37 protein-coding genes, 3 tRNA genes and 2 rRNA genes (1 of these 42 cut by a window edge) are annotated in these 51,033 nt (G+C 71.9%); 5 read left to right on the forward strand and 37 right to left on the reverse strand.

The annotated features are described in order from the left end of the window. From MHY49_RS01560 to MHY49_RS01595, 8 genes are all read right to left on the reverse strand, one after another. Window positions 1–123, reverse strand: partial view of a thymidine phosphorylase gene (locus tag MHY49_RS01560; protein ID WP_239202069.1) — the start only. It extends 1,164 nt beyond the left edge of the window; 123 of the gene's 1,287 nt are visible here — the first part of the coding sequence; the start codon lies at window positions 121–123; its stop codon lies beyond the left edge, outside the window. A gap of 79 nt (window positions 124–202) precedes the next feature. Then, window positions 203–682 (reverse strand): cytidine deaminase, encoded by a 480-nt coding sequence (locus MHY49_RS01565; protein WP_239202071.1) that lies wholly within the window; start codon window positions 680–682, stop codon window positions 203–205. Window positions 683–686: 4 nt separating this feature from the next. Beyond that, window positions 687–2,042 (reverse strand): ABC transporter permease, encoded by a 1,356-nt coding sequence (locus tag MHY49_RS01570; RefSeq protein ID WP_239202072.1) that lies wholly within the window; start codon window positions 2,040–2,042, stop codon window positions 687–689. Further along, window positions 2,039–3,634: an ABC transporter permease gene (locus tag MHY49_RS01575; RefSeq protein WP_239202074.1), complete on the reverse strand. Its 1,596-nt coding sequence runs from the start codon at window positions 3,632–3,634 to the stop codon at window positions 2,039–2,041. Before MHY49_RS01575 ends, MHY49_RS01570 begins: the two co-directional genes overlap by 4 nt. After that, a complete protein-coding gene (locus MHY49_RS01580; RefSeq protein ID WP_228357873.1) occupies window positions 3,631–5,202 on the reverse strand; it encodes an ABC transporter ATP-binding protein in 1,572 nt (523 codons plus the stop codon). Before MHY49_RS01580 ends, MHY49_RS01575 begins: the two co-directional genes overlap by 4 nt. 202 nt (window positions 5,203–5,404) lie before the next feature. Then, a complete protein-coding gene (locus MHY49_RS01585) occupies window positions 5,405–6,520 on the reverse strand; it encodes a BMP family protein (RefSeq protein ID WP_239202076.1) in 1,116 nt (371 codons plus the stop codon). Window positions 6,521–6,896: 376 nt separating this feature from the next. After that, entirely contained in the window at window positions 6,897–8,123 is a 1,227-nt protein-coding gene (locus tag MHY49_RS01590) for an amidohydrolase (RefSeq protein WP_228357871.1), read from the reverse strand. Window positions 8,124–8,179: 56 nt separating this feature from the next. Then, the gene (locus tag MHY49_RS01595; protein WP_239202078.1) at window positions 8,180–9,514 is read right to left on the reverse strand and encodes a mannose-1-phosphate guanylyltransferase; all 1,335 of its coding nucleotides are present in this window, start codon (window positions 9,512–9,514) and stop codon (window positions 8,180–8,182) included. A gap of 192 nt (window positions 9,515–9,706) precedes the next feature. On the opposite strand from MHY49_RS01595, the gene sdhC reads away from it, so the two are divergent. The 4 genes from sdhC to MHY49_RS01615 are packed head-to-tail and all read left to right on the forward strand — an operon-like array spanning window position 9,707 to window position 13,099. Further along, a complete protein-coding gene (sdhC, locus tag MHY49_RS01600; RefSeq protein ID WP_152354434.1) occupies window positions 9,707–10,087 on the forward strand; it encodes a succinate dehydrogenase, cytochrome b556 subunit in 381 nt (126 codons plus the stop codon). A gap of 4 nt (window positions 10,088–10,091) precedes the next feature. Continuing rightward, entirely contained in the window at window positions 10,092–10,541 is a 450-nt protein-coding gene (locus MHY49_RS01605) for a succinate dehydrogenase hydrophobic membrane anchor subunit (RefSeq protein ID WP_239202080.1), read from the forward strand. Window positions 10,542–10,559: 18 nt separating this feature from the next. Then, window positions 10,560–12,332: a succinate dehydrogenase flavoprotein subunit gene (sdhA, locus tag MHY49_RS01610; RefSeq protein WP_200503028.1), complete on the forward strand. Its 1,773-nt coding sequence runs from the start codon at window positions 10,560–10,562 to the stop codon at window positions 12,330–12,332. Continuing rightward, the gene (locus MHY49_RS01615; RefSeq protein WP_152354437.1) at window positions 12,332–13,099 is read left to right on the forward strand and encodes a succinate dehydrogenase iron-sulfur subunit; all 768 of its coding nucleotides are present in this window, start codon (window positions 12,332–12,334) and stop codon (window positions 13,097–13,099) included. Before sdhA ends, MHY49_RS01615 begins: the two co-directional genes overlap by 1 nt. Window positions 13,100–13,265: 166 nt before the next feature. Here the strand turns inward: MHY49_RS01615 and MHY49_RS01620 are convergent, their stop codons facing one another. From MHY49_RS01620 to MHY49_RS01675, 12 genes are all read right to left on the reverse strand, one after another. Then, entirely contained in the window at window positions 13,266–14,132 is an 867-nt protein-coding gene (locus tag MHY49_RS01620; RefSeq protein WP_239202082.1) for an exodeoxyribonuclease III, read from the reverse strand. Window positions 14,133–14,257: 125 nt separating this feature from the next. Beyond that, on the reverse strand, window positions 14,258–15,799 hold the full coding sequence (locus MHY49_RS01625; RefSeq protein WP_239202084.1) for a WXG100 family type VII secretion target: 1,542 nt from the start codon (window positions 15,797–15,799) through the stop codon (window positions 14,258–14,260). Further along, window positions 15,796–16,608, reverse strand: coding sequence for a hypothetical protein (locus MHY49_RS01630; protein WP_239202086.1), 813 nt, complete (start codon window positions 16,606–16,608; stop codon window positions 15,796–15,798). Before MHY49_RS01630 ends, MHY49_RS01625 begins: the two co-directional genes overlap by 4 nt. A gap of 137 nt (window positions 16,609–16,745) precedes the next feature. After that, window positions 16,746–17,645 carry a bifunctional methylenetetrahydrofolate dehydrogenase/methenyltetrahydrofolate cyclohydrolase gene (locus MHY49_RS01635; RefSeq protein WP_200503024.1) on the reverse strand — a complete coding sequence of 300 codons (900 nt, stop codon included), beginning with the start codon at window positions 17,643–17,645 and terminating at the stop codon, window positions 16,746–16,748. Window positions 17,646–17,773: 128 nt separating this feature from the next. Then, window positions 17,774–19,042: a serine hydroxymethyltransferase gene (gene glyA, locus MHY49_RS01640; RefSeq protein ID WP_239202087.1), complete on the reverse strand. Its 1,269-nt coding sequence runs from the start codon at window positions 19,040–19,042 to the stop codon at window positions 17,774–17,776. Window positions 19,043–19,210: 168 nt separating this feature from the next. Beyond that, window positions 19,211–20,338 (reverse strand): UDP-N-acetylmuramate dehydrogenase, encoded by a 1,128-nt coding sequence (locus MHY49_RS01645; protein ID WP_239202088.1) that lies wholly within the window; start codon window positions 20,336–20,338, stop codon window positions 19,211–19,213. Further along, window positions 20,335–20,877 carry a MaoC/PaaZ C-terminal domain-containing protein gene (locus MHY49_RS01650; protein ID WP_239202089.1) on the reverse strand — a complete coding sequence of 181 codons (543 nt, stop codon included), beginning with the start codon at window positions 20,875–20,877 and terminating at the stop codon, window positions 20,335–20,337. Before MHY49_RS01650 ends, MHY49_RS01645 begins: the two co-directional genes overlap by 4 nt. Before the next feature lie 17 nt (window positions 20,878–20,894). Continuing rightward, complete coding sequence (locus MHY49_RS01655) at window positions 20,895–21,344, reverse strand: MaoC family dehydratase N-terminal domain-containing protein (protein WP_228357861.1); 450 nt, start codon at window positions 21,342–21,344, stop codon at window positions 20,895–20,897. Between the two features lie 146 nt (window positions 21,345–21,490). Continuing rightward, the gene (gene rpmG, locus MHY49_RS01660) at window positions 21,491–21,661 is read right to left on the reverse strand and encodes a 50S ribosomal protein L33 (RefSeq protein WP_017823818.1); all 171 of its coding nucleotides are present in this window, start codon (window positions 21,659–21,661) and stop codon (window positions 21,491–21,493) included. A gap of 87 nt (window positions 21,662–21,748) precedes the next feature. Next, a tRNA-Met gene (locus MHY49_RS01665) sits at window positions 21,749–21,825 on the reverse strand. A gap of 53 nt (window positions 21,826–21,878) precedes the next feature. Then, window positions 21,879–21,951: transfer RNA gene (locus MHY49_RS01670), tRNA-Thr, on the reverse strand. A gap of 90 nt (window positions 21,952–22,041) precedes the next feature. Further along, window positions 22,042–22,123, reverse strand: a tRNA-Tyr gene (locus MHY49_RS01675). Between the two features lie 171 nt (window positions 22,124–22,294). Here MHY49_RS01675 and MHY49_RS01680 point away from each other — a divergent pair. Then, a complete protein-coding gene (locus MHY49_RS01680; protein ID WP_228357860.1) occupies window positions 22,295–22,783 on the forward strand; it encodes a YajQ family cyclic di-GMP-binding protein in 489 nt (162 codons plus the stop codon). A 156-nt stretch (window positions 22,784–22,939) separates the two neighbouring features. Here MHY49_RS01680 and MHY49_RS01685 read toward each other — a convergent pair whose 3' ends face one another. The 17 genes from MHY49_RS01685 to MHY49_RS01765 all read right to left on the reverse strand — a co-directional run. Continuing rightward, window positions 22,940–23,212, reverse strand: a complete 273-nt coding sequence (locus tag MHY49_RS01685) for a WXG100 family type VII secretion target (protein WP_200503018.1) — start codon at window positions 23,210–23,212, stop codon at window positions 22,940–22,942. 105 nt (window positions 23,213–23,317) lie between these two features. Next, on the reverse strand, window positions 23,318–23,584 hold the full coding sequence (locus MHY49_RS01690) for a WXG100 family type VII secretion target (RefSeq protein WP_200503017.1): 267 nt from the start codon (window positions 23,582–23,584) through the stop codon (window positions 23,318–23,320). A gap of 360 nt (window positions 23,585–23,944) precedes the next feature. Beyond that, on the reverse strand, window positions 23,945–24,424 hold the full coding sequence (locus MHY49_RS01695; RefSeq protein WP_239202090.1) for a hypothetical protein: 480 nt from the start codon (window positions 24,422–24,424) through the stop codon (window positions 23,945–23,947). A gap of 246 nt (window positions 24,425–24,670) precedes the next feature. Further along, window positions 24,671–24,937, reverse strand: a complete 267-nt coding sequence (locus tag MHY49_RS01700) for a WXG100 family type VII secretion target (protein ID WP_239202091.1) — start codon at window positions 24,935–24,937, stop codon at window positions 24,671–24,673. Between the two features lie 187 nt (window positions 24,938–25,124). Then, complete coding sequence (locus tag MHY49_RS01705) at window positions 25,125–29,591, reverse strand: FtsK/SpoIIIE domain-containing protein (RefSeq protein WP_239202092.1); 4,467 nt, start codon at window positions 29,589–29,591, stop codon at window positions 25,125–25,127. 15 nt (window positions 29,592–29,606) lie between these two features. After that, window positions 29,607–30,326: a hypothetical protein gene (locus MHY49_RS01710; RefSeq protein ID WP_228357856.1), complete on the reverse strand. Its 720-nt coding sequence runs from the start codon at window positions 30,324–30,326 to the stop codon at window positions 29,607–29,609. Window positions 30,327–30,383: 57 nt separating this feature from the next. After that, window positions 30,384–32,081: a serine/threonine-protein kinase gene (locus MHY49_RS01715; RefSeq protein ID WP_239202093.1), complete on the reverse strand. Its 1,698-nt coding sequence runs from the start codon at window positions 32,079–32,081 to the stop codon at window positions 30,384–30,386. Then, the gene (locus MHY49_RS19265) at window positions 32,078–34,528 is read right to left on the reverse strand and encodes an FHA domain-containing protein (RefSeq protein ID WP_239202094.1); all 2,451 of its coding nucleotides are present in this window, start codon (window positions 34,526–34,528) and stop codon (window positions 32,078–32,080) included. The genes MHY49_RS01715 and MHY49_RS19265 overlap by 4 nt, the downstream gene beginning before the upstream one ends. Next, complete coding sequence (locus MHY49_RS01725; protein WP_239202096.1) at window positions 34,525–35,469, reverse strand: protein phosphatase 2C domain-containing protein; 945 nt, start codon at window positions 35,467–35,469, stop codon at window positions 34,525–34,527. Before MHY49_RS01725 ends, MHY49_RS19265 begins: the two co-directional genes overlap by 4 nt. Next, window positions 35,466–37,619 carry an RDD family protein gene (locus MHY49_RS01730; protein WP_239202098.1) on the reverse strand — a complete coding sequence of 718 codons (2,154 nt, stop codon included), beginning with the start codon at window positions 37,617–37,619 and terminating at the stop codon, window positions 35,466–35,468. Before MHY49_RS01730 ends, MHY49_RS01725 begins: the two co-directional genes overlap by 4 nt. Continuing rightward, entirely contained in the window at window positions 37,565–40,333 is a 2,769-nt protein-coding gene (locus MHY49_RS01735; protein WP_239202099.1) for a transglutaminaseTgpA domain-containing protein, read from the reverse strand. Before MHY49_RS01735 ends, MHY49_RS01730 begins: the two co-directional genes overlap by 55 nt. Then, the gene (locus tag MHY49_RS01740) at window positions 40,330–41,697 is read right to left on the reverse strand and encodes a DUF58 domain-containing protein (RefSeq protein WP_239202100.1); all 1,368 of its coding nucleotides are present in this window, start codon (window positions 41,695–41,697) and stop codon (window positions 40,330–40,332) included. The genes MHY49_RS01735 and MHY49_RS01740 overlap by 4 nt, the downstream gene beginning before the upstream one ends. A gap of 13 nt (window positions 41,698–41,710) precedes the next feature. Continuing rightward, entirely contained in the window at window positions 41,711–42,685 is a 975-nt protein-coding gene (locus MHY49_RS01745) for a MoxR family ATPase (RefSeq protein ID WP_239202101.1), read from the reverse strand. Between the two features lie 55 nt (window positions 42,686–42,740). Beyond that, complete coding sequence (locus tag MHY49_RS01750; protein WP_239202102.1) at window positions 42,741–48,989, reverse strand: Ig-like domain-containing protein; 6,249 nt, start codon at window positions 48,987–48,989, stop codon at window positions 42,741–42,743. Window positions 48,990–49,279: 290 nt separating this feature from the next. After that, window positions 49,280–50,287 (reverse strand): polyprenyl synthetase family protein, encoded by a 1,008-nt coding sequence (locus MHY49_RS01755; protein ID WP_239202103.1) that lies wholly within the window; start codon window positions 50,285–50,287, stop codon window positions 49,280–49,282. A gap of 397 nt (window positions 50,288–50,684) precedes the next feature. Beyond that, window positions 50,685–50,801, reverse strand: a 5S ribosomal RNA gene (rrf, locus tag MHY49_RS01760). Between the two features lie 117 nt (window positions 50,802–50,918). Continuing rightward, window positions 50,919–51,033: ribosomal RNA gene (locus MHY49_RS01765) — 23S ribosomal RNA — on the reverse strand; the annotation flags it as partial.

Here is a 51,033-nt window from a genome sequence, read left to right on the forward strand (position 1 = left end):
CTGCTCCTCGGCGACGACGCCGCGGGTGTAGGCGTCGATCACCCAGTCGATCTTCTCGTCGCTCAGGCGGGCGCCGTCGCGCTTGTCGCGGATGACGTCGATCGCGTCGAATGCTTCGGTCATGGGGCCGTCTCCTCGGGTCTCGAACGGTGCAGCGGCGGGGTCGTGGGGGCTGACGGGGCGTGCCCGACGGGTCCCTCGATCATCCCGCGAGGTCGGCGGGGCCGAAGGCCTGCGGGAGCAGCCCCTCGAGGTCGAGCACGCCGTGCGGGGAGAGCATGCGGAACTGCGGGCCCGCGTGCTCGGAGAGCAGCTGGCGGCAGCGTCCGCAGGGCATGACGACCTCGCGGTCGCCGGCTGCGACGTGCTCGTCCCCGCCCACGCACACGAAGCGCCGCAGCGTCCCGCCTCCGCCGGCGACGAGGTCGCTGACCATGCCGCACTCGGCGCACAGGGTGACGCCGTAGCCGGCGTTCTCGACGTTGCAGCCCGTGACCACGCGGCCGTCGTCCGTCGTGGCCGCGGCCCCGACCCGGTAGCGGGAGTACGGGGCGTAGGCGCGCTGGGCGACGGTGCGCGCGGCCTCGACCAGCTCGTCGAAGTCCCCGGTCCCGTCGCCGGTGCGCTCGGCGTCCGTGCGCGCGCTCGTCGTCCGCTCGCTCGCCTGCTGCTCGCTCGTCATGCGCTCACTGTTTCACGTAGGGGACGCCGTCGGCGGCGGGGACGCGCACGCGCCCCACCACTCCCGCGACCGCGAACAGGGTGACGATGTACGGGAGCATCAGCAGGAACTGGCTCGGGATCCCGGCGCCCGTTCCCGAGGGCAGGGAGGACAGGTTCAGCTGCAGGGCGTCCGCGAAGGCGAAGAGCAGCGCCGCGAGAAGCGCGCCCACCGGGTGGTAGCGGCCCAGGATCATGGCGGCGAGCGCGATGTACCCCTTGCCGGCGCTCATCTCCTCGCCGAAGGCGACGCCGGTGCCGATCGTGAGGGTCGCGCCGCCCAGCCCGGCGACGGCCGATCCCAGCAGCACGTTGGACCAGCGGGTGCGGCTCACGTCGATGCCCACGGTGTCAGCGGCGCGCGGGTGCTCGCCGACGGCGCGCACGCGCAGGCCCCAGCGGGTGCGGAACAGGGCGACGGTGAGCACGGCGACGATGATCCACATGAGGTAGACCAGCACGGTCTGCTCGAACAGCACGCGGCCGATGATCGGGATGTCCGCGAGCAGAGGGATGCGGATCGTGGGCAGGCGCAGCGGCTGGTTGAACATGCCGGGGTTCTGCTTCATCACGGTGCCGAAGAAGAAGCTGGTCAGCCCGATCGCGAAGACGTTGAGGACCACGCCCACGATGATCTGCTGGACCTGGTAGCCGATCGCGAACAGGGCGAGCAGGGCGCCGATCACGAGCGCCATGATCGGCGCCGCCACGAGCCCCGCCCAGGCGCTGCCGGTCACGGAGCCGACGAGCACCGCCCCGAAGGCGCCGAACAGCAGCTGGCCCTCGATGGCGATGTTGATGACGCCCGCCCGCTCGGAGAGCACGCCCGAGAGCGCGCCGAAGGCGAGCGGCACGGCGAGCAGCATCATGGTCTGCAGCAGGGCGCCCAGATCCACCGTGGCGCCCTTGAACGCCCAGGTGAGGAACGACAGCACCCACAGCACGCCGAAGCCGACGATCACGGCGACGCGGGCCCGCCCGCGGGGCATGGCGCCCCGGGCGGCGCGCACCCACAGGTAGACGGCGACGGCGAGCGCGAGCACGGCCAGCACGATCGCGGCGACCTTCGTGGGCACGGGCACGTCGCCGGGGATGATCCCGCCGGGGTTGAGGTCGCCGGGAGCGGCGATCCGGTAGGCGGTCTGGACGCCCGAGGGGGCGAGCAGGCCGAAGACGAGCACGGCGATCAGGGCGAGCACGGTGAGCACGGTGGGCAGCAGCCACCAGCGGCGGGCGCGCTCGCCGGCACCGCCGGATGCGCCCGCACGAGAGGGCTCTGGCGTGGGCGCGGCTGCGGCGCTGGTCTGGTCGAGGGCGGTCATCGCTCCTGGCCTCCCGTCGTGTTCTCTGCGTCTGATGCGTCCGAGTCCGGTCGGGACGATGCCGGGGGTCCGGCCGATGCCGGGGGTCCGCCCGGGTCGAGGGCCGGGTCCGGATCCGGGTCCGGGTGGTCCCCGGAGGAGGAAGGGGCCTGGGAGGCGGTGCCGTCGGGCGCGCGGTCGGGCGCGCCGTCGCCCGGCGTCTCCTCCCCTGTGCCCGGGCGCGCCTCGCCGGCGGGCTTCGCGCGACGCACCCGACGGGCCCTGCCGGGCTGGTCGATGCGGCGCAGTCCCAGCAGGAAGCGCACGAGCGGCGGCGCGGCGATGAACAGCACCACGAGCGCCTGTATCACCTGGACGAGGTCGATCGGCACGCCCTGCGAGGTCTCCATGAAGCGCCCGCCGGTGGAGAGTGCGGCGAACAGGATGCCGGCGAGCAGGATGCCGATCGGTCCGGAGCGGCCCAGCAGCGCCACGGTGATCGCGTCGAAGCCGATGGATCCGGCGATCGACCCGGTGAGGCGGTGCTCGGTGCCCAGCACGTGCACGGCGCCGGCGAGGCCCACGAGCGCTCCCGCGACGAACATGACGCCGATCGCGCTGCGGCCCACGTCGATGCCGGCGACCTCGGCCGCGCGCGGGTTCGAGCCGACGGCGCGGAAGCGGAAGCCGATGGTCGAGCGGCTCATCAGCCACCACAGGAACACGATCGAGGCGAGCGCGATGAGCAGCCCGAGGTGCAGGCGGTACCCCTCGCCCGCGAGCAGCGGGAGGCGGGCGCTCGAGAGCACGGAGGGCGAGGTGGGCTGTGCCTTGTTCGATCCCGTGAAGGCAGAGGTGGTCAGGGCGAACGCGAGCCCGTAGGTCGCGATCCAGTTGAGCATGATCGTGGAGATGACCTCGCTCGACCCGAAGCGGGCCTTGAGGTATCCGGCGATGCCGCCGTAGACGCCGCCCGCGACGATGCCGACCACGAGGCAGACGATCAGGTGGATGACCGGCGGCATCGGCACGGCGAAGCCGACGTACCCGGCGGCCGACGCGCCCACGATCAGCTGGCCGGTGCCGCCGATGTTGAACAGGCCCGAGCGGAAGGAGACGGCCATGCCGACCGAGGCGATGATCAGCGGGGTCGCGACCGTGAGGGTCTCCAGCAGCGGCTTGAATCCGCGCGCGAGGGCGGGCAGGAGGACGTAGGTGCCCGAGCCGCCGCGCGCGCGGAGGTCGTCGGCGACCTTGCCGAAGGCCCGGTAGTCGAAGATCGATCCGCGGAACATCGCCGCGTACGCCTCCGAGATCGCGCTCCAGCCGGCGCTGAAGGTGTCGGCGGGGCGCGCGAAGAAGTAGCCGAGCGCGGTGCGGACCTGCGCGTCGGAGACGAGGATCAGCACCGAGCCGATGATGAAGGCGAAGACGAAGGCGCCCACGACCACGAGCACGTTGCCGCGCGCCAGGCGCTGGGCGAGGCCCGCGACGGACGTCGGGCGCGAGGAGTCCCCCGGCCCTCCGGTCTCGCTCGTGGTGCCGGGGTCGCCGGGCTGGACCGCGGTGCCGGGGGCGACCGGGCGGACCTCGCCGTCGATGCTCGCGCTCATGCGATCTCTCCTTCGTCCACGAGCTGGGAGTCGGTGGTGCGGGCGCCCGCGGCGACGGCCTCGCGCGCCGCCTCGACGGTGTAGCCGGCCATCATCAGGCCGAGGACGTCGCGGTCCTCGTCGGCCGGGACGACGCCCAGGATCCCGCCGCGGTACATCACGGCGATGCGGTCGGCGAGCTGGATGACCTCGTCGAGCTCGGTGGAGACGATGATGACGGGGGTGCCCTTGTCGCGCTCGGCGATGATCCGCCGGTGCAGGAACTCGATGGAGCCGACGTCGACGCCGCGGGTGGGCTGGGAGGCGATGAACAGCGAGAGGTCGCGCCCGAGCGCACGGGCCATCACGACCTTCTGCTGGTTGCCGCCCGAGAGCGTGGAGACCGGGTCGTCGATCGAGCCGGTGCGCACGTCGTACTCGGCGACGTCGCGCACCGCCCTCTCGCGGACCGCCCGCGGATGCAGCACGGGTCCCGTGCCGTAGGGGGCGCGATGATGCTGGTCGAGCACGAGGTTCTCGGCGACGGAGAAGTCGGCGACGAGGGCGTCATGGGTGCGGTCCTCGGGGACGAAGCCCACGCCCGCGTCGAGGATCTCGCGGGTCGAGCGCCCCACGAGCTCCTTCCCGTCCAGGCGCACGGAGCCGCGCAGCTCCTTCTGCAGGCCCAGCAGCGCCTCGGTGAGCTCCGTCTGGCCGTTGCCCTGGACGCCCGCGATGCCGAGCACCTCGCCGGCGGCGACGTCGAGATCGACGTCGTCCAGCACGGTGACGCCCGAGGGATCGGTGACGCCGAGGCCGCGGACGGACAGGGCGGTCTCGCCGGGCTCGGCCGCCTCCTTCTGGAGGCTGAGCTCGACGGCGCGGCCCACCATGAGGGAGGCGAGCTCGGTCTGGTCCGTCGCGGGGTCGGCGGTGCCCACGACCTTCCCGCGGCGGATCACGGTGATCGTGTCGGAGACGGCCTTGACCTCGCGCAGCTTGTGGGTGATGAACACGATCGAGGTGCCCTCGTCGCGCAGCTGGCGCATGATGTCCATGAGCTCGTCGGTCTCGTGCGGGGTGAGCACGGCGGTGGGCTCGTCGAGCACGAGGATCTCGGCGCGGCGCGAGAGCGCCTTGATGATCTCGACGCGCTGCTGGGCGCCGACGGGCAGGTCCTCGACGACGGCGTCGGGGTCCAGGTCGAAGCCGAAGCGGGAGGAGATCTCGCGGACCGTGCGGCGCGCGCTCGCGAGGTCGAGCAGGCCCCCGGAGGTCGGCTCGTGGCCGAGCACCACGTTCTCGGCGACGGTGAAGGGCGGCACGAGCATGAAGTGCTGGTGGACCATGCCGATGCCGGCGCGCATCGCATCGCCGGGCCCGCCGAAGCGCACCGGCTGCTCGTCCAGCAGGATCTGGCCACCGTCGGGCCGGTAGAGCCCGTACAGCACGTTCATGAGCGTGGACTTCCCGGCGCCGTTCTCCCCCAGCAGGCTGTGGATCTGGCCGGGCTCGACCACGAGGTCGATCGAATCGTTGGCCACGAAGGTGCCGAAGACCTTCGTGATCCCTCTGAGCTCGAGCTTCACGCCGGCTCTCCTCCTCAGGACGGGGCTGGGTCGGGCCGACGGGCTCCGGCGGCGCGGGGTCGACGGGCGGTCCGTCGGCGGGGATGCCGGCGGAGGGGTCCGACGGCGGGCCGACGGCCCCGGGGCTCCGGGGCGGACCGAGCGGTCGCGCCCCCGGGATCCGGGGCCGTCGGGGTCGGCGGGCAGCGGCCCGCCGGAGGGATCAGCCGAGGTTCTGGGGCGAGGCGGCGGACTCGACGGTGATCTTCCCGTCGATGATGTCCTGCTTGAGCCCGTCGACCTCCTTCTTGAGGTCTGCGGGGACCTTGGAGTCGAGGTCGTGGTACGGCGCGAGGTCCACGCCGCCGTTCTCGAGGGTGCCGACGTACGGCTCGTTCTCGAACTTCCCGCCGGCCGCGGACTTCGTGACGTCCTCGACGGAGTTCCCGATGCCCTTCTGGACCGAGGTGAGGATGAGCTTCTTGGCGTCACCGTCGGTCACGGACTCGTAGCCGTCGGAGTCGACCCAGATGACGTAGCGGTCCTTGCCCTCCTTGGCGGAGGCCAGGGTGCCGGAGCCGACGGGCCCGGCGACGGGCATGACGATGTCGGCGCCCTGGGAGTAGAAGCTGTCGGAGAGGGCCTTGCCCTTGGACTGGTCCTCGAAGTTGCCGGTGAAGGAGCCCTTCTGGGTCTTCTTGTCCCAGCCCAGCAGCTTGACGTCCTTCTTGTGGACCTCGTTGTACTTGGCGACGCCGTCGGCGAAGCCGTCCATGAAGATGGTGACGGTCGGGATCTGCATGCCGCCGTAGGTAGCGACGGTGCCGGTCTCCGAGGTGCCCGCGGCGACGTAGCCGGCGAGGTAGGCGGCCTGGGCCGTGTCGAAGGAGAGCGGCTTGACGTTGTCGACCTCGATGGCCTTGCCGTCCTCGTCCTGCGCGGTCGAGTCGATGATCGCGAACTCGACGTCGGAGTTCGCCTTCGCGGCGGTGCCGGTCGCGGGGGCGAGCAGGAAGCCGACGGTGAAGATGAGGTTGCAGTCGCCCGTGACCAGGTTGTCGATGTTCGTCGAGAACTGAGAGGGATCGGTGGACTCGGCGGTCTGCGTCTGGATCTTCAGATCGGACTCGGCCGTCTTCAGGCCGTTGTACCCGGACTCGTTGAACGACTTGTCCTCGAAGCCGCCGGAGTCGGAGACCATGCAGGCCTTGAAGTCGGAGGAGGCGGCCGTGCCGCCGCCGTCGCTGCCCGAGGATGCCTCCTCGGGAGCGCTGCCGCAGGCGGCGAGGGCGAGCGCGCTGACGCCGAGAAGGGCGAGGGAGCGGGACAGGTTCTTCAACGGGTCCTCCGGAGGTTCGGGCGGAAGGGATGTCGCCGATGCTGCGACGCGGTGGTGCACTGCTGCGGTGCGCTGCGACGAGGGGTGAGGAGCGGGGTGGCCCGAGCGCGGGCGATCGCTCGCGGGCCTCCGGGAGAGGGATGGGGGAAGCTCCCGTGCCCCGATCGTCCACGTCCGGGACGCACGGCGTTCACAGTAGCCGTCGCCTGCATCACACGATGCCCGATCCGTCGCCTGTGCCCGAACCGTTATCAGACCGTGCCCGTGCGCGCATCCCGCGTCCGCGGGGTGAGGCGCCCAGGCGTCCCCGCGGGGTGCGCAGCGGGCCCCCGGCGGGGTTCGCAGCGCGGGTCGCAGCAGGAGCGCTGCGGGGGTCTCAGGCGAGCGGCGCGTCCCGCAGCAGGCAGACATGGGCGAGCACGTCCGCACCGATCGTGATCGCCCGCTCGTCGACCGTGAAGTCGCCCATGTGCAGGTCGTAGGTGCGCCCGCCCGGGGTGCGGGTCCCCAGGCGCGCGAGGGCACCCGGCACCTTCTCGAGGTACCAGGCGAAGTCCTCCCCGCCGAGCGACTGGCGAGCGGTGTCGAGCTGGTCGCGGCCGCGCACGCGCACCACGGCCTCCTCGAGGAAGCGCACGCTGAGCGGATCGTTGGAGACGGGCGGGACGCCGCGATCGTGCTGGACGGTCACGGTCACGCCCCACATGCGGGCGATCTCGCCCAGGAGCTCCTCGAGCAGCTCCTCGGCACGGTCCCAGGCATCGTGGTCGAGGCAGCGCAGCGTCCCCTCGAGGACGCCCGATGAAGGGATCGCGTTGAACGCGGAGCCCGCGTGGATCGACCCCCACGTGAGGTTCACGCCGCTGCGCGGGTCCATCCGCCGGCTGAAGGCCGCGGGCACCTGGGTGACGATCTGCCCGAGCGCGTAGATGAGGTCCTGGGTGAGGTGGGGCCGGGAGGTGTGGCCGCCGGCGCCGCGCACCTCGATGCGCACGGGATCTGTGGCCGAGGTGATCGGGCCGGGCTTGAGGCCGACGTGCCCGACGTCGACGCCCGGGTCGCAGTGCAGCGCGAAGATCGAGTCGATGCCGTCGACGACGCCCTCGCCGATGAGCTCGAGCGCGCCGCAGGGGTGGCGCTCCTCGGAGGGCTGGTAGACCAGGCGCACGGTGCGGCGCAGCGCCCCGGCGTCGGCGACCCGGACGAGGGCCATGGCGGCGCCGAGCACGGCGCTCATGTGGACGTCGTGGCCGCAGGCGTGGGAGACGCCCTCGACCTCGGAGCGGTAGTGCACGCTCGTGAGCTCGGGGATGCCCAGGGCGTCCATGTCCGCGCGCAGCGCGATCGGGGCGAGGTCGGGATCGGAGCCCGGTATGTCGCAGATCAGCCCGGTGCGGGGCATGCGCACGGGCGCGAGTCCGAGGTCGCTGAGATGCGCGGCGATGACGTCGGTCGTCGCGTGCTCCTCGTGGCTCAGCTCGGGGTGGCGGTGCAGATGCCGCCGCACCTCCCGCAGCTCGTCACCGCGCTCGACGAGGGTCCGACGGATCAGTCCGTCCTCCCCCAGCATCGTGCGCACCTGCTCCTCGACACCGCTGTCCACGACCTCGTCCGCCCTTCCCCTCGTCCACTGCGCGCCCGCCGCGCCGTCCGTCCGCCTCAGCGCAGATCCGCGAGGCCCTCGTCCTCGAGCCCGGCGACGAGCTCGGCGAGGTCGCGGGCACCGGAGTCGGCGGCGATCAGGAGCACGTCATCGGTCTCGACGACGCTCAGACCGTCCACGCCGACCAGTGCGATCGGACGCTGCGACGAACCGTACACCGTGGCGTGCGCGTCCCGATCGACCGTCCGGGCGCCGCCGACGACGACCACGTCGCGTCCCTCCGCGCCCCCTGTCCGGCGCAGCTGCCGGGCCAGCGCCGCGAAGTCGCCGACGTCGTCCCAGTCGAGGTCCGCGGGGACGACGGCGACCCTCCCCTGCGCGGCCAGCGGCTCGGCCAGCGCGTGGTCGATCGCGATGCTCGTGAGGGTCGGCCACACCTCCTCGAGCACCCTGTCCCCAGCCCGGTCGGCGACCTGGCCGCCATCCCGGTCGTCCGAGGGGTCGTCCGAGTGGTCACCCTGCTCGTCGCGGACCCACGCCTCCGCGATCCTGCGCACCCCTGCGGCGAGGGGCGGGATCTGCGCGGCGAGGGCGTCGAGCAGCTCGCGGGCGCCCGCGACGAAGATGCCCGCGTTCCAGAGGTGACGGCCGCCGGCGAGAAAGCGGGCCGCGCGCTCGGCGTCGGGCTTCTCGACGAAGCTCGCGACCCGCTGCGCGCCCGTGCCCGCGAGGGACGGGAGGGGCTGGTCGAGCGGTCCGCCGGCGTCCGGGGTCTCGTCGGCCCTCTCGATGTAGCCGAACCCCGTGGCGGCGCGGGTGGGCTCGATGCCGATGGTCACGAGGTACCCGCGGGCGGCGGCGGCGCGGGCCGCGGCGATCGCGCAGGTGAGCGCGGCCTCGTCCCCCACCAGGTGGTCCGCAGGGAAGGAGCCGATCACGGCGTCGGGGTCCTCGGCCTCGGCGAGAGCGGCGGCGAGGGCGATCGCGGGCATCGAGTTGCGCGGCGAGGGCTCGCGCAGGATGCGCGGCCTCGCGTCGGAACCGGCCCCGACGGCCCCCTCCGCGCCGGCGGCCCGGGACCCGAGCTGCGCGGCGACGGCCTGCGCGTGCCGGGCGCCGGTGACCACGATCGCGGGTCGATCGGCCGAGGGCTCGACGCGGGCGAGCGTGGCCTGCAGCAGCGAGCGCCCCTGCCCCAGCAGGTCCAGGAGGAACTTCGGCCGGTCGGCGCGTGAGAGTGGCCACAGGCGCGTACCCGCGCCCCCGGCGGGGACCACGGGGACGAAGGGACGCACAGGGGCCGCCGTCCGCTCCGGGTCGTGTCCTGACACCTGGTCAGGAACCTCTCGGGGCGCTGTCAGCGGGTCGTCGTGGGATGCGGCGCTCGGCATGGCGCCCAGGGTATCCGGGGTGTCGGCCGTCCCCGTCGCGACCTGCGGCGGTGCTACTGTGGCAGAGCCCCACGCCGGGCACGATGAGGACGTCGTCGTGGTCACGGGCGCTGGCCCGTGGGCACCGAGGCCCCACCTGGACTGCGCAGGTCGGAGCCGCCCGGCACACACCAGTACAAGTCGGAGGAATCCGTGGCATCAGCAGAGGCCGGGACGCTCTATCGCGGCGGCGAGGGCATGTGGTCCTGGGTCGCGCACCGCATCTCGGGAATGCTCATCTTCCTGTTCCTGATCGTGCACGTCATGGACACCGCCCTGGTGCGCGTGTCCCCCGAGGCCTACAACGAGGTGATCGGGCACTACAAGACGATCGTGTTCGGGCTCGGAGAGATCGGCCTCGTGGCCGCGATCTGCTTCCACGCCCTCAACGGCATCCGGGTGATCCTCGTGGACTTCTGGTCCCAGGGCGCCCGCCGCCAGCGCGCCCTGTTCTGGGGCGTCGTCGTGGTGTGGGTGCTGCTCATGATCGGCTTCGTGCCCCGCCAGCTGGGCCACATGTTCGGATGGTGGTGACCTGATGACCGCGACCAAGATCCCCGAGCCCCGCACGCGCTACGCGCGCACCGGCCGGCGCGGCGTGAACGCCGAGATGCTCTCGTGGCTGTTCATGCGCTTCTCCGGCGCGATCCTCGTGATCCTCGTGTTCGGCCACCTGTTCGTGAACCTGTGGCTGGGCGAGGGCGTGCAGCGCATCGACTTCGCCTTCGTCTCGGGCAAGTGGGCCAACCCGTTCTGGCAGACCTGGGACCTGCTCATGCTGTGGCTGGGCATGTTCCACGGCGGCAACGGCGTGCGCACGATCATCAACGACTACGCGCGCTCCTCGACGCTGCGCCTGGTCCTGAAGGTCCTGCTGTACGCCGCCGTGGTCGTGACCGTCGTGCTCGGCACCCTGGTGATCTTCACCTTCTCGCCGTGCCCCGCGGGCGCCGACCCCTCGCTCCTGCCCTCCATCTGCTCCGAGTGATCCTGGAGACCCCCTGACATGCAGATCCACACCTACGACGTGGTCATCGTCGGCGCCGGCGGCGCGGGAATGCGCGCGGCCCTCGAGTCGGGCCCCCGCGCACGCACCGCCGTGATCACGAAGCTCTACCCCACCCGCTCCCACACCGGCGCCGCCCAGGGCGGCATGTGCGCCGCCCTCGCGAACGTCGAGGAGGACAACTGGGAGTGGCACACCTACGACACCGTCAAGGGCGGCGACTACCTGGTGGACCAGGACGCCGCCGAGGTCATGGCCAAGGAGGCCATCGACGCGGTGCTCGACCTCGAGAAGATGGGCCTGCCCTTCAACCGCACGCCCGAGGGCCGCATCGACCAGCGCCGCTTCGGCGGCCACACCCGTGAGCACGGTGAGGCGCCCGTGCGCCGCTCCTGCTACGCGGCGGACCGCACCGGCCACATGATCCTGCAGACCCTCTACCAGAACTGCGTCAAGCAGCACGTGGAGTTCTTCAACGAGTACTACGCGCTGGACGTGCTGCTCACGGGCGATCCCCGGAACGACGAGAACGTCCGCGCCGCCGGCATCGTGGCCTACGAGCTCGCGACCGGCGAGATCCACATCTTCCGCGCCAAGTCGGTCGTGTTCGCGACCGGCGGCTTCGGCAAGATGTTCAAGACCACCTCGAACGCCCACACCCTCACGGGCGACGGGCCGGCGATGGCGCTGAACCGCGGCATCCCGCTCGAGGACATGGAGTTCTTCCAGTTCCATCCCACGGGCCTCGCGGGTCTGGGCATCCTGCTCTCCGAGGCGGCCCGCGGCGAGGGCGGCATCCTGCGCAACTCCAACATGGAGCGGTTCATGGAGACCTACGCGCCGACGCTGAAGGACCTCGCCCCCCGCGACGTCGTCGCACGCGCGATGGCCAACGAGGTCCGCGAGGGCCGCGGCTGCGGTCCGAACAAGGACTACGTGCTGCTGGACCTCACGCACCTCGAGCCCGCGCACATCGACGCGAAGCTCCCGGACATCACCGAGTTCGCGCGCACCTACCTGGGCGTCGAGCCCTACACCGAGCCGGTGCCCGTCTTCCCGACGGCCCACTACGGCATGGGCGGCATCCCGACGAACATCATGGGCGAGGTGCTGCGCAACGAGCACGACGTGATCCCCGGGATGTACGCGGCCGGCGAGGTCGCCTGCGTCTCCGTGCACGGCGGCAACCGCCTGGGCACGAACTCGCTGCTGGACATCAACGTCTTCGGCAAGCGCGCGGGCGTCGCCGCCGCCGAGCACGCCCAGCAGGTCGAGCTCGCCGAGCTGCCCGAGGGCGTCGAGTCCCCCGTCGTCGAGCTGCTGCAGCGCCTGCGCGACCGTCCCGCCACCGAGGACCGCGTGGCCGACATCCGCAAGGACCTGCAGGAGACCATGGACGCCAACGTCCAGGTGTTCCGCACCGACGAGACCTGCCGCAAGGCCCTGTCGGACATCACCGAGCTGAAGAAGCGCTACGAGACCGTGGCCGTGCAGGACAAGGGCCTGCGCTACAACCTCGACCTCCTCGAGGCCGTCGAGCTGGGCTTCCTGCTCGAGCTCGCGGAGGTCGTCGCCCTCGGCGCCCTCGAGCGCAAGGAGTCCCGCGGGGGTCACTTCCGCGAGGACTTCCCGACGCGCGACGACGTCAACTTCCTCACGCACACCATGGCCTACAAGACGCTCGACGGCGAGGGCCTGGAGGGCACGGACATCGTGCTCGGCACCAAGGAAGTCATCATCACCCGCTACGAGCCGAAGGAGCGCACGTTCTGATGACTGCTGTCGCAGAGAGGACCGACGCCGAGCCGCAGGCCCAGGAGATCCCCTCCTTCGAGGTCACGCTCAAGATCAACCGGTTCAACCCCGACGCCGAGGGCAAGCCCAAGCCCTACTGGCAGGAGTTCACCGTCACCATGCACGGCACCGACCGGGTCCTGGACGCCCTCCACGAGGTGAAGTGGCACCTGGACGGGTCGCTGACCTTCCGCCGCTCGTGCGCGCACGGCGTGTGCGGCTCCGATGCCATGCGCATCAACGGCCGCAACCGCCTGGCCTGCAAGACCCTGCTGAAGGACCTGGACATCTCCAAGCCCATCACGGTCGAGCCGATCAAGGGCCTCCCGGTCGAGAAGGACCTCATCGTCGACATGGAGCCCTTCTTCGACGCCTACCGCGAGGTCATGCCGTTCCTCGTGGCCGAGGGCCAGGAGCCCAGCCGCGAGCGCCTCCAGAGCGCCGAGCAGCGCGAGGTCTTCGACGACACCACCAAGTGCATCCTGTGCGCCGCGTGCACCTCGTCCTGCCCGATCTTCTGGACCGACGGCCAGTACTTCGGTCCGGCCGCGATCGTGAACGCGCACCGCTTCATCTTCGACTCGCGCGACGATGCGGGCGAGCAGCGCCTGGAGATCCTGAACTCCAAGGAGGGCGTGTGGCGCTGCCGCACCACCTTCAACTGCACCGAGGCGTGCCCCCGCGGCATCCAGATCACCAAGGCGATCGCCGAGGTCAAGCAGGCGGTCATCCGCGGCCGCGTCTGACCGCGCGGCCGCGTCTGCACCGTCGGCCCTCGGGCCGCCGCGCCCCGCGGAGAAGGGAGCGCTCCGTGCCATGGACCGGCGTCCATGGCACGGAGCGCTCCCTTCTCCGCGTCCTGCCCGTTCCGAAGCCGTCCCGCCTCGGTGAGGAGGCGGCGGCACCGGCCCGTCAGCTGAAGCTGATCACCAGCGGGGCGTGGTCGGACCAGCGGGTGTCGTAGCTCGGGGCCCGATCGACCTGCGCGCTCGTCGCCCGGGCGGCGAGGTCCGGATCGGCCAGCTGGTAGTCGATCCTCCAGCCGGAGTCGTTGTCGAAGGCCTTCCCGCGCTGCGACCACCAGGTGTAGGGGCCGGGGCCCTCGCCGACGACGCGCCGCTGCACGTCGACCCAGTCGGCGCCGGCACCGGTGCCGCCGCCCTCGGCCCGGACCGTCGGGCCGTCCGTGCCGACCAGGCGGTCGAGGTACGCGCGCTCCTCCGGCAGGAAGCCCGCGGACTTCAGGTTGCCCTTCCAGTTCTTGATGTCCCATTCGGTGTGGGCGATGTTCAGGTCGCCCGTGAGGACGACGTGCCGGCCATCGGAGCGCAGGTCCGCGAGCCTCTGCATCATCACGTCGAGGAAGGCGTACTTGTCGGTCATCGTCTGCGGCTTCTCGGTGTTGCCCGAGTGCATGTAGCAGGAGATCACCGTGAGGGTGCGGCCGTCGCCGAGCGGGTCGGCGAGGTCCGCCTCCAGCCAGCGGCCCGTGTGGGTGGGCTCGGTGAGACCGGGCAGCCCGGCGCGTACCCCGTCGAGGTCGATGCTGTCGAGCTCGGTGCGCGCGGCGATCGCGACGCCCGCGCGGCCCTTCAGCTCGGAGGGCAGGCCGACGATCCTCCAGCCCTCCCCCACGAGGTCGGCGAGCAGCTCCTCGGGAGCGCGCACCTCCTGCAGGGTGACGACGTCCGCGGGGGTCTCGGCGAGCCAGTCGCCCATGCCCTTGCGGGCCGCGGCGCGCAGTCCGTTCACGTTGACGGTGGCGAGTGTGAATGTCATGTCCGCCAGTATTCCAGCCGGGTCCGACGGACCGGGACGGCCGCGCCGCATCATCCGTCCGCCGCCGCGGTCTCAGAGCGCCTCTCGGCTGCACCGACGCAGTGGGTGCGGCACGTCGGGCGCTCTCAGCGGCCCACGTCCACGACCGTGGTGCGACGCACGTCGTTGCGCGGATCGAGGTAGCGCTGCACGTCTGGGCTGTTCTCGAACCGGGCCAGCGCGCCGTCGCGATGGTGCTTGGTCTCCGCGTACGCGTCGGCCGTGTACTGGTTCTGGTCGTGGTCGCTGAAGACAGCGTCGAAGCCGCTGGGTCCCCCGCCGGCCGCTCCGCTCGAGGGCGGGACGATCCAGTCGCGGGATCCGGGGAGGACGACCTCCTGGTGGTTGCTCCCGGGCCCGCTGCCGTCGGCGCGCAGTCCCCCCATGTCGAGCGTCGGCACGGGGTCTCCGCTCACGCCGATGCCGTCCGGGACGGGCACTCCGCCCGGCCCCGTGCTCACACCGGTGCTCAGCCCGCCGCCGTGGGCGATGTTCAGGCTCTGCGTTCCGGGCGGCAGGTCGAAGGACTCGACCGGCGAACCCTCCGAGACCAGAGTGGTGACGTTGTATCCGCCCGGCCCGTTGAAGCTCGGATCGGAGGCGAGCGCCGCATTGATGATGCCGCCCTGGGAGTGGCCGACCATCATCACGTCGGCGCCTGGTTCCACGCCGGCGGCGATCATGGCGTCGCGGACGTTCTGCATCGCCGCCGTGTCCTGCCCGGCCATCGCACGGACGTTGGCCGACCAGTCGCGGGAGTTGCCCTGGCCTCCCCATCCCAGCGACGGATCTCCGATATCGGCCTCGGTGCCGGGGACCGTCACGATGTAGCGCTCGTGGCCATCGGGATCCACGACCGTCTTGACCTGGACCTTCCCGGTCTCCTCGCCCTCCGAGCTGTAGTTGCCGGAGACATCGTCCAGCAGTGCGGCCACGGAATGGGGCGCCGCACCGCCGTCCTGGACGTGCACGTCGTCGCCGCTGACCCGAGCTGCACCGCGATCGGAGAAGAACTGGTGGTCCTCACCCGTGGCGGCGTTCCACCCCACCCCTACGGCGGATGCGACCGGGAGTGCGAGCGACGAGGCGAGCTCGGACAGCGGTGGCATCCGCCCGCCGTCCACGACGTCCTTCAGCTCCTCGGCCAGGTGCGCGCCGTCGCCGATCAGCTGACTCACCGCGGGCGCCGTCGCGGAGATCCGGTCGAGGACAGGCGAGACCATGTCGCCGACCCCGTCCGCGAGCCCGTGCCCGATCCCCGACCCGATGTCCATCGCGCTCCCGGCGAGCCCCTCCAGCCCATCCAGCAGGCCGTCGCTCTCGGCATCGTCCGATCCTCCGTCGCTCCCCTCGTCACCGCCCGCCTGCGAAGCGCGCTCCTGTTCCTCGACCTGGTCGCGCAGGTCCCGCCCGCAGGCATGCAGACGCTGCACGGCACGAGTGCCGGGAGTGGCGACGAGAGCGCGGAAGCCCTCTCGGAAGGCCTCCGCGTCGGGCCCGACCCAGTCGACGCTGTCGACGGATGCGGCGAGCGCGCTCAGCAGCTGCTCGAGTCGTTCGGCAGCCTGCGCATCCCGCCCCGCGAACGCCCCGACAGCGCCCGTGTCCATGCCCTGGAATCCGCTCATCGCCGACTCCCGTCCCCCGCCGCCGTGCCCGCTCCGAGTTCGGCCCGCTCGCGCTCGAGGGCGCCGAGCGTGTGGAACGCGGCCGCGGTGCGCGTGGTCAGCTCGTAGGCGATGTCGCCGGGGACGACGCGCCGAAGAGCCATCTCATGGGACCCAGTGCTCACGCGCAGCGTGTGGAGGGCGCGCTCTCCGAGCACCCAGAGCCCGTTCCAGCCGGTCACGAGCTCACTGCGGGAGGCATCGCGGACGTGGAGGGCGGCCGTCAGCCGGACGCGCTCGTGGCAGAGCGCGTCGACGAGATCGTCGTCTCCGCCGACTCCGCGCACGTCCGGTTCGTCCGGGTGGAGCGGCGCCGCCCGGGCGAGCATCTCCAGCTGCTCGGGTGTGAGCACGTGCCACGGCCGGGTCGGGTCGGCGATCCGCGGGGCGGCTCGCAGCTCGGGGGCATCGGGCATGCCTGCGAGCATCCCCGCGAGCATGTGGTCCCCGGTGCGCACGCGCAGGTGCAGCGTCGGTCCCGGTCGATCGTCGTGCTCCTCGTGGAGGCAGCTGATCGCCACGCCCGGCGCCAGGGCGATCCGGGAGTGGAGCGTGCGGGCCCCGTCGACCACGGTCGTCCGCAGCATCACGCGCGCGGTGCTGACGAGCTCGAGCAGCTCCTCGGCGGAAGCATCCAGCAGCGCCTGCACCTCGGTGCTCGCATCGGTGCCGGCATCGATGCTCGCATCGCCGCGCAGCGTCCGCGGCCATGCAGGGGTCTCGGGCCCGACACTGCGAGCGGGAGTCTCCAGGACAGCTCCCTCGGCCATGGTGCCTCCCTCCCGCCCGTCGCGGCGACGGGCCTCGCTCCCACACTAGGAACGACGAGCGGGCGGGTCGATGGGGACTTCTCCCCATCGACCCGCCCGCTCGCACGTGCTTCGCGTCGCCGCCGCGATGTGGCCTCTCAGGCGCCCGGCGCGATCCCCGCAGCACGCTCGGCCGCCTCGACCACGTTGGTCATCAGCAGGGCGACGGTCATCGGCCCGACCCCGCCGGGGTTCGGCGAGAGATGCCCCGCGACCTCGACGACGTCCGGTGCGACGTCGCCGTACACCCTGTACTTCCCGGTCTCGGGGATCTTCTCCCCGCGGGTGACGCCCACGTCGAGGACCGCCGCGCCGGGCTTGACGTCCTCGGCGCGCACGAGGTGCTTCACGCCCGCGGCGGCGACGATGACGTCGGCCCGACGCAGGTGGGAGGAGAGGTCCGTGGTCCCGGTGTGGGTGAGGGTGACGGTCGCGTTGATCGCGCGGCGGGTGAGGATCAGCCCGATCGAGCGTCCGATCGTCACTCCGCGGCCCACGACCACCACGTCCTTGCCCTTGAGGTCCACGTCGTGGCGCAGCAGGAGCTCGATCGCCGCGCGCGGCGTGCAGGGCAGCGGCGAGGTGATCGGCGCGTTGACGTTGAGCACCAGACGCCCCAGGTTCGTGGGGTGCAGGCCGTCGGCATCCTTGTCGGGGTCGATGCGCTCCAGGATGGCGTCGGTGTCGAGATGGTCGGGAAGAGGCAGCTGCACGATGAAGCCGTGGCACTCGGGGTCCGCGTTCAGGCGGTCCACGACCTGCTCGACCTCCTCCTGGGTGGCGCTCGCGGGAAGCTCGATCTGGATCGAGTTCATGCCGATCGCCTCGGAGCGGCGGTGCTTCATGCCCACGTAGAGCTTCGACCCCGGATCATCGCCCACCAGCACGGTCGCGATCCCCGGGGTGACGCCGCGCTCCCTGAGCGCGGCCACCCGCTCGGCGAGCTCCTGGGTGATCTCCTTGGCCGTGGCGCGGCCGTCGAGCGTCTGTGCGGTCATGCGGACTCCTCGCTGCATGCACGGCGGCATGCGGGGCGGCACGCGGAGGTGCGTGCGGTGGCTGCTGGTGTGCGGGGCGGGGATCACGGTGCCGCCCGCGGCAGCTGCCCGCGGACGGCCCCGTGGTCTCAGTACTGCTGCAGCCCCGCGTACAGGGGCTTCTTCTCGGTGAGCGCGCGCGTGCGGGCGCGCAGCGCCTCGACGTCGGGCGAGTCCTGGAGCGCCAGGGCGATGACGTCGGCGATCTCGGTGAACTCGTCCTTGCCGAAGCCGCGGGTGGCGAGCGCCGGGGTGCCGATGCGCAGTCCGGAGGTCACGCGCGGCGGGCGCGGGTCGTTCGGGACCGCGTTGCGGTTCACGGTGATGCCGACCTCGTGGAGGCGATCCTCGGCCTGCTGACCGTCGAGCCGGGAGTCGACGAGGTCCACGAGCACGAGGTGCACGTCGGTGCCGCCGGAGAGCACCTTGACGCCCGCCGCCGCGGCGTCGGCCGCCTGCAGACGGTCCGCGAGGATCTGCGCGCCCTCGAGGGTGCGGCGCTGGCGGTCCACGAAGTCCTCGCCCGCGGCGATCTTGAGGGCGACGGCCTTCGCGGCGATCACGTGCATGAGCGGGCCGCCCTGCTGGCCGGGGAACACGGCGGAGTCGATCTTCTTCGCCCAGTCCTGGGTCGAGAGGATCATGCCGGAGCGGGGGCCGCCGATCGTCTTGTGGATCGTGGTCGAGGTGACGTCGGCGAAGGGCACGGGGCTCGGGTGCAGATCGGCGGCGACCAGGCCCGCGAAGTGGGCCATGTCCACCCAGAGCGACGCCCCGACCTCGTCCGCGATCGAGCGGAAGGCCTCGAAGTCCAGGTGGCGGGGGTAGGCCGACCAGCCGGCGCAGATCACCTTGGGGTGGGTCTCCAGGGCGAGCTCGCGCACCTTGTCCATGTCGATGCGGCCCGTGGCGGGGTCCAGCTCGTAGGCGGCGATGTCGTAGAGGCGACCGGAGAAGTTGATCTTCATGCCGTGGGTGAGGTGGCCGCCGTGGGCGAGGGAGAGTCCCATCAGCGTGTCGCCCGCACGCGCGAGGGCGTGCATGACCGCGGCGTTCGCGGTGGCGCCGGAGTGGGGCTGGACGTTCGCGTGGTCGGCGCCGAACAGGCTCTTGGCGCGCTCGATCGCGATCTCCTCGGCGACGTCCACCTCCTCGCAGCCGCCGTAGTAGCGGCGACCCGGGTAGCCCTCGGCGTACTTGTTGGTGAGCACCGAGCCCTGCGCCTGCAGCACGGCGCGGGGGACGAAGTTCTCCGAGGCGATCATCTCGAGCGTGCCGCGCTGGCGGTCGAGCTCCCGGTCCAGGACCCGCGCGATGTCGGGGTCGAGGTCGGCGATGGACTGGTCGAGGACGTTCACTGGGCCTCCTGGGCGGTGTCGCACGCGGGGATCGGCGACGGGTCGTGGACGGGTGCCGGGGTGCGGGGCCGGCCGTCGGGCGACGCGGGACCGCGCGTCCATCCTAGGCGCGCGCGGCCCCGCGACGCGGCGGATGTCCACTGCGGCCGCGGAGGACCTGGAGCCTCCTCAGATGTCCACTCCCCAGCGGACGGGCTCGGGCTCGAGCCGCACCCCGAAGGCGTCCTCGACGCCGTCGCGCACGGCGCGGGCGAGCTCCGCGATGTCCGCCGCACGGGCGTCGCCCCGGTTGGTCAGGGCCAGCGAATGTTTGGTGGACAGGCTCGCCCGGGGGCCGACGGAGAAGCCGCGATCGAACCCGGCATGGCTGATCAGCCACGCGGCGCTCGACTTCACGCGGCCTCCCTCCGCGGGGAAGCGCGGCGCGTCCTCGGGGAGGGTCGCTGCCTGCTCCGGCGCGAGGAGGGGGTTGGTGAAGAAGCTGCCGGCGCTCCAGGTGTCGTGGTCGGCGGCGTCCAGGACCATGCCCTTCGAGGCGCGGATCGCGAGGACCGCCTCGCGCACGCGCGCCATGGGCACCCGCTCCCCCGCCTCGACGCCCAGGTGCTGGGCGAGCTGGCCGTAGCGGATCGGCTCGGACATCTCCCCCACCCGGTGCTGGAAGCTCACCGAGAGCACCACGTACCGGCCGGTCGGAGAGGCCACGGGGCCGCCGTAGGGGGTGCGCTTGAAGACGGAGGTGCGGTAGCCGAAGCCGCAGTCGGCCGCGTAGAAGGTGCGCACCCTGCGGTCCTCGCGGTCCCAGGTCCGCACCCGGGTGATCGTGTCGGCGACCTCCTGGCCGTAGGCGCCGACGTTCTGGATGGGGGTGGCGCCCACGCAGCCGGGGATCCCCGAGAGCGCCTCGATGCCGATCATGCCGCGGGCGACGGCATAGGCGACCGCCCGGTCCCAGGACACCCCCGCGAAGTGCTCGGCGAGGGCTCCGCCGCAGCTCGGCTCGAGAGGGGTGAGGTCCGCGGGGTCGGCGGGCGTCGTGTCCGGTTCGCCCGACGGGACGATGTCGCAGGTCGCGTCGAGGGCCGGCGGCTGCTCGGGATCGCGCAGCAGCACCACGGTGCCGTCGAAGGGCTCGTCCGAGGGCAGGAAGTTCGAGCCGCCGCCGAGCACGAGCAGGGTCTCCCCCGCGTCGTCCGCGGTGCGAACGGCGTCGATGACCTCCTGGTCGGTGCGGGCCTCGACGAGCGTGCGGATGCGCCCGCCCACGCGCAGCGTGGTGAGCTCGGAGAGGTTCACGCCGTCGGCTCCGAAGGGGCAGCCGCGGTCCCGCCGTCCGCGGAGCGCGGTGCCAGGGCGACGGTCGCCCGGGCGCGGCCGAGCACCTTCGCGCCGCCGGCCTCGGCGGTCACGTCGAGCTCCGCCGTGCCGGCCTCCGCGTCGACCCCGCGCACGGTGACGACCACGCTCAGCGTCGTCGACTCGAGCGCGGGCACCTCGACGGGCCTGGTGAAGCGGGTCGCGCACGCGCGCACGGCCGTGGGGTCGCCGACGACGTCCAGCACGGCGCTCATCGCCGTGCCCATCGTCAGCATGCCGTGGGCGATGACCCCGGGGAGCCCCACCCGCGTCGCGAAGGCGTCGTTGTAGTGGATGGGGTTGAAGTCGCCGGAGGCGCCCGCGTAGCGCACCAGGGTGTCGCGGGAGATCGGGTACTCGCGCCGCGCGAGCTCCTGGCCCTTGGCCAGGTCGTCGAGGCGCAGCGCGGGTCCGGCGACGCCCCCGCGCGGGGCGCCGGGAGTGCTGCGGTTGCTGGAGGTGCTGGTGGTGCTGGTCATGGCGTTCCTTCCTGCGCTCACTCGCCGCGCACGACGATGACGGAGCGGACGGCGGCGACGGCGCTGCCGTCCTCGTCGGCCACGTCCACACGGGTGGTGATCATGGAGTGCCCGCCCGCGGCGCGGACCGACTCGACGGTGAGGGTGGGGATCAGACGGTCGCCCGCGACGACCGGGCGGTGCAGCTCGAAGCCCTCCTCGCCGTGGACGACGCGCGAGAAGTCGATGCCCGCCTCGGGGTCCTCGATGTAGGCGGCCTCGGCGGACTGCGCCAGGGAGACCAGGAAGGTCGGCGTCGCCACGACACCTGCGTATCCCGCGGCGCGGGCGGCGGCGTCATCGGTGTGCACCGGGTCGGTGGCGCCCGTGGCCCGCGCGAACTCGGCGATCTTCGCGCCGGAGACGACGTGGACGGGGCCGCTGGGATAGGTGCGGCCGGCGAAGGCCGGATCCGGCGTGGATGTCATCGATGCACTCCTGGAAGGACGGGCGGGGCGGACGGGAACTGCGGAACCATCCTGCCACTGTCCCGCATCCTCCCCCGGACATGACGAGAGCCACCCGGCTGCGCCGGGTGGCTCTCGTCGTGAAGCGTGCGTCGCACGCGGACCGTTCAGCGGGTCTCGCGGTGCGCGGTCTGCTTGCCGCAGGTGGGGCAGAACTTCGACAGCTCGAGACGGTCGGGGGTGTTCCGACGGTTCTTCTTGGTGATGTAGTTCCGCGCCTTGCACTCGGTGCAGGCCATGGTGATCTTGGGACGCACGTCCGAGCTCTTGCTCGCCATGGTTCGCCTCTTTCTCCAAGGCGCGTCTGCCGCGCCACGTGGTCCCCGCGATGGGGGCTGCCTTCGTGCACTCCGGCGGGGCCGGCGTGGTACCGAGGGCGGGGATCGAACCCGCGACCTCACGATTATGAGTCGTGCGCTCTGACCGTCTGAGCTACCCCGGCGCGATCGATGGAACGGCCCGATCTCATCCGAGACCGGGCCGACCATCCATCAGAGCCCTGAAAGGGAATCGAACCCTTGACCTTCTCCTTACCATGGAGATGCTCTGCCGACTGAGCTATCAGGGCAAGCCCCGAGAACTTTACCGGCGGCCCGCTCGGCGAGCAAACCGCTGGTGGAACTCGGTGCCTGGAATCACACGGTGGTGATCCTCGGCGTGGCAGGTGAGGGATTCGAACCCCCGAAGGCAATGCCAGCTGATTTACAGTCAGATCCCTTTGGCCGCTTGGGTAACCTGCCGAGTCCGATCCATGCGCGGAAGGCCTCTCGACCTCGTCCGCTCGTGGACCTGGACTAGCATACTGGGCGCGCAGGAGCGGGGCCAACCAGAAGGGGCCTCACCGCGCATGACGCTCCTCACAGCGTTCTGACCAGCAGTTTCATCGACCCATCCCCGCAGGAGGACAGCAGATGGCCGATTCGTCGTTCGACATCGTCAGCAAGCTCGATCGCCAGGAGGTGGACAACGCCGTCAACCAGGCGGCGAAGGAGGTCTCCCAGCGCTACGACTTCCGTGGCACCGACGCCTCGGTGACGCTCAGCGGGGAGCAGATCGTCATGACCGCCAACGCCGACGAGCGCGTGCGCGCGGTGCTGGACGTCCTGCAGACCAAGCTGCTGCGGCGCGGTCTCTCCCTGAAGAGCATCGAGGTGGGCGAGCCCGTCCAGTCCGGGAAGACCGTGCGTCTGGTCGCCGACCTCAAGGAGGGCATCAGCTCGGAGCAGGCCAAGAAGATCTCCAAGATCATCCGCGACGAGGGCCCCAAGGGCGTGAAGGCGCAGATCCAGGGCGACGAGCTGCGGGTCTCCTCGAAGAAGCGCGACGACCTGCAGGCCGTCATCGCCCTGCTGAAGGGCGAGGACCTCGAGGTCGCGCTGCAGTTCGTCAACTACCGCTGACATCCGAGGGAAGGGCTTGGGGGCCCGGGCGCGGCGGCCGCGCCCGACGTCCCGTCCGCGCATGCACGAGGACCCCCGGTCATATGACCGGGGGTCCTCGTGGTCTCCGTGGAGGGTGAGGGGCTGCGATGCCCGTGCTCACCTGCTCCCGGCGGCTCAGGCGTTCGAGTTCGAGGTCTGATCCTGCTCGTCGGCCTGGTCCGAGAGGCTGTCGCCGTGGGACTTGAACAGGTCCGCGACGCTCGAGACATCGCTCGACTGGAAGCTGCGCCAGTCGTCCTTGAAGGTGTCCGCGTCGGGTCCCTTCCACTCGATGCCCTGGACGGTCCCGTCGAGGTCGGCGAAGGCCTGCTTGATCTTCTCGCCCGCCTGGGTCACGTCCTTGGCGACATCGCGTGCCTGCTCCGGATCCATTCCCTTGAAAGACATGTTTCTCCCCTGTTCCCGGCCGCTCTCACGGCCCGTGCTCTGTGCTGGATTCTGTGATGGGTGATGTGCTGGGAGCGCGCCGGGCGCTCATGCCGATCGCCGGGATCAGCGCGACGACGCCGTCGTCTGCTCCTTGGCGTTCTTCTCGGCCGACTCCGCGAAGTCATCGGCCTTCTGCTTGAGCTGCTTCACCTTGTCCGCGAGATCCTCGAACTCCGAGACGTAGTCGTCGTGGTCCTCACCGGTCCAGTCGAGCTCGTCGACCTTGCCCTTGACGTCGTCGAAGGCCGCCTGTGCGTCCTCGCCCGCATCACGGATGCTCTGCGCCATCTGCTTGACGGCCTCAGGATCCATACCCTTCTTCTCAGCCATGTCCACTCCTCGTGTCGCTGTGTTCTTCGGTCGCACCGCGGAGAGTCGATGAGGCGGCCGATCCCGTTCCGTTCATCCCTGTTCTCCAGGTGATGTGACAACCGTATGCAGGCCCTCACGGATTGGCGATGGGGAGAAGTACCCATGCCCGTCCCGCACCCTCTTCCGACGGCCTGCCCCTGCCTTCGTTGCAGGTCATGGGGCATTTTTGCGCTTCCTCCCCATGTGGCGGCCGTCCACAACGGCCCCTCGGGCGTCCCTCCTGGGGCCTCCGCCGCCCCGTCGGCGCAGGTCCGCCGACTCGTCGGAGGAGGTCCGTCGGCCCACGGGCGCGGGACCGTCGGCGGATCGGCGGCCGGCTCAGACGACCGGTCGCACGGAGTCCTGGATCCGGCGCAGCACGGCGATCTGGGCATCGGCATCCTCGGCGCCGCAGCTCGCGACGACCTCGAGGATGTCGGCGGCGTGGGCCGAGCGCGGCACCATCGTGTACCGCGCCGCCTGGACGACCGTGCGCTGACCGGGCTGGGTGTAGCCGTACTCGCTCGCGAGCCAGGGGACCCCGTCGATCTCGAGCTCGCCCGTGTCGATCTCCTCGAGCTGCGGGAGCGCCGCCTTGCGCGCCTCGAGGCTCTCGCGCACGCTCTGCAAGGGCGTCGCGGCCGGGCAGCGCTGCACGGTGAGCACCACATTGGCGCGGAAGCTGCCCTCGCGGCGCGGTGCGGCGACGGCCATCTGCACACCGGGGACCGAGAGGGTCTCCCAGTCGTCCGGGACCTCGAGACGGAAGCCGACCGGCGGAGGGAACTCCTCGCTGGGATAGGAGATCTGCACCGTCATTGCCGCTCCGTCCGTCCGTGCCGGGAAGATCCCGGCGAATCTACCAGGGCCCCTCGCGGTGCAGACCCGGGTGCGGACTCCCTGTCGGGAACGGGCGCCGCGCCCCGTCGGCCGCACGCGATCGGCGCAGGACGCATGAGCGGGCCCGGACCCCGGACGGCTGCTGTCCTGGTGGTCCGGGCCCGCTCACGCGTCCCGTCGGCGCCGGCCGCAGGGCCGAGTGCTGTCGAGCACCATCGCCGCGCGTCAGTGCGAGGAGACGGTCGTCTGCTCGCTCGCGTTGGACTCGGCGGTGGCCCCGAGCTGCTCGACCGCGGTCTGGATGTTCTTGAGCGCCGGCACCATCTCGGACTCCCAGCTGCCGCGGAAGTCATCGGCGTCGGGGCCGGTCCAGTCGACCTCCTCGAGACCGGTGGTGAGGTCGCTCTGCATGGTGGTGATGTCCTCGGCCGCGCTGTTCAGCTGCTTGGCCATCTTCAGCACCTGGTCGACGTCCATGCCCTTCTCGGTCATGGCTCCTCCTCCTCGTGTTCTGGGGCCTCCCGGACCCTCCGGTCACCGCGGCAGGGCCTGTCTGCGCCCCACCGGGTCCGACGGTGGTCCGCCGTGCTCCTGCGGCCACTGTAGGGAGTGCCCGGCGGATCCGACATGGGGACAAGTACCCATGTGGACGACGCCCCTCTGGGGAGGACCCGCTCCCTCACTCCGTGATCTGGGCGACCTGGAGCTTCGAGGCGCGGCCCGAGCCGACGAGGAACCCGCGTCCCGGCGGGAAGTCGGCACGGCGGAAGCGGCCCAGCGGGGTGCCCAGCAGCGAATCCCCGTCCATGTCCGAGGGCTGGAGCAGGAGTCCGCGCCGCCCGGCCTTGAACGGCTGGGCGAGGGTGTACGCCTGGTTCCAGGTCGAGTTCTCGTTCTCGCCGATCACGAACTGGCCCTCGCGCACGCACGAGCGCACCAGAGCGTCGAGGTCCTTCTCCGTGCCGCTGCCGGTGAAGTCGGCGATCCCGTCGAGGATCAGCGTGAGGCGCCCCTCCCCCAGGTTCCCCGACTCGAGCGTCTGGCGCAGCTGTCCGGCGAGCTCCTTGACCGTCTCGGCGTCCGAGGCCTCGACGTCCCACAGGTCCAGGCCGGTCAGCGGCGTGCGGCGCGCGGAGAACCGCACCAGCCGCATGCCCTGCGGGAGCGCCCTGAGGCTCGTGGCGATCGTGCGCACCGCCGTGGTGCGGCCGGAGCTGCCGGGCCCGGTGACCATGAAGGCGCCGCGCGGCTCGATCGTGATCTCCTCGAGGTCCTCGTCTCCGACGCCGATCACGGGCCGACCGTCCACCACGGGCCGCAGGCGCGAGAGCTCCACCCGCTCCGGGAGGGACTCGACGCCGGGCGCGGGGTCGACGCCCGCGCGCCGCATGGCCTTCGCGAGCTCGCCGACCTCCCGCGCCTGGATCGCCACGTTCGCGTCGCCGCCGTGCACGGCGATCTGGGCCTCGTGGCCGTCGAGGATCGCGCGTCCCGGCGGGGAGGCGCCGTCGAGCACGTCCCGGGGCACGCCGAAGTTCATGTAGTCGTCGATCGAGGCCATGCGGTGGATCAGCCGGCGCTGGATCGAGGACCCAAGGGAGGTCGGCACGGCGTTCGGGCGATCACCCGTGACGATCACGTGGATGCCCACCTGGCGTCCGTCGGTCGCGATCTGCACGAAGGTCGTGAACCACTTGGAGAGGTTCGAGAAGTCGTAGGCCTCGCGGAAGGCGGCCATGCCATCGACCAGGAGCAGGATGCGCGGCGCCTCGGAGTCCCCGGACAGCTCCCGGTACTCGGCGATCGAGCCGGCGCGCACCGCGGCGAACTTCTTCGCGCGCTCGTCGATCAGGCCGCGCAGGGTGCGCAGCAGCCGGATCACGCGCTCCTCGTCATCGCCCGAGATGATCGCGCCCACGTGCGGGAGCTCCTCGAGCATCTGCAGGCCGGAGGCTCCGAAGTCGATCCCGTAGACGTGCACGGGGCCGCCCCGGGCCGTCGCGCTCGCCGCCGAGATCGCGATCGTGCGCAGGGTCGTCGACTTGCCCGAGCCGCCCGTGCCGTAGATCGCCATGTTGCCGTCGCGGTCGGGCACGTAGGAGACCGTGGGCTGGGCCTGGTCCTCCGGGGTGTCCATGACCCCCAGCAGGAGGTCCTCGTCGGTGCGGCGGCTGGGCAGCAGCGAGAGGTCGTAGGCGGGGGCGAGCTCGGACAGCCACGGCTTGCGGGGCTCGGGGACCCCGGCATCGTCGGCGGCGCGTCCGATCGTGCGCACCATGCGGGAGATGTCGTTGGGGCCCAGCTCGCTGCGCGCGGGGGACGGCGGCCTCGGGACGTCCCAGATGTCGCCGGTGCCGAACTCCCGCTCGACGATGTCGATGCGCGCGCGCTCGGGCTCATCGGTCGTCCATCCGCCCGCGTAGCCGGTCTGGAAGGTCGCGATGCGGCCCGGGCCGGTCTTCGCGGCGGCGCGACCGGGGATTCCGGGATCGAAATGGGCGGCCATGGCGTCGCCCAGGATGTCCTTCGAGTCCGCCTCGTCGGCCATCCGCAGTGCGATGCGCAGGTTCGTGTTCGCGCGCAGGTTGTCCTTGATGACGCCCGCCGGGCGCTGGGTCGCGAGGATCAGATGCAGGCCGAGGGAGCGGCCGCGGGCGGCGACGTCCACGACCCCGTCGACGAACTCCGGGACCTCCTTCGCGAGGGCGGCGAACTCGTCGACGATGATGATCAGGCTCGGGGGCGCCTCGGGGTCGCCGGTGCGCTCGAGGGACACGAGGTCCTTGGCCTTCTTGCGGTTCAGCAGGTGCTCGCGATGATGCAGCTCGGCGCGCAGGGAGGTCAGCGCGCGGCGCACCAGGTGCGGGGACAGGTCGGTGACCATGCCCACGGCGTGCGGGAGCTCGATGCAGTCGGCGAAGGCGGATCCGCCCTTGTAGTCGACGAACAGGAACGTCACCCGGTCGGGCGAGTGGGCGGTGGCCATGCCCATCACCCAGGCCTGGAGGAACTCGGACTTGCCGGCGCCCGTCGTGCCGCCGACCAGGGCGTGCGGGCCGTGGGTGCGCAGGTCGAGGTGGTAGGCGTCCTGGCCGTCGTGGCCGATGAGGCCCCGCAGGTTCGCGTCGTGCTTGCGCGGGACCGGCGGCGACCCGTCGCGCGGGGTCAGCGAGCCGGTCTCCTTCCAGTGCTCGATGACCGCGCCGGGCTCCTCGGCGAGCTCCGTCCCGGCCAGGGTGAGGTAGGAGATGGCGCGCGGGAGGTCGGAGTCGTCGTCCACAGGGACGCCCGCGTCGACCACCGGGGAGAGGTGCCGGGCCACGCCCGCGGCGACGTCGAGGCCGACGGTCTCCACGCTCACGGGGTAGTAGCGCTCCCCGCGGCGCACGATGCCGGCGTTCGCCCCGTCCACGCCGTCCTCGCTCGAGAGGTAAGTGCGGCAGGCGGCGGGCAGGGCCGCGATAGTCGCCGCGCTCCAGATCACGAAGACCCCCACGTCGGGTCCGCGCTCGGCGATGCGCACCAGGCGGGCGCGGTCCACGGGGGCGTCGTCCTCGACGACGAGCACGAGGTTCGGGGTGACCGGGTCGGGAGCGGGCACGGGATCGGCGGAGACGGGGGCGCGCACCGCGCGGCGCAGCTGGGCCGGCGCACCCTCGGAGCGCTCCTCGATGAGCTCCTCGATGCGCGAGACCAGGGAGATGCCGCTGAGCGCGCCGTCGGCCAGATGATCCCCGTCCAGCGGCGAATGGGGGCTCGACGTGTGCGGGAGCCACTTCAGCCAGTCCCAGAGGGCGCGCGAGGAGCGGGAGGTGATCGCGGCGATCGCGAGGTCCGTGGGCGAGTGCAGGGCGAACAGCTGGGTGACCAGGCCGCGGGCGACGGCGTCGGCCTGCTCCCCTCCCCCGGCGACGCCGATCCCGCCGGACTCCCGCAGGTCGCCGACGATCGGCACCCCCGCGATCATCCTGTACTCCTCGTGCATGTCGTCGAGCTGGTCCCAGTACTGGGCGATCGCGTTGTTCTCACCGGGCATCGGGATGCCGACGCGGGACTCCGCGACGCCGAGGCCCAGGCGCACGGTCGTGAAGGCCTCGTGCTCGGGCCGATGGGTCCACAGCAGGCGGCCGAGCCGGTAGGCGGAGTCCACCGCGTCCGCCGTGGAGGGGGTCTCCACGAGCCGGACCGCGCGCTCCAGGTCCTGGGCGGCGGTGACGCGGCGCTTGAGGGACGCCAGGGACTCCTCGAAGTTCTTGATCTGCCGCTCGAGCTGCTTGCGCGACTGGTACTTGCGGTTGAGGTACCCGGCCGTCGCCATCATCGGCATCATCAGCACGAAGATCAGCGAGTAGGGGCTGCGCGTGACCGCGAACATGAGCCCGCCCATGAGCAGCGGCGCGAACATCATGAAGATCGGGAAGAACTGCGGCTGCGGTTCGCGCGGCGGCTGCGGCGGGGTCATCTCGCGGTACTCGAAGCGCGGCACCACGCGCGGGGAGCGGTTGAACTCGACGACCGGGGAGTTCGGGGCGCTGCCGCCCGCGCGGTGCAGCATGATCACCGAGAAGGTGGTGCCGCCCACCTCGACCGTGTCGGCGGGGCCCACGACGGCGCGCCCCACGCGCTCCCCGCCGATCTCCACGCCGTTGGCCGAGCGCAGGTCCACGATCTCCACGGCGTCGGCGACGTTGATGCGGGCATGGCGCTTGGAGAGCATCGGGTCGGCGATGCGGATGTCCACATCGCCCTCGCGACCGATCACGCTCGAGCCGCTGGGCAGGGGGAACTCGCGTCCCTCCTCGGGGCCGGAGAGCACGCGCAGCAGGGCGACGGCGGCGCCGCGCGACTCGGCGCGCGTGGCGTACTCGGTGGAGGAGCGGGCGATGGAGACCACGGAGCCGGAGCGCAGGCCGGCGGAGATCAGGTCGATGCCGCGGTCCAGGGAGCGCACGCCGGCCGCGCCCGGGCCCGCCCCGGCGTCCTGCACCTGCAGGGTCAGTCCCTCGGGCGCCTCGGCGGCGCCGCGCAGCGGATCGCCCAGGTAGAGGGCGCCGGCGACGTCGGCGACGGTGGCCGTGGCGTCGGCGGTGACCTCGAGGTCCGTCATCCGGTCCTCGGGCCGACGCAGCGTGAGCTTGATGCGCATGCGGTGGTGTCCTCGTCAGTCCTCGTCGGCGTCGGCGTCGGCGGTGGCCCTGTCCAGCAGCGGAAGGTCCTCGGCGGTGACCAGACGGGTGAACACGGCGTGCTCGACGAGTCGCGCCCGCCGATTGCTCGCGAGCTTCCCCGGTCCGCCGCGCAGTCCGCGCACGCCCATCCGATCGAGCTTGTCGCAGACGTTGTCGAGCTTGCGGTTGAACTTGGTGCGCGGCCATCCCAGGCGCTCCGCGGCCTGGGCGGACGTGGGCACCGCGCTCATGCCGCTGCCCTCGCGCACGAGCATGGGCTCGGCGAGGGCGAGGATCAGCTGCTTCTGGCTCTCGGTGAGCTGCACCGAACCGACGGTGGTCTCGCCGACCGGGTCCTCCGGGGACGGCGAGCGCTCGAACTCCGGGGTCTCGGTGTGCACGTCCAGCTCATAGGTCGTCGGCCCCGCCGTGAACACCACCTTGGTGACGTCGAAGACCAGCGGCAGGCGGGCACCGGGCGCGAGCCACGCCTGCAGCGCGCCCGCGGAGTCGGTGATGGTCGCGGAGAGCCGCGACCCCACGTTCGAGAGCCACCACAGGGAGTCGACCTGGGTGATCGTGAGGAACCGGCGATGGAGGTACGGGTTGTCCTCGTCGACGACGAGATCGGCCTCGCGGCCGATGCTCAGCTCGCCGCCCTCCTCCGCGCGGTACCACTCACCGCAGAACTCGACCGAGATCGACGCTGCCATGCCCCTGCCTCCCTCTTCGTGCGGTCCTGCCTGCGTGCTCTGCGTGCTCTGCGTGCCTCATGATCCCCGCAGCTCCTTCGTGTCGACGCACTGCTGCTTCGTGGACGGTCCGATCCCGCCGTTCTTCGTCACCACGGTGAGCACGAAGCACGGCTTGTCCCAGGCCAGCGGCACATGGACGGTGATGCTGGAGCTTCCCCGCGCGAGCTCCTCCGTCTCCACGCCCTCGTACTCCTCGGGGAGGTTCTGCCAGGCGATCTTGATGTCGTCGTTCGACGTCATCCCCTCCGGCGTGCTCCAGCTGATCTTCACACTGCCCGGCGTGGTGCCGCGCTCCTTCTCGAGGACTGTCATCGAGATGTCCTTCGGAGGGTCCTGCGCGCCCGGCTTCCAGTCCTCGCTGGTCGTGGGGGCGGCGGTCGTGGGCTCCTCGGGCTCGATGAAGGTGCTGCGCACGACCGCCATCGTCCCCACCCCGATGCCCAGCACGAGCACGGCGGCGAGCGTCACCAGGGGCCACATGGGCCGGCGGCGCACGGGCGCTCCGGGCGCCACCGGCCCGGCGGCTCCGGGCGCCGCAGCAGCGGACGGTGCCCCGGATCCACCCGGCCCGGCCGATCCTCCGGCTCCCGCGGAGGCGCCGGACAGCGCCTCCGGCGCCGGCGAGGGACGCACGAGGGTGGTGTCGTCCCCCTGCCCGGGCGCGAGCGATCGGGACCGGGCGGGCCGCCCGCCGCCCAGCGCGGGGGCGACACCGGCGAAGGGATCCAGCACGCGCGACGACGGGGCGTCGGGGTCGACGGTGGAGACGCGGCGGATGTTCGTGTGCGCCTCGAGGTCTCCCTCCTCCGTGTGCTCGGGCGGGTGCTCGGGGCCGTGCTCGTCGAGCACGTCCATCTGCGTGATGGGCAGGGAGAGGGCCATCTCGACCTGCTGGAGGGCGCGGCCGAGGGCGAGCGCGGACTCGTAGCGGCTCGAGGGGTCCTTCGCCATCGCGACCGAGAGGGTCCGGTTCAGCATCTCCGGGACGTCCGGGCGGCTGAGCGGAGCGAGCGGCTCGGAGGAGATCCGGGCGATGAGATCGCTCGCGGTGTTCCCGCCGGCGCTGCGCTCGAAGGGGGTACGCGCGGCCAGCAGCGAGTACAGGGTCGCGGCGAGGGAGAACACGTCGCTGCGCTCGTCGGCGCTCGGCGGGTCCTCGAAGGCCTCCGGCGGGGACCAGGGGATCGACAGCCCGTGGCTGGACTCGGGCTCGAGGGCGTTGCCCGCGGCCACGGAGATCCCGAAGTCCGTGAGCGCCGGCCTGTTGTACTCGGTGACCAGGATGTTCGCGGGCTTGATGTCGCGGTGCAGGATGCCGGCGCGGTGCGCGGTCTCCACGGCGCCCGCGATCTGCACGCCCACGCGCAGCGCCTCGGCGACGGAGATGCGCTCGCGGCGGAAGCGCGCCCCGTAGTTCGGGCGCGGGCAGTACTCCATGACGATGCAGGCGCGGTGCTCCCTGGTCACCTCCGCCTGGTGGATGGTGACGATCGAGGGATGGGTCGACATGGTCGCCATCACGTTCGCCTCGGCGTCGAACTGTCGGCGCACGGCGTCGTCGAGGACGCTCGCGAGCAGCACCTTGATCGCGACGCTCCGCTGCGGGCGCAGCTGGCGGTACAGGTGGACGTCGGCGAAGCCGCCCGATCCCAGCAGGCGCTCGTACTCGTACCCCGCGAGCTGCGGCGGCGGGGCCGGCGGGCGGGGGCTCATGAGGGCCTCCCCAGCAGGGTGAGGACCACTCCGTCACCCAGGTCGAGGCGGTCCCCGTCGGCGAGGACGGGGCTCTGGCCCGAGCGCAGGCGCTGCGGCGCCTCGCCGGAGCGCAGCAGGGTGGTGCCGTTGGTGGTGCGCAGGTCCTCCGCGACCACGTGCCAGCCCTCGAGGCGCAGCGCGACGTGGGAGCGCGAGATGTCCTGCTGGGGGCTGGGGACGGTGATCAGCTGGGGGACGTCGTCGCCGCTCACGCGAGAGGCGCGGGGTCGGCGGCCGATGATCGCCGAGCGGTCGAGCAGGAACCGTCCGCCGGTGCTGATCTCGATCATCCCGAGCGGCGGGCGCGCCACGGTGCGCACTCCCCCGCGGATGCGGGCGCCGCACCAGCGGCAGGTCGTGGCCTCGGGCGGGTTCGCATGCCGGTTCTCGCAGACGGCACCGGGAAGGGTGACCGCCTGGGCGGGGGCGGTGGGCGCCTGGCCGATGGGCTGCGCAGGGGAGCCGGCCGAGGTCGCGGAGCGCGGCGGGGCCGCGGCATCCGACGGGGCACCATCACGACCGGTGCCGGTGCCCGGGAGTGCGGCGGGCGCGTTCGGGGCGTGCGCTCGCTCGGCGCCGGTGCGGGCCGCAGCGCGCGCCGCCTGCGCCACCTCGGGGGCGGTGCGTCGCATGCCGGGCACCCAGTCGATGAAGTCCCCGGACGATTCCCGTGGCTCGTCCCCTCCCATCGAGAGGGCGGGCTCGGGGCCGACGGGCTCGGAAGGCGCGCCGTCGGGCGTCGCCTCCTCGCTCGCGTCACCGGCGGCACCGGGGGCTTCGAGGTCGAGGGACTCGACGTCGAGCGTCGCCTCCGAGGCACGCTCGCCCTCCGCGGCGTCCCCGTCCTCGCCCGCGGCGCGGACCGCGGCCGCCTCGATGCTGCGGTGGAGGGTGCGCCCGAACAGGTCGTCGTAGGCGCTCCCGCCCTCGCCGATCACCGCGCCGAGGCCGCTCGCGCCGGCGGCCCGGGCGGGCCCCGGAGATGATTCCGCGTCGGTGGGGGCGGCGTCGGGCTCACGGGCGGCTGCGGCGGCGGAGGGATCGGGGTGCGGAGCGGGATCCGGGTGCGGAGGATCGGCGATCGGGACCGGCGAGGCACCGGGCTCAGGGGCGCCGGCCTGCTCCGCGGCGTCGGGGTCGATCGGTTCGACCCGCGTCACGGGTGCCGAGTCGGTCGCGGCCATCTCCGCGTGCGCCGGCACCTGGGCACCCTCGCCGGTCGGCGTCGGCGAGGGTACGGGTGCGGGGGCGGCTGGGGGTGCAGGTGCGGGCGCGGGTGCGGGCGACGGTGAGGATGTCGGGCCCGCCGTCGTCTCCGTCGCGCGCTGAGCGCTGCGCGCGGCACGGCGATCGAACAGCGAGGAGGTCACCAGCCTGGTCGAGCGGCCGGACGCGGGCGTCTGCGGAGGGTGCGCCGCAACGGGCTCGGCGGGCTCCGCGGATGCAGTGGCGGGCGCAGGCGTGGCCGCGGCGGGGTCCGACGCGGGTGCAGGGGTGGCTGCGGCGGGGTCCGGCGCGGGCGCGGATGCAGGTGCGGGCGCGGCCGACGATGCGGGCGCAGAGTCTGCCGACGCGGACGCAGGCGCCGCCGCCGAGGACGGCTGCTCGGACGTCCCAGCGTCGGCGGGCGGCGAGGCCTGGGCAGCGGCGGAGGGTGCGAAGAGGTCGTCGAACATGCTGGGCCCGGCAGGGGCCTCCGCAACGGCATTCCGTGCGGGCGATGACGAGGACCGCGAGCTCGACGGTGCGGACGCGGACTCCGCCCGCGCGGCGGACTCCTGCGCGCGGCGCTCCTCGCGCTCGCGCCTCTCCTTGTCGCGCGCCGCCTTGCGCTGCGCGGCGCGCTCCTTGGCGGCGGGGTCGAGGATGGAGCTGCCGTCGGCCTCGACCTGCTCGGCGAGCTGCGTGCGCGCCGCCTCCTCGAGCTCCGCGGGGTCGATGGTCATGAGCACGAACCCGCGGACGCGGCTCATGCCCTCGACGGATCTCAGCGCGGCGACCGGATCCTCCGCGGGCAGATCGCCGAAGGCGATCCGGTGCACGCCGTCGAGCTCGGTGATGACGGCGGGGCCCTCCTCGGTTCCCGCGAGCAGCTGCCGGCCCTCTGCCGTGTACACCGCGAGGGGACTCGTGCCGGTGAGACCGATCGTCCGGCGCGTGCCGTCGCCGAGCGCGAACAGCACCGGGGGCAGGCGGTCCTCGGTCTCGAACTCGCTGCCCGAGGCGAGGTCCCCGAGCAGGGCGTCGGCCGCCGGGGGCTCGCCGAGCACCCGCCATGCGGACGCGACCAGGGAGCTCTTGACGCCGGGGACGAGCAGCATCCAGCCGGCGGGCCGCACGACGAGCGTCGCGGGGCCGGGATTGAACCAGGTGCCGCGTCCCAGGAGCGAGGAATCCCCGCTCACTGCGATCGGTCCTCGGTCCCGTCGCCGTCCTGCGCGTCGTCCGTCCCGTCCGTCCCGTGCTGCGCGTCCTCGCCGCTGCTCCCCGCGGCGTCCGCACCGCGCGGGTGGGTGTCCTCCTCGACCTCGATGGCCGGCTGGGGCGCGCCACTCCCCCGCTGCTGGGCGTCGCCCGTGGAGAGCCCGACGAGCGCGGTCGCCTCGACGACCACGACGCTCACGTTGTCGTGCCCTCCGGCCTCGACGGCATCGCGCACGAACGCGCGGCTCAGGTCGTCGACGTCGGCGTCGCTGCGCAGGAGGCGCTCGATGGCCTCGTCGGAGATCTCGTTGGTGAGGCCGTCGGAGCACACGAGGATGCGGTCGCCCACCTCCGCGGGGATCAGCCAGAAGTCCGGATCCGGCTCCGCGCCCACCCCCAGGGCGCGGGTGATCATGTGCCGGTAGGGGTGCACGCGGGCCTCGGCATCGGTGAGGTCGCCGTGGTCGATGAGCTCCTGGACGACGGAATGATCCACGCTGACCTGCTCGAACAGCTCGCCGGAGAGGCGGTAGACGCGGGAGTCGCCCAGGTTCATGACCGCCCAGTAGCCCACGCCGTCCAGCACCATCGTCGCGACCAGTGCGACCGTGGTGCCCGCGCCGCGCTCGTCGTCGGCGCTGAGACCGCTGATGCGGGCTCCCGCCGAGCGCAGGGCGTCGCCGAGCTGCTCGATGGTCACGTTCTCCTGGACGGTGAGCTTCTCGAACTCCTCGACGGCGATCGCGCTCGCGACCTCACCGGCGTTGTGCCCGCCCATGCCGTCGGCGACCATGTGGATCGGGTGCGCGTCGAGCACGGAGTCCTCGTTGGTCTCTCGTACGCGGCCGACATCGGTCGCATGGGCGGAGACCACGCGGACGGTGCCGGGGAGGTCGGGATCGGTGAGGGATGCGTCGATCACTGGATGCGCTCCACGGTGAGGGTTCGGTCCCCGATCGACAGCGTGGCGCCATCGGGCAGGGACAGGGGCGAGTGCGGGTCGAGATCCTGGGAGGAGCCGTCGGCGAGGATCAGCGCCGAGCCGTTCGTCGAGCCGAGGTCCGTGACCTGCAGGCCCTCGACGGTGGCTTCGAGACGGAGGTGCGACTTCGAGACCGAGCGGGTCTCGTCCGCGAGGACGAGCCGTTCCTCCCCGGTCTCGGCCGCAGGGTTGCGCCCGAGCGTCGCGACGCCGCGCACCTCGTGCACGGAGCCGTCGTCGAGCAGCAGGCGGTAGCCAGGGCGGCGATCGCGGCGCGCGGGGACGACCCGGGTCGCCTCGACATCGCCGAGGTCCTCCGTCGGCTGCGTGAGACGCGTCGACTCGTCGAGGTCGGCGGGAGCGCCGACGGGCGCGGGCGTCGAGGACGGTGCCGGAGCCTGGGCCGGCGCGGGCGTCGGCGCCGACTGCACGGGCTCGGCCGCGGGCGCCGGAGAGCTCGTCCACGCAGCACTCGGATCGTCGCCGGAGACGGGCTGGGCGGACTCAGCTGGTCGCGCGGGCTCATCGGGCCCCGCGGGCTGCGCGGGGTCGACGGGCACTGCGAACTGCTCGGGCTGCACGGGCTCGATGGGCTGCACGGGCTCGGCGGGCTCGCTCGCCGCCGCGGCCGATCCCTCCGAAGGCGGGGCCCAGGGGTCGACGATCTCGTCGGCCTGTGCGCTGTGCGAGTCGGCCGGACGGGGGTCCGCGGGGGGTGAGTCGTCGGCGGCGGCCGGCGCAGGCGCGGATGACTCCTCGTGCGGTGCCGGGGGCGGCGGGGCCCAGGGCGAGGAGGTGATGATCGGCTCCTCCACCCGGTCGGACGACGGTGTGACGGGGCCCTGAGAGGCCCCGGGAGATGCCGCGGGGGCGTCCCATGACTGCTCGCGCGCACCATCGGGTGGCGAGCCCCACGCGGGCGAGGGCTGTGCCTGCGCCGGGGACGGCGCGGGCACCGGAGATCCCCACGCGGGCGGTGCAGGGGCGGCTGATGCGGCGGCCGGTGATGCGGCGCCGCCCTGCGACGTGCCGCCAGCCGGGCTCCCGTTCGCGGCCGGTTCCTCCCAGGCGGCACCGGGCTTCGCGGTGAGGTTCTCGCGCACGGACACCGGCACCGAGGGGTCACCGAGGTACTGGGCGGCGTCGGGCCGGGCGAAGTCGTCGGGCCGAGGGGCGTAGGGGTCGCGACCGGCGCGCGCGTCCACGAGGATCGTGCTGATCATGCGGTCGTGCAGGCCGCGCCCGTGGCGCTCGGGGTCGAGGAACGTCGTCAGCCCCGCGATCCAGGTGAGCAGCGCGAGCACCACGTACCGGGCCAGCGAGCGGCCGAAGCCGAGGGGTGCGCCGGTGTCCTCGCGCACGACCCGCAGGCCCATGATGAGGCCTCCGAGGGTGAAGCCACGGCTCCCCTGCAGCCACACGATCACGAGTGCGTAGGCGATCGGCAGGGCCGCGCCGAGGCCGGTCAGGATCGTCGCGAGCGTCGGATGCGACTGCAGGACCAGGAGGATCGTGCCGATCCACAGGGGCAGTGCGGTGATGCCCGCGATCACTCCGTCGATGATGAAGGCGAGCACGCGCTTGCCGGTGCCCGCAGGGGCGCAGCCGTCCAGCGGCGGTTCGAGGGGCGCGGGCCCACCGGGGTCGGCGGGTCGGTCCTGCGCCGGGGAGGGCGGCTGCCCCCACACGCCGGCGGGCTGCTGTGCGTCCATCCCACGATCGTACTGGGACCGTCCCCGCAGCGCCGTCCCGGCGGGATCCGGCGGCTCCGGGGCGCTGCTGCCCAGCAGCTGGATCTGATCGGAGTCCTCGGCGGGCGCGCTGTCCGCGGCCGCCTCGGCGCGCCGCCGGGGCGGCGCCGCCCAGGCGCCGGGTGCGTCGGTCGCGCGCTTCTCGTAGGGCGACTCCCGGTACCGGGCGCCGCACTCGCCGCAGAGGGCCGCACCGGCGCTCAGCAGTGCCCCGCAGGTGCTGCAGTAGCGGGGCGTCCCGCCCTGCGCGCCGGGCGGACCCCCGTGGCCTGCCTGGATGCTCATCATCGGTCCCTCCTGCGGCGCGGTCCGCGCCGTGCGCTCGATGTTCTGCGCCATGCACGGTATCTTTCCGCGGCCCCGTCCACGAACGATCGGCCCCTCCGCACGCCCCGCTCGAGGGCGCCGCGCAGGGCGAACGCGCCGCCTGTCCGGGATGCACGATCCGCGACGCTCCCCCTGCGGGAGTCCTCCGCGGAGCGCTGGGCGGATGCCGCTCGCAGCCGCTGCTCGGCGCGACGGTCCGCGCGACGCCGCGCCCGGAAGGAGCGCAGCGAGACCGCTGCGCGCGCCCGACGGTGCCAGGGCAGGTCCTCGGTCATCCGACGGCGCGCGGCGGCGACCGAGGCCCAGTAGGACTCGAGGTCGGACTCCGACGGGGCGTCGGGCGCGAAGGTCGCCCGATCGGCGCCGGAGGCCAGATGCCGCAGGTCCGCGGCCGCATCGGCGTCGAGCTCGGCGATGATCGCCTCGGCGGTCTCCTTCCTGGTGTCCGACGGCGCGCCGCGCCGTCCCAGGTCGGTGCGCAGATCCACGATCTCCCGCCAGCCTCCGTCGATGCGGTCCCCAGGGGCTCCGCGCAGCCTGCGGTGGCGTCGGCGCAGCACCTTCGCGCCGGCGATCGCGCCGAGCGTCGCGGCGACGAGCACGGCGAGCAGGCCCGTTCCGGAGACGTACCCGACCCACAGCGGGGCGGGCTCGGGCGGATCCGGCGGGTCCGGCTGGTCCTCGGCCGTGGCGCCCGGCGGGGGCGTCGGCGGGTCCGCGGGCGGCGGCGGGGGCTGGGGCACCTGCGGCTGAGGCTTGTCGGTGGTCTTCTGCTCGGGCTGGGTGAGGGTGTCGTCGTTGTCGGGAGCCGGATCGAACCGCTGCCAGTGGACGGTGTCGGATCCGGGCTCCTGGAAGGCGACCTCGACCCAGGCGGTGACGTCGTCGCCGGTGACGGTCGCGGTCCCCGCATCGGAGCCGGAGACCTCGAAGCCCATCACCACGCGGGCGGGGATCCCGATCTCCCGGGCGAGGACGGCGGTGAGGGCCGCGAACTGCTCCTCGTCGCCGATCCTGCCCTGCGGCATGGCGTCGGGCTCGGAGCGGTCGAAGCTCGGATCGTTGAGCATCGCGAGCAGGCGGGACTCCCCGTGACCGGAGAGCGAGGCCTGCTGGTCCTCGATGCCGTGGGAGTACTCGGCCTCGGTCTTGATGCCGACCATCAGGTTGCTCATGGTCGCGTAGTCGTTGGGGGCGTCGCTGGCCCACTCCTCGGCGGCCTGCTTGAACTTCGGGTCCAGCCCTTCGAGGGGCGGGAGCTCGTCCGCCACGCCGGCGGCGAAGCGCATCGAGTGCTGCGCGTCCTCGGACGCGCTCCTGTACGGCTCGTAGGTGACGTCGTAGCTGTCGCCCTCGCGCAGCGAGGACGAGTCCACGAGCGTCTGGGAGCGACGGTTGAGGAAGAGGGAGTCGCCCAGTCGCGCGGACCCCGAGGGCCGCTGCGCCGTCGGCTCCTGATCGGGGTCGACGCGATCGGTCGTGGTGCCCAGGGTGGGCATCCAGACCCCGTGGTAGCCGCCGATCGTGACCGTCGAGGTGCGCGCGTCTCCTCCCGACTGCGCGAGATCCACGGCGCCGGCGATCTTGAGGAACGCGCCCGAGGGCGAGTCCGCGCGGTTCGAGCCGGCGACGTCGTACACCTCGCGGTTGTAGTCGTCGAGGGTCGCCAGACGGATCTGCTCCCCGTCCTTCACGTTCGTGACGGTGAAGAGCTCCTCCTTGCGGCGGTTCTTGACGTAGCCGCGGAAGTCGGAGAGCGGGGAGACGTACTCGGCCGGGTCGAACTGCGGGGTGAGGCTGTCGCGCAGGGCGAAGCGCGCCGTGCCCGAGGGCGGGTCCAGTGCGGGGCTCGCGGCGCCGGTGATCGCGGCGGCGAGCAGCAGGATCACTCCCCCGCCGATCACGCGCCGTCGCAGCACGGGGTTGCCCCAGGAGCCCGCGCGCACGGTGTCGGAGATGATGGTGGAGCGCGAGGTGCGCAGGCGCGCGCTCTCGAAGCGCCAGCTCAGCCAGGCGAGGGAGAGCATCGCGAACAGCAGCCCGCGCAGCAGCGGGAGGGTGGCCTCCGCAGTGCCGAACACGACCGAGCACAGCAGCATCGCGCAGGGGAAGAGCCACGCGATCACGCAGCGGCGGGTGCGCAGCAGCACGGAGAAGCCCGCGGCGCCCAGCAGCAGCATGGGCAGCCAGACGACGCCCAGCACGCCGTTCCCGATGCCGATGGGCGGGCTGATGGTCAGCGCGCTCTTCCAGGTCGTCACGGGCATGCGCAGAAGCTCGAGAAGGGCCGACGGCGTGGGCAGCACGCCGAGGAGCGCGCGGTCCGGCACCACGAACGCCGCGCCCAGCGCGAAGTGCACGATCGCGATCGCGAGGGTCAGCAGCAGCGGTCCGAGGGACCAGCGGGCGCCGAGCAGGGCGATCACCAGCGAGAGGACGAGCGCCATCACGCCGGTCACGAGGTACCAGGGGCCTCCGAAGACCGAGTGGAACCCCAGCAGCGCGAGCAGGAACAGCGCGCCCAGCACGACCACGTCCACGACGCTCGCGCGCAGCGGGCGCTGCTCGCCCAGGGTCTCCTCGACCCCTCCGGTCGACGGTCGCCGCGGGGGCGGGGCCGTGGTCGTGGCAGATGCCTCCGGCGCCGGGTCCGTGCCCGACTCCGGGTTCGTGCCCGGCGACGAGGACCGTCGACCTCCGGGACCGGGCAGGTGCGCGGCGCTCATCGGCCCACCGTCCTCATCGCCATCGGCAGGTCCTCGATGCGCCCCAGGGTCACGAGCTCGAGACCGCCAAGGCGGGAGCGCCGCACCTCCGCGCCGTGTGCGCAGCGCACCGCGATGGGCAGCACGCCGGGCGGGAAGCGGGTCGCGGCCTGGTTGAGCTCGGTCGGGGTCGCCTGGGAGCCGACGACGAGGACGACGGCGGACGCGTTCGGGGCCTTGTCCGCGCAGGCCTGGCCGAGATCCCGCAGGGGGCGCCGGCCGCGCTGCGCCTCGAGCACCGTGTAGTCGTCCAGCAGTCGGCGCAGCGTGGCGGTCCGCTGGCGCCCGGCGGTGGTGAGGGCCGTGAGCTCCTTCTCCTCCCGCATCGTCTGCACGGAGACGGAGGCCGCGGCCGAGACGGCGAGCTCGAACTCGTCCTCGTCCTCGAAATCGGCGGCGCGGTCGGCGAGCGCGACGACCACGTGGGAGCGTCGGGTCTCCTCGAACTGGCGGACCATGAGCCTGCCGGTGCGGGCGGTCGTGCGCCAGTGGACGTGCCGGCGGTCGTCCCCCGGCGTGTAGTCGCGCAGGGCGTGGAAGGCGATGTCGGAGCTCGAGAGGTCCGACGAGGGGGTGCCCTCGAGGTCCCGCAGGAAGCCGCTCGCGGCCTCGTCGAGGCGGACTGTGCGCGGGTGCACGAAGAGCTCCTGCGCCTTCGCCCAGGTCACCTGGCGCCGCATGAGCGAGAGCGGATCGTCGCGCACGGAGCGCACGGGGCCGACCACGAGCACGGCACGACGCCGGGTGGGCACGGCGAACAGCTCCTCGTGAGCGGCCGAGGCGCCCAGGCGCGGCACCAGGAACTGGGCGCTCGCGCCGCCCACGGAGAGCTCGATCCGCGAGGGCAGGATCGTCTTCTCGGTCGGGTTGCGGACCTCGACCCGGCCGACAGCACGGGTGCCCACGACCACCCGATGGGACTGCAGGTCCAGGGTGATCGCGTAGGAGGTGCGGCCCAGCACGAACACGGCCGCGATCACGAGGGGCACGAGCAGGGCGAGCGCGAGCACGTTGAGCTCGGTGATGTGCAGCCGGAGCCCGAGGACCCCGGTCACCAGCACTGCCGCGAGCAGGGTCCAGCCCACGGGCGAGACCACGGCGAGCACGGGCTTCGCGCGCTTCCACGCGCGCTGCGCCGTGCGCCGTGCGCGTTCGAGGAGACCCGGCGCCGGCGCGTCGGTGTCCGCGACCTCGGCGGTCGCCGACGCCGGCCCGGGCGCCGACGACGGCGCGGGCGCGGGCGACGGCCCCGAGGGATCGCCCGGTGCTGCGACGGGCGACGCGGCCGGCGGGGGCGTCGAGGAGATGCGGGGAGGGATGCTCATGCGTTCGGGAGGCTCACGCGCTCTCTCGGCGGGCCTGCGGCGGGGCGACCTCGGAGAGGATCCTGCCCATGACGCTCGCGGCGGAGGCGCCGGCGAACTCGGCCTCGGGGTCCAGGACGAACCGGTGCAGCCAGACGGGCGCGATGAGCTCCTTGACGTCGTCGGGGACGACGTAGTGGCGGCCGTCGGCCGCGGCCCAGACCTTCACGGCGCGCATGAGGGCGAGGGCGCCGCGGATGGAGACGCCCACGCGGACCTCGTCGGCCAGGCGGGTCTCCTCCATGAGCCGGGAGACGTACTCGAGGACCGCGGGGTCCACGTGCACGGTGGAGGCGAGGGCGGTCATGTCGTCGACGGCCTGCAGGGAGATCTTCGGGCTCAGCTGCCGGCTGCGGTCGCGGATCGCGGATCCCTGGAGGATCTGCACGCTCGAGGCGTGGTCGGGATACCCCAGGGACGTCTTCATGAGGAAGCGGTCCAGCTGCGCCTCGGGCAGGCGGTAGGTGCCGGCCTGCTCGATGGGGTTCTGGGTGGCGATCACCAGGAACGGGGAGCCGACCTCATGGGTGACGCCGTCGACGGTGACCCGCCCCTCCTCCATCACCTCGAGCATCGAGGACTGGGTCTTCGGGGAGGCGCGGTTGATCTCGTCGGCCAGGACGATGTTCGCGAAGACGGGGCCCTTGTGGAACTCGAACTGCTTGGTGGCCTGGTCGTAGATCGTCACGCCGGTGACGTCGGAGGGCAGAAGGTCGGGCGTGAACTGGATGCGCGTCGACGTGCCCTGCACGGTCGCGGCGAGCGCGCGGGCGAGAGAGGTCTTCCCCGTGCCCGGCGCGTCCTCGAGCAGCACGTGCCCGGAGGCGAGCATCGAGGTGAGCACGAGGCGCACCACGTCGCTCTTGCCCAGGACGGCCTGGCCGACGCTCTGGACGAGCTTGTCGAAGGTCTCGGCGAACCAGCTCGCCTGTTCGGGGGTCATGCTCACGTGGGGTCTCCGATGGTGCGGGATGGGATGGGGACTGAAGGGCGGGGTTCGTGCGTCACTTATCGGGCTCCGTGATCGTCGCGACCTTCTTCCCGTCGAGCAGGACGTCGAACTTCTTGCCCGGATAGCCGTGGAAGTACTGATGGGTGCTGGTGAACCGCCCCTGACCATCAGCAGGGATCTCCTTCGGAAGGGAGCTCGCCCCCTCGGACCACTTGCTGTCGGTCTCGTACTCGTAGAAGTCGAGCTGGTACTTCTTTCCCGGCTCCAAGTTCTCGAGGCTGAAGCTGAACCAGCGGCAGCTGCCGTTCTCGCAGCCGGTCTCTCCCGAGGCGCCACCCTTGCCCTCCCACTGGGGTTCGCCCGACAGCTTCGGGGTGGGCGACTTCGCGGTCGCGGAGTCGGAGGTGGTGCCGCTGACGAGCTTCTCGCTGTTCACGACGCGCGCATCGACGGTGTACTTCGTGCCGCCCTTCGCTCCGACCTGCGGATCGCCGCCGCCGGCGCCGAGGTCCTTCCAGCCGCCGCCGTTCACGCGGTACTGGACTGTGCTCACGCCGACCCCGCCGCCGCCGTTGGCCCTGATCTTCGCGGTCACGGGGCAGGAGGTGCCGCTGCAGTTCGCGGCGCTCATCGACACCGACGGTGCATCCGGCTTCGTGTACGGGCGCACGGCGCTCGAGGCCTTCGAGAGCTCGCTCTCGCCGCCCGCGAAGCGGTTGTACGCCTGCACGGTGAACGTATAGTCCTTCCCGTTCTCCAGCCCGTCGATCGTCACGGAGTCCTTCGAGGCGTCCACGGTCCGCGGCTCGCCGCCGGGCCAGCGCACCATGTAGTGGTCGATCGGCGTGCCGCGCCCGTCCGCCTTCTTCCAGGAGACCGTGACGCGGCCGTTGGGCCCGCTGCCCGTGTGGGCGTCGGGGAGGGAGGCCGTCACGCCCGTGGGGGCCTTCGCCTTCGCGTACGCCGTGACCGGGTTCGAGGCCGCCGAGGCCCCTGTCCCCTTCCCTACGGAGTTCGTGCCCGTGTAGGTGAACGTGTACTCCGTGTTGCGGTCCAGGTCGTCGAAGCGACCGGAGGTCTTCCCGTCCTTCGTGGTGATGGTCTTCTCGGCACCGCCGCCCTTCCCGGGATGGGCGGTGACGGTGTACGAGGTGACCTTCTCGCCGTTCTGCTCGTCCTCGGTCATCGCCGGCCACTTCACCAGGACGGTGCCGCCCAGTTCGTCTTCGAAGCGCGTCGCGGTGATCTTCCCTGACGGTTTCTTGGGCTTGCCCGCAGGGTGCTCCGCCGACGACCGCTCGGACCAGTCGGAGGGCTCGTCGGCCTTGTTCTTCGCGCGGACGCTGAAGGTGTAGTCGACGCCGTTGGTCAGCCCGTCCACGGTGGTGCTGGTGCTCCCGCCCTCGACCGGGATCGACCTCGTGGAACCGTCCGCGCCGATCATCTGCAGCACGTACTCGCTGATGGGCGAGCCGTGGTTGACGGGCTTCGTCCAGGACACCTGGAGCTTCCCGTCGCCGCGCTTCACGCGCGGAGCCTCGGGCTTCTCCGGCTTCACGTCGGGACGGGCCTTCGCCGAGGCGGCCGACGGCTCCGACGTCCCCACGTCGTTCGTCGCGGCGACGGTGAAGGTGTACTCGGTGTCGTTGGTGAGTCCGCTGATCTTGCAGGTCGTGCTCTCGCACTGCGTGGACTTCCCACCGCCGGCGGGCTTCACCGTGTACCCCGTGATCGGGGCGCCGTTGTCGTTCCCCGGCTCGAATCCGAGCACCACGTACCCGTCGCCGGTCTCCTCGATACGAGGTGCCGAGGGGGAATCCGGCTTGCCGCGCACGTTGACGCGGATGGTGCCCGTGTCCTGCCGGTCGGGATCCTTGGTGGCGTCCTGGATGGTGTAGCTGACGGTGGCGACGCCGTGGAAGTCGGCGCCGGGCGCCAGCGTCACCGCGTCGTCCGTGTGGTCCACGTCGATCGTGCCGGCCTTCGCCTTCGCGTCGACGATGGTGACGGGCTTGCCCAGGGGCTCGGTGTCGTTCGCGGTGGGGCGCACGGTCTTCGTGTCTCCCGCGTCGATGTCGTAGGTGTCCTCCTGGGCGGACGGGAGCGGCTCCCGGGAGCCGGTGACCGTGCCGCTGATCTCGGCCTTCACGGGGTCGTTGGTGCCGTCGGAGACGGAGACGGGCACCGAGAACTTCGTGCCCTTGGCGACGTCGGCATCGGCCTGGGCGCTCACCACTCCCTCGGGGCTGACCTCGACGCTGATGCCGTCCACTCCGGTCTCGCCGGTGGACTCGAACGTGAGGGCGTCTCCCTCGGGGTCGTCTGCGGTCCGGGCGAGGTCGACCTGGCGGGCGTCGCCGCCCTGCTCGACCTCGAGGTCGGTCCCCTGGATCGACGGCGGCCTGTTGTCCTTGGACTCGACCGTGACCGGGATCGACAGCATGCCCACGGCAGCGGTGTCGTCGCCGCGCGGCCCGTCGGTGACCTCGGCGGTGATCGTGTCCTCGCCGGAGTAGTCGTCGGCCGCGCGGTACACGAGGGTGTGCTCGTCCGCGACGAGGCTGTCGCCGTTCGCGTGCTTCGCCTTCACGGTGGCGGTATCGGTGATGACGGGGGCCTGGCCGCCAGGTCGCACGCGCACGTTGTCCGTGTCGTCGAGCGGGATCTTCGCCTCCGTCCCGGCCTGGACGGTGATGGGCTCGCCGACCCAGGTGGGGGCCTGCTTCGAGGTGCCCGGCACCCAGATGTAGCCGGCCGCGGAATGGTCGTCGAGGTCGGTGGCGGTGTAGCGGATCCGGAAGGGCTCCTCCCGCGGGGTGACGCGCACGATCCCGCGGTCCTCGTCGACGATCTGCACGCCCTCGGGGCTGCCGTCGATCGCGAGCTCGAGGTCCTTCACGCTGCCGTCGGGGTCGACGTCGTTCGCGAGGGCGTCGACGTCCACGTGGTCGCTGCTCTCGTCGAGCACCTCCGCGGCGGGGACGAAGTCGTCGGTGACGATCGGAGCGCGCTCCTCGGCGTCCTCCTTCACGGTCAGCAGGATGCTGGCCTCGTCGGAGAGGGATCCGTCGCTCGCGCCGTACCTGATGGTGTACGTGCCGAGCTCCTCCGGCGTCACCATGTCGACGGAGGCCGAGCCCTTCGCCTGGTCCTCGTCGAGGTCGACGGATCCGTCCTCGGACTTCACGAGGTCCCGGTCGATGCTGAGCGGCGCCCCCTCGGGGTCGGTGTCGTTCTCCAGCGGGAAGACCTGCAGCTTGCGGCCCGGCTTGGCCTCGACCGTGTCGTCCTCGGCGATGGGGTACTGATTGGTCTCGGTGCGGGCGGCGATGCCGATCTTCACCTCGGCCGTGCCGACGGCGCCCTGGCGGTCCATGACCTGGTAGCGGAAGGTGTCCGTGCCCGAGGCGTCGTCATCGGCCACGTAGTCGATCCACTCCCCGGACGCGGAGGTCACGCGTCCCTTGCTCGGGGCGTCGCCGGTGACTCCCGTGAGGATCACGGAGTCGCCGTCGGGATCGACGCCGCTGAGGCTCACGGGGATGCGCACCGTGCTCCCGGCGACGGTGCGCGCGGTGAGGTTCTGCGGCGCGGGGCGCTCGTTGCTGGCGTCGTCCGGGACCACGGTGATCCGCAGGCGCGCGGAGGCCGAGCGCCCGGTCTCGTCGGTGGCGGTGTAGGACAGGGAGGTCTCGCCCTTGGCATCGGGCTTCGCGGTGAAGCGGACCTTGTCCTGATAGGTCTCGAGCGTCCCCATGTCCTCCGCGTCGTCGGCGTCGCGGAAGTCGCCGCCGAGCGCGAGGTCGGAGTCGATCGGGGAGGTGTCGTTGGCGAGGACGTCGGCCGTCACCAGGTCTCCCGCCCGCACGGTCACCTCGTCGTTGACGGTCTTCGGCTCGGCGAACTGGCTGTCGGTCTTCACGACCATGGTCTGGACCGTGCCCTCGACCTCGCCGGCCTGGTTGGCGACGGTGTAGGAGATCGGGACGGGCTCGCCGTCGGTCTCGGCATCGGGATCCGCGGTGATCTTGATCAGGTGGTGGTCGAGCACGCGCGCATCGACGCCGCTGCCGTCGGGCACCGACACGGAGTCGACGACCAGCACTCCCCCGGTCGGGTCGACGTCGTTCTCGAGCGGGTCGACGAGGGTGGACCCGCCGGCCGTGACCATGCCGAGGTCGTCCACGGCGACGGGCTTCTCGGCCTCGGCGCTCGGGTCGGCGACGTCCACGCGGATGAGCCCGTCGGCGCTCTGCGTGCCGCCGACGATCGTGTAGTCGAGGTAGTAGGTGCCGGCCGTCCTGCCGGTGACGGAGACGGTGCCGGCGTCGAGGTCCTTCTCGATGTCGAGACCGTCCCCGCCGCCCTCGAGGGAGACCTCTGCGAGCTCGAGCTTGTCGCCCGAGGGGCTCAGGTCGTTCTCCAGCGGTTCGAGGTCGACGGCGCTGCCGGCGACGACCTGGGTGTGGTCGGCCGTGGTGATCGGTGCGAGGTCCTCGTCCTGGACGACTTCCACCTTGAGTTCGCTCTCGAACTCCTGGCCCTTGTCGTCGCGCAGGGTGAGGGAGATGGACTTCTCCCCGTCCTCGAGGCCCGCGTCGGTGTAGCTGACCACGCCGTCCGGGGTGAAGGTGACGCTGTCCTGCGGCTCGACGCTGGCTCCGGCGAGGTAGAAGTCGTCGCCGTCGGGATCACGGTAGTAGGGCAGGATGTTGAAGCTGAAGCTGCGCCCGGACCGGATCTTCATCTTCGGCGTCTCGTCCTGGGCGAGCTCGGGCGGGGCGTCGTCCTGCTCTCCCCGGACCGTGAGGGTCGCGACGGACTCCGCGGTGCCGCCCCGGCCGTCGGAGACCGTGTAGACGATCTCCTTCTTCGTCCCGGGCTTCGCGTCCTCGGGGACGTCGATCTGCAGTTGGGTGCCGCCCCGGATCGGGGTCACGCGCCCCAGGTCGCTCTCGGCCTTCTTGGGCTTCGCGGTGAGGACGTCGCCGTCGGGGTCGGTGTCGTTGCGCAGCACGTCCAGCACGGTGCTGGATCCGGGTCGCACGCCCATCTCGTCGGGGTTCGCCACCGGGTCGCGGTTGTCCTCCTTGCGGTCGTAGTCGAGGTTCGCGACCGTGGAGGTCTTGGTCTCCTTCTCCTCCTGCTTGCGGTCGTCCTTCTTGATGTCCTGGGTGACGACCCAGTCGTCGACCAGCGTCATGTCCTGGGAGATCATCCAGGACAGCCCGCTCTCCTGGTCGTTGAGGACGACGAGGTCCCCGTTGACGCGCAGGGCGAGGTCGCTCTCGTCGCGGGCGTCCTCGATCGTGTCGGCCTTCACCTCCCCGCCGCAGACGCGCACGTAGCGCAGGGACCCGTTCCACGCCCCGTAGGCGCAGCCGCCGACCTGCGCGGGCGCCACGGGCTCCCCGTTCCCGCCGGACGGGTGGTGCTGCGCCTTCCCGGCCGAGCCGCTGAGCGGGATCTGGTAGAGCGTGTCCGTGGTGGCGAGGACGACGTCGTCGGACTCGGGGCCCGGCTGCTGGAGCTCGGCGCCCTGGACGCTCGCGGTGGATGCCCCGAGGTCCTTGAGCGCGACCGTGGTCTTCGCGTCCTCGCCGATGTGCAGCCGGCCGTGGCCGGTCTCGGTGTCGAGCACGACGGGCGTCTCGCCGACGGTGGTGAGGGAGACCGCGTCCTCGCTGCTCGAGAGGTCGTCGATGGTCCCGACTTTCTCGGGCTTCTCCGCACCCACGTCGAGGGTGCGCGGGATCTTGTACAGCTGCTTCCCGTCGAGCACGAAGACGGTCCCGGAGTCGGTGACGGCGATCTGCGCGTTCTCGTCCTCCGCGGTGAGCAGCGGCTTCTGCCCCGTCGCGGAGAAGGAGGAGATCTGGGCTGCGTCGGCGACCCAGACGCGTCCCCCGGTGCCGATGATGCCGACGCGGTCGGATCCGAGATCCACCTCGGGGTCCAGGCCGAGGTCGATGTTGCCGGTGCGCTCCACGGTGGCGGTATCGATGGGGATGATGCCCTTCGGACCGGTGACCATCACGTGGTATCCGTCCTGCAGGACGTCGAGGTCGTCGCCGTCGATGGCTTCGCGGCCGTCGAACTCCCGGGCATCGACGTTGAGGCGCCCCAGGAGGTGCTTCTGGGAGTTGGTCACCCACACGGCACCGTTGTTGACGGTGACCTCGGCGGAGGCGAGTCCGTCGAAGCGCACGGCGCAGATGGTGACGACGAGCGCGAGAACGGCCAGGACGGCGCTGGAGATGAGGGTGCGCCGGCGTCGTCGGCCCGTCATCGCGAATGCCACGTGCAGCTCCCCTGCCCCTCATGCCGCGCTGCCCGAGGCGGTCCCGGAGCGCGACAGCCCCCTGCAAGACTCGTCGGTACGAGGGCGCTCAGCTCCCGGCGTCGATCGGTCGGGTCGCCGTGCGGACGCGGCGGTGCCGGCGTCCTTCGGCGTGGAGTGCCCGGAGTGATGCTACCGGCAGGTCGGACTGAGGCCAATGCCCGGGCATGAATGTGGAGTGGCGAGCGGGCGACGATGCGCCCGGACCCTGACGTGCCCGCGACGCAGCACGAGCTGACCTCAGAGGTCGCTCAGGTATCGCGGTCGACGAGTCCTCGTGTGAAGTCGATCAAAGCGCGGCGAGCGGGGACGTCCGGCAGTGCGCCGAGGATCTCGATGGCCTCGCCGACGAGCGCATGGGCCATGTCGAGGGTGGTCTCGAGGGAAGGGTCCTCGCGGAGGAGGCCGACGAGCGCAGCGAGGTCATCGTCGTCGCTCAGGTCCCCGTCGAGCCGGTCGACGATGTCCCGCGTCCGCGCGTCCGGATTCTCCTGAAGGCGCCTGCGGATCAGCAGCGTCGGCATCGTGGGGACGCCCTCGCGCAGATCCGTGCCCGGGTTCTTCCCGGAGGTCTGGGAGTCGCTGCGGAGATCGAGGACGTCGTCTGCGAGCTGGAAGGCGACGCCCGCCTTCTCCCCGTACGCACGCATGACCGAGGCGACCTCGTCCCCAGCGCCTGAGGTGAGCGCACCGATCTCCCCGGCGACGGAGAGCAGCGATGCGGTCTTGTCGGAGAGGACGGAGAGGTAGTGCTCGAAGGGGTCGGCATCCTCGGCGGGACCGACGGTCTCGTGCAGCTGGCCGAGGCACAGGCGCTCGAAGGTATGGGCGTGAAGGGCGACGATATCGGCGCCGAGCTTCGCACTCAGGGCGCTCGCACGGGCGAACAGGAAATCCCCGGTGAGGATGGCGACCGAGTTGCCCCAGACCTCGTGGGCGCTCGCGGTCCCTCTCCGCGTGGGCGCCGAGTCCATGACGTCATCGTGATAGAGCGAGGCCAGGTGCGTCAGTTCGACGAGGGTGCCGGCGTCGATCACGGCGTCGTCCTCGATGTCGCCCATCGAGGCTGCCAGGAGCACCACCAGGGGGCGCAGTCGCTTGCCGCCGGCGTCCATGAGGTGGCGGGACGTCCAGGACATCATGTCGTCGGAGACCGCGACGGTGTCCGTCAGCCTCTTCTCGACGCGCGCGAGGCCGGAGAGCACCGCTCCTGCGAGTTCGTCGTCGACGTCAGGGAGTGACGAGAGGGCAGATTCCACGATTCGTCCTCTCGCACGGGGTCACGGCCACGGGTCCCCACGCTCGCGAGGACCCTCACGATTCTAGCCCCGGGGGCATCGGAGCAACCACCTTCAGCCTCCCGGCATGCACCACACCACACACGCACGACGGGGCTCGCCCGCCTGTTCTCAACGCGGACCTCACGCCGGCTCGAGAACACGCTGGGGCTGCACCAGGGCGTCCAGCCCGCCGTGGAGCCGCCGGCTCCGGATCAGACGCATCGGTGGCTCGCGGAGAGACGGGAACCAGCCGGAGACATGGGAACGTATGGGTGCGGAAAAGGGTTGTGGCTCGTCACCGCGCTCCACCCGAACCCGATCACTCGAGTCCAGGGAGCTGCTCGTGACGAGCCACAACCCTCATTCACCAAGGAATGTCCGGCGGCGTCCTACTCTCCCACACCCTCCCGAGTGCAGTACCATCGGCGCAGAAGGGCTTAGCTACCGGGTTCGGAATGGAACCGGGCGTTTCCCCAACGCTATGACCGCCGTAACACCATGAGACACCACCAGCCCACCACACCCCCACACACAAAGAGGGGTGCGCGGGGTTGTTTCCCGAGAACCACACAGTAGACGCGAGCACAGCACACAACTCTTAAACTTTTGTGTTGATAAGTCATCGGCCATTAGTACCAGTCAGCTCCACACATTACTGTGCTTCCACATCTGGCCTATCAACCCAGTCATCTCCTGGGGGCCTCCCACACCACAAGGGTGCACGG

The organism is Brachybacterium sp. ACRRE (genome assembly GCF_022346485.1).
Classification (GTDB): Bacteria; Actinomycetota; Actinomycetes; order Actinomycetales; family Dermabacteraceae; genus Brachybacterium; species Brachybacterium halotolerans.

Excerpts from the sequence above, each read along its gene's own strand:
- MHY49_RS01565 (WP_239202071.1), bottom strand. The coding sequence starts at position 682 with ATGACGAGCGAGCAGCAGGCGAGCGAGCGGACGACGAGCGCGCGCACG.
- MHY49_RS01570 (WP_239202072.1), bottom strand. The coding sequence starts at position 2,042 with ATGACCGCCCTCGACCAGACCAGCGCCGCAGCCGCGCCCACGCCAGAG.
- MHY49_RS01575 (WP_239202074.1), bottom strand. The coding sequence starts at position 3,634 with ATGAGCGCGAGCATCGACGGCGAGGTCCGCCCGGTCGCCCCCGGCACC.
- MHY49_RS01595 (WP_239202078.1), bottom strand. The coding sequence starts at position 9,514 with ATGCCGAGCGCCGCATCCCACGACGACCCGCTGACAGCGCCCCGAGAG.
- MHY49_RS01605 (WP_239202080.1), top strand. The coding sequence starts at position 10,092 with ATGACCGCGACCAAGATCCCCGAGCCCCGCACGCGCTACGCGCGCACC.
- sdhA (WP_200503028.1), top strand. The coding sequence starts at position 10,560 with ATGCAGATCCACACCTACGACGTGGTCATCGTCGGCGCCGGCGGCGCG.
- MHY49_RS01615 (WP_152354437.1), top strand. The coding sequence starts at position 12,332 with ATGACTGCTGTCGCAGAGAGGACCGACGCCGAGCCGCAGGCCCAGGAG.
- MHY49_RS01620 (WP_239202082.1), bottom strand. The coding sequence starts at position 14,132 with ATGACATTCACACTCGCCACCGTCAACGTGAACGGACTGCGCGCCGCG.
- MHY49_RS01625 (WP_239202084.1), bottom strand. The coding sequence starts at position 15,799 with ATGAGCGGATTCCAGGGCATGGACACGGGCGCTGTCGGGGCGTTCGCG.
- MHY49_RS01630 (WP_239202086.1), bottom strand. The coding sequence starts at position 16,608 with ATGGCCGAGGGAGCTGTCCTGGAGACTCCCGCTCGCAGTGTCGGGCCC.
- MHY49_RS01635 (WP_200503024.1), bottom strand. The coding sequence starts at position 17,645 with ATGACCGCACAGACGCTCGACGGCCGCGCCACGGCCAAGGAGATCACC.
- MHY49_RS01650 (WP_239202089.1), bottom strand. The coding sequence starts at position 20,877 with ATGACCAGCACCACCAGCACCTCCAGCAACCGCAGCACTCCCGGCGCC.
- MHY49_RS01655 (WP_228357861.1), bottom strand. The coding sequence starts at position 21,344 with ATGACATCCACGCCGGATCCGGCCTTCGCCGGCCGCACCTATCCCAGC.
- rpmG (WP_017823818.1), bottom strand. The coding sequence starts at position 21,661 with ATGGCGAGCAAGAGCTCGGACGTGCGTCCCAAGATCACCATGGCCTGC.
- MHY49_RS01680 (WP_228357860.1), top strand. The coding sequence starts at position 22,295 with ATGGCCGATTCGTCGTTCGACATCGTCAGCAAGCTCGATCGCCAGGAG.
- MHY49_RS01685 (WP_200503018.1), bottom strand. The coding sequence starts at position 23,212 with ATGTCTTTCAAGGGAATGGATCCGGAGCAGGCACGCGATGTCGCCAAG.
- MHY49_RS01690 (WP_200503017.1), bottom strand. The coding sequence starts at position 23,584 with ATGGCTGAGAAGAAGGGTATGGATCCTGAGGCCGTCAAGCAGATGGCG.
- MHY49_RS01695 (WP_239202090.1), bottom strand. The coding sequence starts at position 24,424 with ATGACGGTGCAGATCTCCTATCCCAGCGAGGAGTTCCCTCCGCCGGTC.
- MHY49_RS01700 (WP_239202091.1), bottom strand. The coding sequence starts at position 24,937 with ATGACCGAGAAGGGCATGGACGTCGACCAGGTGCTGAAGATGGCCAAG.
- MHY49_RS01705 (WP_239202092.1), bottom strand. The coding sequence starts at position 29,591 with ATGCGCATCAAGCTCACGCTGCGTCGGCCCGAGGACCGGATGACGGAC.
- MHY49_RS01710 (WP_228357856.1), bottom strand. The coding sequence starts at position 30,326 with ATGGCAGCGTCGATCTCGGTCGAGTTCTGCGGTGAGTGGTACCGCGCG.
- MHY49_RS01715 (WP_239202093.1), bottom strand. The coding sequence starts at position 32,081 with ATGAGCCCCCGCCCGCCGGCCCCGCCGCCGCAGCTCGCGGGGTACGAG.
- MHY49_RS01730 (WP_239202098.1), bottom strand. The coding sequence starts at position 37,619 with ATGGCGCAGAACATCGAGCGCACGGCGCGGACCGCGCCGCAGGAGGGA.
- MHY49_RS01735 (WP_239202099.1), bottom strand. The coding sequence starts at position 40,333 with ATGAGCGCCGCGCACCTGCCCGGTCCCGGAGGTCGACGGTCCTCGTCG.
- MHY49_RS01740 (WP_239202100.1), bottom strand. The coding sequence starts at position 41,697 with ATGAGCATCCCTCCCCGCATCTCCTCGACGCCCCCGCCGGCCGCGTCG.